Annotated in this window: 42 protein-coding genes (1 of these 42 running past the window's edge); 24 read left to right on the top strand and 18 right to left on the bottom strand. The window is 65.9% G+C overall.

Features of this window, described 5'->3' with window-relative positions; translation table 11 throughout:
• Positions 1-49 precede the first annotated feature (49 nt).
• The 3 genes from IPM18_02945 to IPM18_02935 all read left to right on the top strand — a co-directional run bounded on the left by IPM18_02945 (position 50) and on the right by IPM18_02935 (position 4,400).
• The gene (locus IPM18_02945) at positions 50-2,443 is read left to right on the top strand and encodes a protein kinase (protein MBK9118547.1); all 2,394 of its coding nucleotides are present in this window, start codon (positions 50-52) and stop codon (positions 2,441-2,443) included.
• Between the two features lie 15 nt (positions 2,444-2,458).
• Positions 2,459-3,409, top strand: a complete 951-nt coding sequence (locus tag IPM18_02940; GenBank protein MBK9118546.1) for a hypothetical protein — start codon at positions 2,459-2,461, stop codon at positions 3,407-3,409.
• 100 nt (positions 3,410-3,509) lie between these two features.
• Entirely contained in the window at positions 3,510-4,400 is an 891-nt protein-coding gene (locus IPM18_02935) for a sigma-70 family RNA polymerase sigma factor (protein MBK9118545.1), read from the top strand.
• A 10-nt stretch (positions 4,401-4,410) separates the two neighbouring features.
• Here IPM18_02935 and IPM18_02930 read toward each other — a convergent pair whose 3' ends face one another.
• On the bottom strand, positions 4,411-6,651 hold the full coding sequence (locus IPM18_02930; GenBank protein MBK9118544.1) for a HEAT repeat domain-containing protein: 2,241 nt from the start codon (positions 6,649-6,651) through the stop codon (positions 4,411-4,413).
• 427 nt (positions 6,652-7,078) lie between these two features.
• Between IPM18_02930 and IPM18_02925 the strand changes: the two genes are divergently transcribed.
• Entirely contained in the window at positions 7,079-8,056 is a 978-nt protein-coding gene (locus IPM18_02925; protein MBK9118543.1) for a PEP-CTERM sorting domain-containing protein, read from the top strand.
• A 151-nt stretch (positions 8,057-8,207) separates the two neighbouring features.
• Here IPM18_02925 and IPM18_02920 read toward each other — a convergent pair whose 3' ends face one another.
• The 4 genes from IPM18_02920 to IPM18_02905 form a co-directional block, all read right to left on the bottom strand.
• On the bottom strand, positions 8,208-11,036 hold the full coding sequence (locus IPM18_02920; GenBank protein ID MBK9118542.1) for a M20/M25/M40 family metallo-hydrolase: 2,829 nt from the start codon (positions 11,034-11,036) through the stop codon (positions 8,208-8,210).
• A 109-nt stretch (positions 11,037-11,145) separates the two neighbouring features.
• Complete coding sequence (locus IPM18_02915) at positions 11,146-12,465, bottom strand: pyridoxal phosphate-dependent aminotransferase (GenBank protein ID MBK9118541.1); 1,320 nt, start codon at positions 12,463-12,465, stop codon at positions 11,146-11,148.
• Between the two features lie 195 nt (positions 12,466-12,660).
• The gene (locus IPM18_02910; protein ID MBK9118540.1) at positions 12,661-16,083 is read right to left on the bottom strand and encodes an efflux RND transporter permease subunit; all 3,423 of its coding nucleotides are present in this window, start codon (positions 16,081-16,083) and stop codon (positions 12,661-12,663) included.
• Between the two features lie 23 nt (positions 16,084-16,106).
• Entirely contained in the window at positions 16,107-17,258 is a 1,152-nt protein-coding gene (locus IPM18_02905) for an efflux RND transporter periplasmic adaptor subunit (protein MBK9118539.1), read from the bottom strand.
• Between the two features lie 417 nt (positions 17,259-17,675).
• Here IPM18_02905 and IPM18_02900 point away from each other — a divergent pair, with 417 nt between their 5' ends.
• The gene (locus tag IPM18_02900) at positions 17,676-19,367 is read left to right on the top strand and encodes an NAD-binding protein (protein MBK9118538.1); all 1,692 of its coding nucleotides are present in this window, start codon (positions 17,676-17,678) and stop codon (positions 19,365-19,367) included.
• A 23-nt stretch (positions 19,368-19,390) separates the two neighbouring features.
• Here the strand turns inward: IPM18_02900 and IPM18_02895 are convergent, their stop codons facing one another.
• Together IPM18_02895 and IPM18_02890 are read right to left on the bottom strand one after the other, a co-directional pair.
• Complete coding sequence (locus IPM18_02895; GenBank protein ID MBK9118537.1) at positions 19,391-20,794, bottom strand: DUF1080 domain-containing protein; 1,404 nt, start codon at positions 20,792-20,794, stop codon at positions 19,391-19,393.
• Positions 20,795-20,830: 36 nt separating this feature from the next.
• Positions 20,831-22,201 (bottom strand): Gfo/Idh/MocA family oxidoreductase, encoded by a 1,371-nt coding sequence (locus tag IPM18_02890; protein MBK9118536.1) that lies wholly within the window; start codon positions 22,199-22,201, stop codon positions 20,831-20,833.
• Between the two features lie 138 nt (positions 22,202-22,339).
• Here IPM18_02890 and IPM18_02885 point away from each other — a divergent pair, with 138 nt between their 5' ends.
• Positions 22,340-23,554 (top strand): DUF1343 domain-containing protein, encoded by a 1,215-nt coding sequence (locus tag IPM18_02885; protein MBK9118535.1) that lies wholly within the window; start codon positions 22,340-22,342, stop codon positions 23,552-23,554.
• 44 nt (positions 23,555-23,598) lie between these two features.
• Here IPM18_02885 and IPM18_02880 read toward each other — a convergent pair whose 3' ends face one another.
• Positions 23,599-24,258, bottom strand: coding sequence for a RibD family protein (locus IPM18_02880; protein ID MBK9118534.1), 660 nt, complete (start codon positions 24,256-24,258; stop codon positions 23,599-23,601).
• A gap of 95 nt (positions 24,259-24,353) precedes the next feature.
• Positions 24,354-25,112, bottom strand: coding sequence for an MBL fold metallo-hydrolase (locus IPM18_02875; protein MBK9118533.1), 759 nt, complete (start codon positions 25,110-25,112; stop codon positions 24,354-24,356).
• A gap of 40 nt (positions 25,113-25,152) precedes the next feature.
• On the opposite strand from IPM18_02875, the gene IPM18_02870 reads away from it, so the two are divergent.
• The 4 genes from IPM18_02870 (at position 25,153) to IPM18_02855 (ending at position 29,695) form a co-directional block, all read left to right on the top strand.
• Complete coding sequence (locus tag IPM18_02870) at positions 25,153-26,229, top strand: metal-dependent hydrolase (GenBank protein ID MBK9118532.1); 1,077 nt, start codon at positions 25,153-25,155, stop codon at positions 26,227-26,229.
• Between the two features lie 75 nt (positions 26,230-26,304).
• Entirely contained in the window at positions 26,305-27,495 is a 1,191-nt protein-coding gene (locus IPM18_02865; protein MBK9118531.1) for a pyridoxal phosphate-dependent aminotransferase, read from the top strand.
• Between the two features lie 50 nt (positions 27,496-27,545).
• A complete protein-coding gene (locus IPM18_02860; GenBank protein MBK9118530.1) occupies positions 27,546-28,490 on the top strand; it encodes a sulfurtransferase in 945 nt (314 codons plus the stop codon).
• Between the two features lie 302 nt (positions 28,491-28,792).
• Positions 28,793-29,695 carry a hypothetical protein gene (locus tag IPM18_02855; protein MBK9118529.1) on the top strand — a complete coding sequence of 301 codons (903 nt, stop codon included), beginning with the start codon at positions 28,793-28,795 and terminating at the stop codon, positions 29,693-29,695.
• A 116-nt stretch (positions 29,696-29,811) separates the two neighbouring features.
• Here the strand turns inward: IPM18_02855 and IPM18_02850 are convergent, their stop codons facing one another.
• The gene (locus IPM18_02850; GenBank protein ID MBK9118528.1) at positions 29,812-30,996 is read right to left on the bottom strand and encodes a DUF2961 domain-containing protein; all 1,185 of its coding nucleotides are present in this window, start codon (positions 30,994-30,996) and stop codon (positions 29,812-29,814) included.
• Positions 30,997-31,487: 491 nt separating this feature from the next.
• On the opposite strand from IPM18_02850, the gene IPM18_02845 reads away from it, so the two are divergent.
• A complete protein-coding gene (locus IPM18_02845) occupies positions 31,488-31,628 on the top strand; it encodes a hypothetical protein (protein ID MBK9118527.1) in 141 nt (46 codons plus the stop codon).
• A gap of 31 nt (positions 31,629-31,659) precedes the next feature.
• On the opposite strand, the gene IPM18_02840 is transcribed toward IPM18_02845, so the two are convergent.
• Positions 31,660-34,380 (bottom strand): O-antigen ligase family protein, encoded by a 2,721-nt coding sequence (locus IPM18_02840; protein MBK9118526.1) that lies wholly within the window; start codon positions 34,378-34,380, stop codon positions 31,660-31,662.
• Positions 34,381-34,593: 213 nt separating this feature from the next.
• Here IPM18_02840 and murC point away from each other — a divergent pair, with 213 nt between their 5' ends.
• From murC to IPM18_02785, 11 genes are all read left to right on the top strand, one after another.
• Positions 34,594-36,054 carry a UDP-N-acetylmuramate--L-alanine ligase gene (gene murC, locus IPM18_02835; GenBank protein ID MBK9118525.1) on the top strand — a complete coding sequence of 487 codons (1,461 nt, stop codon included), beginning with the start codon at positions 34,594-34,596 and terminating at the stop codon, positions 36,052-36,054.
• The gene (gene murB / locus IPM18_02830; protein MBK9118524.1) at positions 36,014-36,892 is read left to right on the top strand and encodes a UDP-N-acetylmuramate dehydrogenase; all 879 of its coding nucleotides are present in this window, start codon (positions 36,014-36,016) and stop codon (positions 36,890-36,892) included. The genes murC and murB overlap by 41 nt, the downstream gene beginning before the upstream one ends.
• A gap of 13 nt (positions 36,893-36,905) precedes the next feature.
• Entirely contained in the window at positions 36,906-37,865 is a 960-nt protein-coding gene (locus tag IPM18_02825) for a D-alanine--D-alanine ligase (protein ID MBK9118523.1), read from the top strand.
• Positions 37,862-38,851, top strand: coding sequence for a hypothetical protein (locus IPM18_02820; GenBank protein ID MBK9118522.1), 990 nt, complete (start codon positions 37,862-37,864; stop codon positions 38,849-38,851). The genes IPM18_02825 and IPM18_02820 overlap by 4 nt, the downstream gene beginning before the upstream one ends.
• Before the next feature lie 58 nt (positions 38,852-38,909).
• Positions 38,910-39,734: a hypothetical protein gene (locus IPM18_02815; protein ID MBK9118521.1), complete on the top strand. Its 825-nt coding sequence runs from the start codon at positions 38,910-38,912 to the stop codon at positions 39,732-39,734.
• 175 nt (positions 39,735-39,909) lie between these two features.
• The gene (locus tag IPM18_02810) at positions 39,910-41,736 is read left to right on the top strand and encodes an NAD(P)H-dependent oxidoreductase subunit E (protein ID MBK9118520.1); all 1,827 of its coding nucleotides are present in this window, start codon (positions 39,910-39,912) and stop codon (positions 41,734-41,736) included.
• Positions 41,737-41,767: 31 nt separating this feature from the next.
• Complete coding sequence (locus IPM18_02805) at positions 41,768-42,481, top strand: (2Fe-2S)-binding protein (GenBank protein ID MBK9118519.1); 714 nt, start codon at positions 41,768-41,770, stop codon at positions 42,479-42,481.
• A 5-nt stretch (positions 42,482-42,486) separates the two neighbouring features.
• A complete protein-coding gene (locus IPM18_02800; protein ID MBK9118518.1) occupies positions 42,487-43,032 on the top strand; it encodes an NADP oxidoreductase in 546 nt (181 codons plus the stop codon).
• 100 nt (positions 43,033-43,132) lie between these two features.
• The gene (locus tag IPM18_02795; protein MBK9118517.1) at positions 43,133-44,608 is read left to right on the top strand and encodes a Ni/Fe hydrogenase subunit alpha; all 1,476 of its coding nucleotides are present in this window, start codon (positions 43,133-43,135) and stop codon (positions 44,606-44,608) included.
• A gap of 19 nt (positions 44,609-44,627) precedes the next feature.
• Positions 44,628-45,149, top strand: coding sequence for a hydrogenase maturation protease (locus IPM18_02790; GenBank protein MBK9118516.1), 522 nt, complete (start codon positions 44,628-44,630; stop codon positions 45,147-45,149).
• Positions 45,128-45,502 (top strand): response regulator, encoded by a 375-nt coding sequence (locus IPM18_02785; GenBank protein MBK9118515.1) that lies wholly within the window; start codon positions 45,128-45,130, stop codon positions 45,500-45,502. Before IPM18_02790 ends, IPM18_02785 begins: the two co-directional genes overlap by 22 nt.
• Before the next feature lie 140 nt (positions 45,503-45,642).
• On the opposite strand, the gene IPM18_02780 is transcribed toward IPM18_02785, so the two are convergent.
• From IPM18_02780 to IPM18_02765, 4 genes are all read right to left on the bottom strand, one after another.
• On the bottom strand, positions 45,643-48,501 hold the full coding sequence (locus IPM18_02780) for a hypothetical protein (protein MBK9118514.1): 2,859 nt from the start codon (positions 48,499-48,501) through the stop codon (positions 45,643-45,645).
• A 180-nt stretch (positions 48,502-48,681) separates the two neighbouring features.
• A complete protein-coding gene (locus IPM18_02775) occupies positions 48,682-49,758 on the bottom strand; it encodes a prepilin-type N-terminal cleavage/methylation domain-containing protein (protein MBK9118513.1) in 1,077 nt (358 codons plus the stop codon).
• A gap of 296 nt (positions 49,759-50,054) precedes the next feature.
• Positions 50,055-51,173: an aminopeptidase gene (locus IPM18_02770; GenBank protein ID MBK9118512.1), complete on the bottom strand. Its 1,119-nt coding sequence runs from the start codon at positions 51,171-51,173 to the stop codon at positions 50,055-50,057.
• Positions 51,174-51,328: 155 nt separating this feature from the next.
• Positions 51,329-52,783, bottom strand: a complete 1,455-nt coding sequence (locus IPM18_02765; GenBank protein ID MBK9118511.1) for a glycine--tRNA ligase — start codon at positions 52,781-52,783, stop codon at positions 51,329-51,331.
• 516 nt (positions 52,784-53,299) lie between these two features.
• Between IPM18_02765 and IPM18_02760 the strand changes: the two genes are divergently transcribed.
• Positions 53,300-53,518, top strand: coding sequence for a hypothetical protein (locus IPM18_02760; protein ID MBK9118510.1), 219 nt, complete (start codon positions 53,300-53,302; stop codon positions 53,516-53,518).
• A gap of 113 nt (positions 53,519-53,631) precedes the next feature.
• On the opposite strand, the gene IPM18_02755 is transcribed toward IPM18_02760, so the two are convergent.
• Together IPM18_02755 and IPM18_02750 are read right to left on the bottom strand one after the other, a co-directional pair.
• Complete coding sequence (locus IPM18_02755; GenBank protein ID MBK9118509.1) at positions 53,632-54,600, bottom strand: sugar phosphate isomerase/epimerase; 969 nt, start codon at positions 54,598-54,600, stop codon at positions 53,632-53,634.
• A gap of 98 nt (positions 54,601-54,698) precedes the next feature.
• A complete protein-coding gene (locus tag IPM18_02750) occupies positions 54,699-54,920 on the bottom strand; it encodes a hypothetical protein (protein MBK9118508.1) in 222 nt (73 codons plus the stop codon).
• Positions 54,921-55,097: 177 nt separating this feature from the next.
• On the opposite strand from IPM18_02750, the gene IPM18_02745 reads away from it, so the two are divergent.
• On the top strand, positions 55,098-56,339 hold the full coding sequence (locus IPM18_02745; GenBank protein MBK9118507.1) for an oligosaccharide flippase family protein: 1,242 nt from the start codon (positions 55,098-55,100) through the stop codon (positions 56,337-56,339).
• Positions 56,340-56,473: 134 nt separating this feature from the next.
• Here the strand turns inward: IPM18_02745 and IPM18_02740 are convergent, their stop codons facing one another.
• Positions 56,474-57,671, bottom strand: the 3' portion of a protein-coding gene (locus IPM18_02740) for a Coenzyme F420 hydrogenase/dehydrogenase, beta subunit C-terminal domain (GenBank protein ID MBK9118506.1). 275 nt of this gene lie beyond the right edge of the window; 1,198 of the gene's 1,473 nt are visible here — the last part of the coding sequence; its start codon lies off the right edge, out of view; the stop codon is at positions 56,474-56,476.

The raw sequence follows: 57,671 nt of genomic DNA, 5'->3' as shown, positions 1-57,671 counted from the left end.
GTGTATCTGGCGGTTCGGCGGCTGCCGGCCGTGGAGCGGAGGACGACGCGTGGCCTACACGTTCAAGCATGGTGATCGGCCCCTCGACGGGGTGACGGTTCAGCGTGCCGTCGGCCGCGGCGGATTCGGCGAGGTGTACTACGCGCTGACCGATTCGGGCAAGCAACTGGCGCTGAAGTACCTGAGGGACAACCCGGAGATCGAGCTGCGCGGCATCGCGCACGTGATGAACCTGAAAAGCCCGTACCTGATTACGGTCTACGATGTGCGTCGCAACACGCAGGGCGAGCCGTTTGTGCTCATGGAGTACGTCGCCGGACCCTCGCTACGTGACCTGATGACGGCTGAGACGGGCGGCTTCGGGCTGCAGAAGGCCGCGTTTTTCCTGAAGGGGATTGCGCAAGGTCTGAGCTACCTGCACGAGCGCGGGATCGTACACCGCGATCTGAAGCCCGCGAACATTTTCTATGACGATGGATACGTGAAAATCGGTGACTACGGCCTGAGCAAGCATATCTCGGTTTCGCAGCACAGCGGGCAGACGGTCAGCGTCGGCACCGTGCACTACATGGCGCCGGAGATCGGATCGGGCAGCTACACCAAGGCCATCGACATTTATGCCCTGGGTGTAATCCTGTTCGAGATGCTCACCGGGCGCCTGCCGTTCAGCGGCGCGAGCATGGGCGAGATCCTGATGCGCCACCTACGCGATCAGCCCGACCTGCACGGCGTGCCGCAGCCCTTTGTGCCGGTCATTCTCAAGGCCCTCGAAAAGGACCCGCAGAAGCGCTACCAGGACGCCAATGAGATGCTGGCGGCCGCCATGGACTCCGCCGCGCTGGCCGACGGCATGAATGCCTTCGACGTGAGCACACTCAGCCAGATCTCGCGACATGAACCCAGTCCGGATGAGTTGACCCGTACCGCGGGCACACCCGTACCGCCAGTCGCCGCACCGGTGCTTGACGTTCGCGACGTGCAGGCCGAGGGCGGCGTACTGCCGCCACGGCTACAGCGGCGGTACGAGCAGCTTTCGCGCAAACTCGAAGAGCGCGGCGCCAAGCTCCAGCGCAAGCTGGGCATGTCACCCGCCGGGGCGCGCCAACCGCGGCGCGACGTGCCGCAAGTCTCTTCCAGTCAGCGGGTCGCGCAGACCCTGGTGCTGCTCGCCGTCGCCGGGGGGCTGTCGATCGTGCTGGGACTGGTCTTCGGCCGGCATAACGAGTTGGAGGCGACGATCATCAGCTTCCTGTTCATCGTCGGCGGTACGTGCGGTCCGCTCGTGGCCCACCTGTGGTTCCTGCAGCGCTCGCTGACGCGCAGTACGCTGATCGACCGGATGACCTACGCGGCCATGGCAGGGCTCGCAATGTTCCCGGCCTATACGCTGGCCGACGGACCCTTCAAAGCGCTTTCGGTGCTGATCATCGCGCCACTGGCAGCGATGTTCATCTGCAACTGGGGTCAGCGCATCGATGCCGGCCGGCTCGGAAAGGTGGATGGCTGGAGCGCATTCTGGCCGGCGGTGGTCGGCCTGCTGGCAATGGGTTTCGCAGATGCTGATCAGTCTGTCGTGCTGCTCGGCGGCGCCATCAACACGGCGATCGCCCTGCTCACCCCCGCGGCAGCCAGCATGTTTCCCGTGCGGGCGTCACAGATGCGCAGACCGCCGGACGCGGCGGCTCGTCTTGGGATGGGGGGGATGGCGATTTCGAGCTTGCCACCTGAGCCCGCAGGTGCGGAGGTCGCGGTGCCCGGACGTGCCGGCGCGCCGTTGTGGACCGACGGGGCATCCGGGTGGAAGGCCGGAACTTCGTCCTTCGAGATGGCACCAGCGCCAGCCGGCGCAGCAAACGAGGCATCGCCGCCGGCATTGCAGACCGATGGCGCTCTGGCGGCTTCCCCGCGACAGGCAGGGCCCCCGGAGGATGTGCGCGCGGAGCCGTCTTTTGTGGGCCGGACCGCGAACGCGGGATTGGCGCTGATGGGCAAGTTGCTGCTGTTGATCGGGCTCACGCTGACGCTGGTGGCCGGTCCCGCGCGGGAAGTGGCCATGACTGCCATTGAAAGCGGCGGTTTGCGCGTGGACAGTGATATCCGGCAACTCGTTCGCGACGGGGTCTCACCGCTGGCGGCGTTGGCGCCGCTGGTGCTGGGCACGTTCATCCTGGTTTGGTCTCGGCGGCAGTACAGTGCCGCGCACCAGGTGCGCGGGGTGCTCGGTTGCCTGGCGCTGGCGTATGTCGCGGTGGCCCTGCTGATCTTTGCCGGGCGACCATTCGGGACGCTCTTGATCAGTCGTGACTGGGGTGCGCTGCCGTGGTCGCAGAAGGATTTTGGCCAACCCCTCGTCTTTACGCTTCCCATCCTCGTGGTCGGTGTTCTGCTGCTGATGTGGCCACGGGCACGGCAGGTGCGACGGCAGCGGCAGATCGTGTTGTAGGCGGAGGAGGTCAGCATGGCGATCGGAGTCCTGGGCCTGCCACTACTGATCATCCTCGTCATCATTGCGCTGTGGGCTCTCTCTACCGGGCGCGGTGCGAAGGTCTTGCTCGGTGTGATCGTGGTCAGTGCGGTCGTCGCGGTAGTGGTGTTGTTCTCGCTGCGAGTCTCGGTGGTGACCACCCACACCACTCCGCCAGGCCCCGGCGTGCATGCGCAGGTCGATTCGGAGTGGCAGGAGGCGCCTGCGGTGTGGGTAGAGCCGCCGATACCACCGGTCCCCGCAGATCCGAACATCCGCCTCGGGTCGCGGGCGCGCGAATGGCCGGCGGGGTACACGTTGACGCGGGAGCGCCCGCGGGTGTCGGCTATGGACCCGGAGTTGTCCCGCCTCGCACAGCGTCCCCAGGTTACCATCGAAGGTGACCGCCTGGTCCTCGGCAGCTACGCAGGCGTGCGGCTGCCGTCGGCGGATGCGGCCCGGGCGGCAGCCACCGGTGCGGCCCGTGCACAGCTCCTGCGCAGCGTGCATACCGAACTGATGCGGGCGAATCTGGAGGCCTACTTTGAGCAACTCGTGCGCAGTTCCCACGAGACCGATACCCGGCTGCGTGAGTTGCAGGCGGCCTTGCGGCCGCTTTCCCCGGAGGAGAGGGGGCAGGTCGCGGCGGGGCTGGTCGAGACGTACCTCCCCGGCGGGCGTGCGGACGGTGGTTTGGAGGATGCCGAGGGGCCGGAGGGGGCCCTGGCCTTCGAGTTGCGCGACATGCGTCTCCAACTCGATGCGGCGCGGGCGGCGGCGCGCGAAGCGGTAGAGCGTACGCGGGCGGTACCGGCGCGGACTTCTGGGGGGCATAACACGTCCGGTCTGCGGGGCCTGTTCATTCTCACCGTGGCGTTCGTTGTGGCCGTATGGATACTGAAAAGGGCCACCCGCGCGAATACGACGGCGCGTCTGCAGTTGTAGGGAGTTGCGGGTCCGACTTGGATGCGTGGGACGGCGCGCGGTATCCTCCACTGGTGGTCGCAGGGCAGCAGATCAAAAAAAACCACCAGCGGGAAGGGCGATGCCGGTCGAGGATGCGGATGCATATCTGGTGGAGGGTGTCCGCCAGGGTGATGCCGAGGCGTGGCGCGAGGTCATTGCGCGCTACCAGGGGCGGATGCTGAGTTTCGCGCGCCGCATGCTCGCGGAGCGCTCGGAGGCGGAGGACATCGTGCAGGAGGCCTTTCTCGGCCTGCTGCGAAGTCTCTCCAACTACGACCCTGAACGCTCACTCGAAACTTACCTCTTTGCGATCCTGCGGAACAAGTTGCACGACCACATGCGCGGCCGGCAACGTGGCAAGCGGCAGAGTCTGGACCAACTCGACATGGAAGATGCGCCGGCGGAGTGGCTCGATCCGAACACACCCAGCCGGTACGTCGCCCGCCAGGAGAAGGTCGATGCTCAGCGGTCGATCCTGGTCACGGGTCTGCGGGCGTGGGTTGAACAGTGCACCAGCCAGCGCCGCTTCCAGGATCTGATCGTAATCGAGATGCTGGTTGTGCTCGGCATGCGCAACAAGGAAGTCGCCGCCGACCTCGAGATCACCGAGCCCGCCGTGGCCGGGATCAAGTTCCGGGTCTTGGAGCAGTGGCGGAAGCTGACCGCCGCGGCTGGTGGTCACGACCTCGGCGAAGCGGACGTGGCCGAGGACAGCACGTTGGGGCGCATCTGGCAGGAGGAGGGCGTAAGCTGCTTGAAGCGGTCCACGCTGGGGCGTTACCTGCTGGGTGTGCTCGACGAGGAGTGGAACTCATTCATCGAATTTCACGTGCGGGTGGCTGACTGTGACCGCTGCCATGCGAACCTTGAAGACTTGCGGCGCGAGGACCAGGAAGACGCGGCGGGGCGGGAGGCGCTGCGCGCGCGATGTTTCGCATCGAGCGTGGGGTTCCTGAGTGCGCGCGAGTAGGGCGGGGCCATCAGTCCTCGGTGTCATCAGCGCCGTGGGCCGGAAGTGTAGCCGGAGCCGTGGCCGTGGTAGGCGGAGGTTGCCGCAGTCCCAGGGCGCGCGTCCGCAGGTCGGCGAGCGCCGCCCGGACATCGTCATTGAGCGGTACTGGCGGGTGTTGTTCGAGCGTATTGAGCAGCGCGATGACGGGCTCCGCCGCACGCGCCCCGAGGCGATTCTCCAGTTCGGTCAGCACCGTGCGCCAAATGGCCTCCGGCTCCAGTCCCGGGTTGCCGGCAGCCAGGGTGTTCGCGACGATCTCATCGTACTGATCGTTACGCAATGCGTAGCGCAGCAGGTCAACGGCTACAGCAGGCGTCTCGCGCGCCGCCGCGGCGTGGAGGTCGCCCAGGGCCGCGACCCAGGTGTCAATCGCCGGTTCAGCACTGCCGATGCGGGCGTGCATCGCTGCGAGTTGTGAACGCAACAGCCCCCGTCGGGCCCGATCCACCGGTTCGGTCTCCGCCGTGAGCACGATGAGCTGTTGCAACAAGTCGGGCACGCGTTGCAGGGATTCCCCGCTTTCCGTGAGCCGTGCGAGCCACCTGCCAAGATCCTCGGTCGTACCGCGGGCGAGGACATCGACCGTGCTGCGCCACGCGATCTGGCGAATACTCTCATCGGTCTCGGGAGGCGAATCAACGCGGTCCCAAAGGGCCTCAAGATGGGCGATGTTGCTGCTGGCGGCGAGGTCGCCCAACGTTTCCACCGCGAGACGACGAACGCCGGCATCCGGGTCGCCGGCGGCCGCCAGCAACGCGTCGGCCAGTTGGGTAAGCCGCAACGTCGCGATGCCCCGTACCGCGGCCTGCCGAACGTTGGCGGCGTTTTCCCGATTGAGGGCGGCCGCGAAGGCCGTCGCAAAGCGCGCGTCGCCGACGTTCCCCATCGCCCACAAGAGCCGCTCGCGCAGGTTCGTCTGCCCGGGTAAGGTGACGCCCCAGGCGTCCAGCAGCGCCTCGGCGATCACCGGGGTGGCTTCGATCCCAAGCCGGCCGCGCTCGGCAATCCGGCCGATGGCGGCGGCGGCCTCGGTGGCGGTGGCCTCGTCCAGGTCACGCAATAGGGGCATCAGGGCGGTGGTGCTGGTGCCGTTGCCGATGAAGCCGAGCCCATTGACGAGCGCGAGACGGATTTCCCGCGGTGGGTTCGTCTCGAGCAGGCGCAGGAAGGTCGCGGCGTCCTCGGATTGCCGCAGGCCGGCGACGGCACGAATGGCGGCGGCCTGTTTGCGCGGGTTGGGGCTGTTCATGAATTCCCGAAGCCGCTGCTGAATATCAGCAGGCAGCGCCTTCCCCTCGGCGAGATGGCGTCTTGCGAGTGTCAGGCCGAGCAGTCGAATGTTGCTGTCGGGATCGGTCAGATAGGCCGCCAGGAGCGTGGTGCGTTCGGCGTCGCCGGCCCGCTGGAAGCTCTCCTCGAGCACGCGTGCGAGACGTGACTCCAATTCGGTCAGGCGGCGCTGCGTTTCACGGGCTTTCCGCACGAGCCGCTCGATCTGTTGTTGTTGCCACTCTTCGCGGCTCAGCGTGGTGGTGGCTTGCCACCACTCCCGGGCGGTGCCGGCACTTCCGAGGAAATCCATACCCGTGGCCTGCTCCAGGGCGAGCAGCGCGGCCTGGGCCACGACCGGGTCCGCTTCGAGTGCCGCAACCAGCGCCTCGATGGCGTTACGATCCGTAACAAGGGCGAGACTGGCAACCGCGGCGAGCCGCTGCGCGCGCGGCGTGGCAGCGTCGAGTACGAGACCCCGCAAACGGTCGGTGACACCGTGGTTCGGGTAGGCCGCCAGGGCGGCGGCGGCGGCCGTACGAACTTCCGCGTCCCCGTCAGCGAGGGTCGCGATCAGTGGGTCGATAAAGACGGCATCGAGGTAGACCGGTTGCTCGACGAGTGTCAATGCAATGGCGGTACGGGCCCCGGCGTTCGAGCCGCTGAGAATCGCAGCCAGGCGTTTGGGAACGTCCTCGTAGCCGAGCAGTAACAGTTGACGGACGCCGGTGCGGCGCACGTCGGGCGAATTAGGGCCCTCAATCAGGGCGACGAGGTCAGCGATGCGGGCTTCACGTAACTGGACGGCCGCCGCGGTATCAGGTGCGGATTGCATTTCGGCCGGTGATGAGGCGGTGCCTGTTGCGGGCTGCGATTCCTGCGCATGGGTTGGGAAGAACCCGCCGAAGAGGATCACAAAGCTGATTGCGGTCCTGAGCATCCTGGCGACATCCTTGTCGTACCCATCAGCATGACCACGCCGAAGCGGCAACGTTGGCTGGCGCGCATCTGGCAGCCCCATAATTCCTCAACTCCTGCGCCTGCTGCGCCCAACCTTATCTGTAGTATACTGCATTCCGGCGGTCGCGACCCGGGAGTTTCCCGATGAAGCCGCGCACCGTGCGGGCCGATAGTTTCCGTAGAAGTCCGTACGGTCCGGCCAAGGGTTTTGTTTACGGGACTGCCCGGGAGCCGACGGAATCGGACAGGTGCCTGGCCAGGGCCGGGCCGTGACGGGTCGCCAGTTGAAAGGCGGCCGGAGCCGACGTACCGTACCGTTAGGCAAAGTGCCCGGTGCGGGCTGCCAAGCTCCGGAGCCATGAAAGTCGGGCGAAAACAAGCAGCGCGAGCAACTCCGAGGAAGTGTCATGCGAGCTGGCGGGCTGACAATCGCGGTGATAGCAGCGTTTCTGGCTGTGCAAACGGCGCAGGCGGGCCCGTGGGATACGATTTACCGCGGGCTGGAATTGGTCGCGACGCCTTCGGGCTCGCCCCTGCTCAGTTCGGGGGATGGCACCCGCTTCAACGGGGCGCGCTCCGGGCGTGTCCGCATCGTGCCCAATGGCGTGGTGGGGCAGGGCTACCGGCTCGAACTCGATCGGACCTTTGGTAACGACTCCCGTGGTCGCCCCGAAACCTTCCGATTCGGCAGCATCGGTGACCTGACGCTCCAGGGAGCGGTCCAGCTTACAGCCGGTTACAACACCCTGCCCGGCCAGGGCAGTGGCCGTGGGTTGATGGATGGTTTCGTCGACTTCGGCGTCACCAACCTGGCTTACAATCTGAGGACAAAGGTGGGGGTGCAGGATGCGCAGCTCACCGGGCAGCTCAATGTAAACAACCAACTTGAGATCAATTCGCTCGGCTTTTACACCCTCATCATCAATGCGAACAACACAAACTCGCAGCTTTCGCTCGACGGCGTGGTGATCCGGTCGGATGAGCAGACGAACTTCACGGTCGGTCCGATCGTGGTCGAGGGCAACCTTTTCGTTGATGGGGCCATTGCCTTCCTCGGGGGACTCGGCGTCGACACTTCCGAGTTGCAGCGGCTCTTCCCGCGATCCGCCGCCGACCAGATTGCGGCCGCCATTGATCGGGAACTGCAGGCCACGCAGGGCCGCGTGGCAGGGACCACGGCGCATCGGGACATCGCACCACTGCTCCTGCGGTCGATCCTGGAGCAGGATGAAGCGGCTGCCAGTGCCCTCATTGCCGGTCTGTCCGCAGGCGAGTTGACGAATCACTACATGGGATCGAACACGATTGCGGCCGTGCCGGAGCCCGGCACACTGGTCCTGCTCGCGATCGGTGGAGCTTTCGTCTGGTCGCAGCGCCGGAAGTAGTGCGTGCCCTGCGGGGGGGCGACTTCGCCGGTGCTGGTCTCGTGGTGGGGTTCTTTGCGGAGTTACTGGTAAAATCCGCTGTAACCTGTCCACGGGGGGACCATGGGCGCGCCGTAGCCCGCCGAAACAATTCCTTCGCAAGGCACTGGCGTCAGGTTCGTGCGGTCAACCGGTTGGCGAAGTGTTCCAACGCGTCGTAGTACGGCCGAATACTGGGGATATAGTGACGTTCGGCCGGAGTATGGGGGCCGATGCCAGTCTGACCCCAGATCACGGCTTGTCCGCGGGGGGCGAAGCGGCCGCTGGTGCCCGGCTTCTTGCGGCCGACGACGGGCGCGGTGCCGGAGACTTCCTCGACGGCGGCGAGCAGTTCGAGCAGGTGCGGGTTGTCGCGGTCGCACGCGACTCCCGGCTCGCGGGTCTGAACCTCGAATCCGAACTCGAACTTGGCCGCGATGTCCGCCAGGTGCTCCAGCAGCCCGGCAATATCATCCTGCGGGATCGGGCGGATCTCCAGGCCGAGGTCGCCGCGATCGGCGGTGATGTTGTAAACCCCGGGGGTGCCGACGTTGAGGAACGGGAAGCGATACTCGGTTTTCCAGCCATCGGGCGCAGCCAGCGTCAGTCTGGCACGCACGGCTGCATCGATGGCGGTGCGGGCCGCGACGAGTTGCTCGCCGAGATCGACCACCCGCGCGCCGACGCCGGTGTGTTCCTGCACACCGCGACCGATGAACTGCACGCGCACGACACCGCGATTCTCGACACAGACCTCGCCGTAGAGTTCGGTACCCTTTTCCCCAGTCCGCTCGCCGGCAATGAAGAGCTCGGGGGCGTAACCGAAGCGCTCGTACAGGTCGGCCAGGACATGTGGCGTGCCGAAGGGTTCGGCCTCGCCGTTCTCCTCGTTGCCAACCAGCAGCAGATTCAGCGGCGGGTAGCGCTCCGGTCGGCGGCGGAGCACGTCGCGCATCCAGACAAGGTAGGTGGCGACGACGGTCTTCATGTCGGCTGAGCCGCGGCCCCAGAGGTAATCGCCGTCGATCACGGGGTTGAACTGCGAGTCATCCGGGGAGGGGGCGACGACGTCGAAGTGACCACTCAGCATGACAGGCGCGTTGCGCTGTCCGGGGAAGTGTGCAAAGACCGTGGGGTACTTCCCCTGATCGTAGAATTGCACTGCGGCGCCGGCGTCACGCAGGTACCCGGCAATGAGCCGCGCCGCACGGTAGACCTCGTGCACGCGCTCGACGGGGCAGTTCGTGACGGAGGGAATGCGAATCAGACGCTGGGAAAGGTCGAGAATCTCGGCGGTGGTATCCAGTGTGACCTGGGTGGCGGCACGACGCTGAGGAGGCAGGAAGCGATGCGGTGCGGAAGGATCCTCGCGGGCGGCCTGCGCGGCCAAGGCCAGTAAATCGCGCAACTTGGGAGTCTCATCGCCCAGCAGGTTGAGGTGTTCATGGATCCAGTCGAGGTCGCGCGCCAGTTGTTGCTCGCGCGCTGCCGCAACCTCGCGCAGCGCCTCAGACGGTACACGGCCATCGGGGTCGCAGTGCGGCCGCAGGTGATCGCGCAACTGGCTGGCGCTGTTCGGCGCGCCTTGTGCGAGGAGCGCCAGCGGTTCAAGGGTGTCCTGCCAACCGAGCGCTTCGGCGAGTGGACGGATCGCCTGGAGAGTCCAGCCGAGAAACTCGCGCACGGAAGTTGAACGGCCGGTGGCGGGATGGGTGATCTCCGCGGACATGCCGCGCTCCGCGGCCCGGGCTTCGTTGGTCCGGGCGCGGGCGACGTCCTCGGCCTCGTAGCTGAACTGGGCCGCGAAGGGGAGGTCGGCGTAGCTCTGGATCAGCAATAGCTGGCGCAGGGTGGCGTTCGCCAGGTCGAGCTCGAGGTCGTGGCCGCCCTCGTCGGTGCGAATCTCGACACGTGACATGGGCAGTGCAATCCGCGCGATCATGTTCTCGAGCTCAATCCGTTGCGCGAGTTGCTCGACGGCATCGTGCTCACCGACACCATAAAGGCCCTTGGCGTAAACTTCGTGCAGCTCGTCGGTGGTCGTCTCAATAATGTGCGCCACCGCCGACGGATCCGAACGGGCGCGCGTCGGAGTCCAGTTGTTATTGCCGAAGCGTATCCGCCGACGGGCCAGGTCTTCCGAAATACGCACGTAGTCGCTGTGGCTGCGGTAAAGCTGCGGCACATCCACGTTGGCTGGGTTCGGAAAGCGTGCCAGCCGGTTGGAATCACACTCCGTCAGGATGAACGCGGGCTGACCGCCGCGCCACTCGCCGCGCAGCGGGGAGTTGGCCGACGTGGCGATGAACAGTGCCGCGAACGCCCGCAGCACACGCGCCCCGCGGATGTAGGCGTTGTTGCGGAAGGCCAGCAGACTGGGATCGGCGTGTGTCCCGGCCGGTTGGTGCAGGAAATCCAGCGCAAAGAGCGGCTCGGGCAGCGACACGTTCGTGTGTACGCCCGCCGTCGCCAGCGCGCTGCCGAACAGGTCCACGCAGCGCTCCAGGTAGCGGCGCTTGGTGAGGGTCCACGCCGACGGAATCGAATCGTACGCAACTTCGATCGGCCAGAGCACGTTCCCGTGCCACGCGTAGAGCCGCTCGCCGAAGGACAGGCCGGCCGCATTCAGGGCATTGCGCAGGCAGCCCTCCAGCACGCGCGTCTCCAGCACGGCGCCAAGGTGGTGGTAGTAGGGGCGCGTAATCCACTCGGTCATCCAGTGGAAGACTTCCAGGTCGTTCCGGTCCGCCAATGCGGGGGAGATGAACTGGGTGCGCAGAGCTTCGACGAACGAGCGGGCATCCGGGCCGGCGCTGACGTGGTGCAGCGGCCGCAGCTCTGCGTTGACGACGTTCCACTCGACTTCGAGGCCACAGGTGCCGCGGTCGAAGTAGGAAGACAGGGCGGCATCGCGGGCGTGCAGATACTTGTCGACGAAATTGGCGAGTTCCTGCGGTTGCATCTCAAGGTCACCGGGGGTTGCGAGCGGGCGGCCGGCGCCGCCCGCGGAAGGTGCCTGCTTCGATTTTACTGCGGCGCCGGTACCGGCGGTGCCGCGCGTGCATGGTTGGTCAGTCGCGCGCCCCGCCGCTTTCGAGTGCGGCGAGTCCGTCCATCAGGCGGTCCAGCGCCCCCTGCGTGCGCTCCGGCGGCGTGGCGTACGAGAAGCGAATCCAGTCGTCACCGTGGTGCGAGAAGAAGGAGCCCGGCACGATCGCGACGCCGTGCTCCTCGGCGAGCACCTGGCCGAGGGCCTCCGAGCTGGACAGTCCGGCCGCCCGCAGCCACGGGGCGACGTTGAAGAAGGCGTAGTAGCCCTGGCCGAGAATCGCCGTCAGTTGCCGGGCGGCCACGAACTTGCGAACAAGTTGCCGACTGGCATTGGTGGGGCCGATGATCGGAGCCGCGGCCCGGGCAAAGCCCTGTCGAAAGGCGGCGATCGCGACGGCCTGGCTGTGGAAGCTGGGGATCACCGCGTGGGAGGCCCGGCTGGTGATGAACTTGATCACATCCTCCGACGCGATGAGGTGCGCGTTGCGTACATTCGAGCCGCCGAGCGACTTCGTGATGCCGTCGAGGATCATCACGCGCGGCCGCTCACGGGTATCGAATTGCGTGATAAACCGGTTGAGGTTCATCGGCGCTTCGTCCGTGACCCAGTGGTACATCCAGTCATAGAGCACGAAGCTCACGCCGGCGGCCAGGGCGGCCTTTCCAAGGGCGAGCTGCTCCTCCGCGGAGAGGGTCTTGCCGGTCGGGTTGTCGGGGCAGGTGATGAGGATGCCGGCGATCTGGCGGCCCTCCCGCGCAGCGAACTCGACGCACGCGCGGATGCTGTCGGCCGTGTACGCCCAGCCGGCTAGTGGGTCGCCGGGCGCGAGCAGCACGTTGGCCCCCACGCCGTAGGGGCCCCAGTTGTAGCTGATCCACGGCACGCGCGTAGTGAGCAACACGTCGCCCATGCGGCCGGCCCCGAGCGTCAGCATCGCCCCGTAGGCCTTCACGAGGATGTCACGCCCGCCTACGCCAGCGAGCACATTCTGCGGCCCGAGGCCGGTGGCGGCGTCGAGCTGCCAGTAGTCCTCGACGACGGCTTTGCGGAAGGCGTCGCAGCCGAAAGGCATGTCGTACGAGGTGCCGTGTTCGAGCTGTAACTGGTGGGCGGACTCCAGGATCGGAACGGGAACACCCGGAAGACTGGCGCCGCCGTCCCCCTGGGAGGCATCGAACACCTGCCCGCCGGGGTTGCGCTCGAGATAGGTCTTGAGCGACTTGTTGATCAGGAACATCCGCGAGGGCGGAATCGGGGCCATCTGGCCGGGGTAGTCGCAGAGTGGAATGCGCTGTTCGGGCGCGACGACATACTGGGGACCGGAGTCGCTGGCGGTCATGTTCATCTTCCTGCGGTGAGGTGCTCCCGATCGTCTCGGTCGCCAATGCCGAAGGTCGGCCGGACGCGGGCGCAACAGCCCGGCAGAGTAGCAGGTTCGGCGGAGCGATTCAAACCGGAATGCGGAGGGCGTCGGACACGCCAGTTGTTGTGCCCGGCGTGAACTTCGCCCTGGCCGGCGGTGGCTTCTTTCCGTCTACATTCCCGTGCCAATGGGCTCTGCCGCGACCGGTGCGGCGCCGTGGCCGGGGCGGTTGGCATAGATCAGCCAGTAGGCGACGGGGATCACGAACAGGGTGAAGACGGTCGATGCGAACAGCCCGAAGATCAGCGCCCACGCCAGTCCGGAAAAGATCGGGTCGATGACGATCGGGGCGGCGGACAGCATCGCCGTCGCTACCGTCAAGAGGATCGGCCGGAGTCGGACCGTGCAGCTTTCGAGGATCGCATCCACCAGGCCCCGGCCGCGCTGCAACGAGAGATGGATGAAGTCGATGATGATGACCGCCTGGCGCGTGACGATGCCGGCCAGAGCGATCATGCCGATCATGCCGGTGGCCGTGAAGAACACCGGGTCGGCGTAGCCGCCCACGTTCTGTGCGGTGAGCAGGTTCAACAACCAGAACCCCGGCATGATGCCGATGATCGTGAGTGGAATCGCGAGCATCACGACTAGCGGCAGGCCGAACGAGCGGAGTTGCGCCACGAGCAGGATATAGATCGCCACCAGCGCCGCGGCGAAGGCCAGGCCGAGATCGCGGAACACGTCGAGCGTGATCTGCCACTCGCCCTCGCCGGCGAACGTCAAGTCGAAGGTGGGCGGGATGGCCCACGCTACGCCGCCACCATTGTTGAAGTACGTGCGTGTTGCGAGGGGGGCGGGCGCCGCGCCAGATACCCAACCGTTGCCGACGTGCTCCACCGGAGTGCTGTCGCCGGTCGCGGCCAGTTCCCGCCGATCCGCGCTGATGTCCAGCACGACTTCCGCCGGGGGGCGACCCGCAATTTCTGCGAAGACGTAGACCACCCGTTGGAGGTTCTTGTGGTAGATCGTCCGCTCGACCGTGTCTTCCTCCCAGCGACCGAGTTCACTGAGCGCGGTCAGGGCCCCGTCGGCGCCCGGTACCGTCAGGCGCGCCAACTCGAAGGCCCCCGAGCGCAGCGGCTCGGGCAGGCGCAGGCGGATTGGCAGGGGCTGCCGCTCAGCCGGGTCGCGGATCGTGCCGACGGTCCGCCCGCCGAGCGTGATCGCAAACGTGTCCGCAATCTGGCGTACGGTGGTCCCATGCAAGGCGGCCTTTTCGCGGTCGACGACAAAGGTCAGGCGCCGCGGCTGCGTTTCGAGACTGGTGTCGACCTCGACGACCGCGGGCTCACGCCGCAGCCGAGCGGCGATGACTTCCGCGGTCGACGCCAACTGGTCATAGCCGTGGTGTGGCTGGCCGCGCACTTCCGCGACCAGCGTTTTGATGACCGGTGGACCGGGCGGGGATTCGACGATGCTTACGAGCGCCCGATGCTCGGTCGCAAGGGCCTCGAGCTCATCCCGCAGGGCCAGGCCCAAGGCATGACTCTGGAGCGAGCGGCTGCGCTTCTCGACGAGGTTCAGACGGATCTCCGCCACGTGCGGCCCTTGCCGCAGATAGTAGTGTCGGACGAGTCCGTTGAAGTCGATCGGCGAGGCCGTGCCGACATACGAGATGTAGTTCACGACTTCGGTGCGTGTCGCCAGCAGCGCCTCCATGGCGCGCACACAGGCGTCGGCACGCTCAAGCGTCGTGCCCTCGTCGAAGTCGAGCACCAGCAACAGCTCATTCTTGTTGTCGAAGGGCAGCATCTTCAGCGGCACGGCGCGCACAGCCGCCAGTAGACCGGTACCGACGAGCAGGGCACCCATGATGCCAAGGAAGCCCCACGCAGCCCGTCGCGACCGCAGCAGCGGGCGCATCAGGCCGGCGAACGAGCGGTACAGCTTGCTCGCCCGAACTGCGGCCGCCTGGGCTTCGTCGGGATCAACCCCGGCTCCTGCGGGTACCACGCCCTGTCCGGCGTAGCGCCGTCGCAGCACGTGGTAGGTCATCCACGGCGTGATCGTAAAGGCGACCAGCAGGGACATGAGCATGGCGATCGGCACGTTCAACGCCATCGGTCCCATGTACGGCCCCATCATGCCCGTGATGAAGAACAGCGGCAGGAAGGAGGCAATCACCGCGAAGGTGGCGGTGATCAGCGGCGGGCGGATTTCGGCGATGGCTTCAACGACAATCTCGCGCGTGGCCGCGAGGCGCATCTTGAAATGCCGCACGATGTTCTCGACGTCGACGATCGGGTCGTCGACCAGCAGGCCCAGCGAGAGGATGAGTGCGAAGAGGGTCACGCGATTGATCGAGTATCCGCACAGGTAATTCACGGTCAGCGTCAGGCCGAAGACGACCGGCACTGCGACGGCCACGATCAGCGCCTCGCGCCAGCCCAGCGCTAGCGTCAGCAGCGCAATCACGATAAACACGGCCACCGCCAACGCCTCAACCAGCTCATTGACTTTCTCGTTCGCGGTCAGGCCGGCGTTGCGCGTGACCACCAGTTCCATGTCATCCGGCACGATCTCCGCCCGCAGGCGCTCCGCCTCCGCCAGTACCGCGTTGGCCACCCAGACCGCGTTCGTGCCCCGTTTCTTCGCGATGGCAAGCGTGACAGCCGGCAGCGCCTGTCCCGTCGTCGTCGGTACCACGGCCGGCGGCCCGCACCGCTGCCCCGGGAACCCGTGGTGCGCCGGATAGTCGTGTGCGGGGCCCCAACCGTGTCGCACGAACTGCGTCACTTCGCCGGGCTCGTCCCGCACCTCGGCGACATCCTTCAAAAAGACCGGGCTCTCGCCGACCACACGCACGACGACGTCCCGCAACGCAGTCACGTCCGTGAAGGTCGGGCCCGCCGCCACCGTGACGACCTCATCGCCCCGCGCGAAACGCCCCACCGTCCGGAGCACATTCGCCCCGTCGATCGCGCGCTCCAGATCGTGAGGGCCTACGCCGTAGGCCTCCATCCGGTCAGGATCCAGCCAGACGTGCACCTGCCGTGGTTGCCCGCCGATGAGGTACGCGCGCGACGTATTCGGCACGGCGGCCAGCCGCTCGACCAGTTCCTCACCGACACGGCGTAGCGCGTGTTCATCGGCCTGCGCGCTGGTCAGCGTGAGGGTGACGATGGGTACGTCATCAATCTCGACCGGCTTCACCACCCAGCCGGTGACGCCGGGCGGCACCAGTTCGAGATGCTCGTCGATGCGTTTATACAGCTTCACCAGACTGCGCTCACGGTCCTCACCCACATAGAATCGCACCGTGATGATCGCCTGGTCGCGTTGCGACATGGAGTAGACATACTCCACCCCGTCGATCTGGTAGAGCAGCTTCTCCAGGGGTGTGCTCACCAGCCGCTCGACTTCCTCGGCCGAATGTCCCGGGAAATTCACATACACGTCGGCGAGCGGCACGATGATTTGCGGGTCTTCTTCCCGCGGGGTGACCAGCAGGGCTGCGATCCCCAGCGCCGCCGCCAGCAGTACCAGCACCAGCGACAGGTTGGAATAGAGGAAAGTACGGACAACCGCGTTCATCCAGTGGTGGGTGCCCGCCCGGCTCATGAGGCCGCTCCTGTTTCGGCGTCGCCGACCGGATCGGGCGCGTGTGTCGCCGTGCCCAGCGCGATCCGTTCACCCGCGCTCAACCCCGCCAGCACCTCGACCGTGCCATCGTCGAATTGGCGTCCCAGCCGCACGCTGCGACGCTCCAGTGCCATCGGGTTCGCGGCACCACTGGCGCGCACGACATCCACCAGGGTGAGTTGCCCGACACGCTGAACCGCCTCCGTCGGAATGACCAGGGTTTGCTCCTCCCCGAGCGGGATGATCAGCCGGCCGAACATCCCCGCGTACGCCCCCGGCGGGCACGGCCCGGTCACCTTCACCGCGAACGTGCGGCTGGCACCCTCGGCGGCGGGGACAATTTCGCTGATCTGGCCGGAGCACACCAAGTCAAGCGCATCGATGGCAACCTCAATGTCCTCTCCCACACGCATGTGCCGGGTGAGTGACTCCCGGACGCGCGCGATGAGCTGCATGTGTGTCGGATCGTAAACCCGCAACAAGGGCTGACCCGGAACGGCCGTATCGCCGACCTCGGCCAACCGGTCGACCACGACGCCGTTCAGCGGGCTGCGGAGGGTCGCATAGGAAAGCATGGTTTCCAACTCGATTTTCATCTGTGCGGCGCGCTCACTCTCGGCTGCGGCTCGGCGCAGGTCGGTGCCGGCGCGGTCGAATTCCGTCCGGGAGGCCCGCGCCTGTTCGAACAGCGCCGCAATGCGATCGTGCTCGGTGCGGGCCTGCTCATACGCGGCCTCCGCGGAGCGCTGCGCGGCCTCGGCCTGCTGCAACCGGGCTCGCAGATCAGCATCATCCAGCTGGACGAGCACGTCTCCCTCCGCGACCAGTTGCCCGGCCCGGCCGTTGATCTCAGTGATGCGTGCGAGGATTTTCGCCGATACGGCTGACTCATGCACCGCACCGACCGTCCCGACCGCAGTTTCGACCACCGGTACCGTGGCGGTCCTGACGGTCGCAGTGGATAAGCCCGGGGGCGCCGGCCGCGCGCGCCCGGTGACTTCCGTGTGGTGCGCGCGATCGATCTTCGGCGTGAATACACCCGCCAGCCAAAGCAGCAGGCCAATGACCACCAGGGTGAAGATGCCCCCGAGTGCCAATGTGCGGGCGAGGCCGCCGGATTTGCTCACACCAAGTCCTCCGGTCAGGGCGGCACCGCCGGTGCAGACTCCCTGCAGGCACGTCGGATTCCGGTGCCACTGTTCGCGCTGGCAGTATACTCCGCTGTGGACTGGCCGCACGCTTGGGTGGGAATGGAACTGTGGGCGCATCGAACATCCGTGTGCTCAGTTGCACAGGTGACTCTCAGCAGTGGCAAGGGGGGGTGCCGTGCGTTGCGGAAGTGCGCCCTTGCGAACGTGGGTTGCTCCCACTGGATGAGTATGGCCTTGCCATACACCGGGCGACTGCAAGTGAAAGGGGACCCCTGGCGCGCATCGGCGTGCTCGTTTTCAGCCGCGAAAATCCCTTCTCGCATCGGCGGACGCCACGGGTCATAATCCGACGCAGGAGTGGCGCGGCTCGGAGCCGCGCCCGGAGCCGGCACGATGAAGTACCTCCCATCACAACTGATGTACTTCCTGCGGAATCGCCGCGGCCAGCGGAACTTCGGCGCCCTGCTGCGTTTCCTCGCCGTGATCTGCTTGTTGATCTGCAGTTACAGCGTCTTTTTCCACTACCTCATGAAGTGGGAGCAGCAGGAGCACTCGTGGGTGACCGGTTTCTACTGGACTCTCACGGTCATGACGACCCTGGGTTTCGGCGACATTACCTTTGAAAGTGACCTCGGGCGGCTCTTCTCGATCGTCGTACTGTTGTCCGGCGTTGTTTTCCTGCTGTGTCTGCTGCCCTTTACCTTCATCCAGTTTTTCTATGCTCCGTGGATCGAGGCCCACGAGGCCTCGCGTACGCCGCGCGAAGCCCCCGCCACGCTCCGCGGACACGTCATCCTGACGAACTACGACCCCCTGGCGGCCGCGCTGATCAGCAAGCTCAAGCAGCAGCAGCAGCCCTACGTCCTGCTGATCCCCGATCAGGCCGAGGCCCTGCGGCTGCATGATGCGGGTTTGAATGTGGTCTTCGGTGACCTCGACCGACCGGAATCGTACACCGCGGTCCGTGTGGCCCAGGCCGCGCTGGTGGCAACGACGGCAGTCGACACCGTCAATGCCAACGTCATCGCCACTGTCCGGGAAGTGAGCGACCGGGTGCCGGTCATCGCGACGGTCAACAATGCGGCCTCGGTGGACATCCTGACGCTCGCCGGTGGCTCGCACGTCCTGCACCTGCCGGAGATGCTGGGTGCCTCACTCGCCCGGCGCGTGCTCGGCGGTGATGCGATGACGCACGTCATTGGACACTTCGACAGTCTGCTGATCGCTGAGGCCAACGCCACCCGCACCCCGCTCGTCGGCAGGACGTTGCGCGAGAACCGGCTCTCCGAACTGGGTGTGAATGTCATCGGGGTATGGGAGCGCGGACGCTTCGAAGTGGCCGGTCCTGACACGCGCATCAGTGACCACACCGTACTGCTGCTCGCCGGGACCCAGGCGCAGTTGGAGAGCTATGATGAGCACTTCTGCATTTACAACGTCTCCGCCGCCCCGGCCGTGATCCTGGGGGGCGGGCGCATCGGACGGGCCACGGCTCGCGCTCTGGAACAGCGCGGCGTCGATTACCGCATCGTGGAGAAGGTGTCTGGGCGCGTCGCCGATGAGAGCAAGCTGGTGCTGGGTGATGCCGCTGAGATTGAGGTGCTCAAAGCGGCCGGCATCATGAAGGCGCCCACGGTTCTCATTACGACCAACGACGACAACACGAATATCTATCTGACGCTGTATTGCCGCCGTCTGCGGCCGGACATCCAGATTGTGAGCCGTGCCACGCTGGAGCGCAACCTGCCGACGCTGCACCGAGCCGGGGCCGACTTCGTGATGTCACACACGTCGATGGGCGCCAATGCGATCCTGAATCTCGCGCAGCGCAGTTCCGTGCTAATGCTCGCAGAGGGCCTGGACGTCTTCAAGATCCCGGTGCCCCCGACTCTGGTGGGACGCACGCTCGCCCAGACCTCCATCCGCCGAGACACGGGCTGCACCGTCATCGCGATACGTGATCATGGTGTGACGCACATCAATCCACCACCGACCGCAATGCTGCCTGCCGGGGCTGAACTCGTGCTGATCGGCACCGTAGCGGCAGAGGCGGAGTTCTTCGAGTCCTATGCCGGGCCGCGCTGAGCGGCGCCCTCGCGGCGGCACCGTCACTCCGCCAACACGCGCACCTTGAGACTGCGGAAGCGCACCTCGTCCCCATGATCCTGCAGCAGGATGGGGCCGCGCGCGGCCTGACCGAAATCGGGTATGTCCCGGAACTTGCTGGCAGCTACGAGCGCTGCGAAGGATTCCGAGCCACGCTCGTACACCAGCACGCGATAGCCATTGAGCCAGTGCTCGATCCGGCCGTCCGGATTCGCGATGATGCGTCCGTGGTTCCATGCGCCGACGGAGCGCGGCACACCCTGCCCGTCTACCGTCCGTGCCGCTGCGACCAGGTCGTAGAGCGATGCCAGCGTGCGATTGCCCCCCACGCCGAGCTGGGCATCGGGGTGCCGCTCATCGTCGAGGATCTGATACTCGGGCCCCAGCGTGATCGTTCCGTGCCCCGTGTCCGCGGCTTGTGCGACCACGTAGTACTTGACGCCACTGTTCGCGCCCGGCGTCAGCCAGAACTCGAACTGGAGCTCGAACGCCGCAAAGGTTCGCTCGGTCACGAGATCGCCGCCGGCCTCCGCGGCGCCCGCTGCAGAGCCCCCGTCCGCCGGACGCACGACCAGCATGCCATCGCGCACCACCCAGCCGGTACGCGGGAAGGGCGCCCGCTGCGCGCCGCGCCAACCAGCGGTGGTGCGGCCGTCAAACAGGAGCTCCCAGCCCTGTGTGCGTTCCGCGGCGCTGAGCTCATTCGGGCGCAGATTCCGGATGAAGAGCTCGTCCGGGGGCGATGGCTGTCGCGGATCGGTTCGGATGCGCAGGTTCCGCCACCGCACGGTACGCCCCACGCCGGCTGCATCGGCCGCCACACCATGCACCTGCAGGGCCACGAAGCCGCGCGCGGTAGCATCGTCGATCAGGTGTGCAACCGGTTGATCATTCAACCAGGTGCGCACCGCGGTTCCGACGCACTCGATGCGGCCCGTGTGCCAGACGCCCGTTTTCAATTCCCTGCGGGCCGGCGGGTTCAACGTCACGGGATACACCCAGCCGCGCCGTGCCTCGTCATAGATACCCCCCGTGAAACCGCGCTCCGACGGATCGATTTCGTACTGGTAGCCGTGCACTCGGCCGTCCAGGATCTCGGGCGTGCTGAGACTGCGGAACTGCACGCCGGAGTTCACACCCGCCTCGATCCGGAACTCGAATTCGAGCACGAAGTCGCCGAAGGTCTGTTCCGTGGTGAGGAATGTGTTCGCGGGATCTGCGACGAAGGTTCCCACGATGGCGCCGTCCTCGACGTGAAAGGGGGCCGACCCGCCCAGCTTCTTCCAACCGGAGAGGTCCCGCCCGTTGAACAGCGGAATCCAGCCCTCCTGGGCAGCACCGGTCGAAACGGTCAGTGCCAGCACCAGCACGCTGCCAACGACCGTCCGGGCTGAATCCTGCCTCATCAAGCGCCACCTTCCAGGCAAGCGCGCTGCATGCACCTACAACGCGTGATAGGGGGCCCGCCGCGGCCGCTCGAGCCAGCGGCTGGCCCCTTCATCTCCGATGATCCGTTCGCGGACCGGGTCCCAGCGCAAAGGTCGACCGAGCCACAGCGCGATGTTGCCGAGGTGGCAAACGGTTGCGGAGCGGTGACCGATCTCCGCGGTGGCGATGGGTTGCCGCCGGGTACGGAGACAGGCGAGCCAGTCGGAGTGATGATTGTCGCTCTGCGGAAGCTGCGCATCGGTGGCTCGCAGGCGGTAATTCCGCAACGACGCGGGCCAGGTCTGCAAGTGTCCGCGGTCCACCTCGAGGCGGCCCTCCGTTCCGTCGAAGAGGATGCCGCGCCGACCATCCTTGATGACCTCGACCCCACCGGGATAGTGGTAGGTCAGCCCGCGCGTCGGGTCGAACTCGGACGCACCCGTGCCTTCGATGATGCGCGGGAGCCGTGACCAGTCATACGGTCCGGGCGGCGGGACAATTTCGAGCGGACCACTCGCGTCCATGGCGAGCGCCCACTGCACGATGTCGAAGTGGTGTGCCCCCCAGTCCGTCATCTTGCCGCCGGAATAGTCACGCAGCCGCCGCCAGCCGTCATCGAAATTGGAGCCGCAGCGCAGCTTGTGAAACGGCGCCCACGGGGCGGGGCCTAGCCAGCGGTCATAGTCCAGGCCGGGCGGTGTCGGCTGCGTGGGCAGCACCTCCGCGCGCGAGCACGGTCCGACCTCGACGTGGACGCGCCGCACGGTGCCGAGCAGGCCGCTGCGCACCAGCTCACACGCCCGGCGAAACTCGGCACTCGAGCGCTGCTGACTGCCGGTCTGCACGATGCGGCCGTACCGCTGCGCCGCCGCGACCACGGCTCGGCCCTCGCCGATCGTCAGCGTGAGCGGTTTCTCGCAGTAGACATCCTTGCCCGCGCGGCAAGCGGCGATTGTCATGATCGCGTGCCAGTGGTCCGGTGTAGCGATGAGGACCGCGTCGATGTCCGGCCGCGCCAGGAGCTGCTCGTACTCGTTGTAGGCCGCACAGTCGGCGTACGTGCCGCTGCGTCGCTGTTCGGCGTAGTGCTGGTTGACGGTTTGCCGGGCAACCGTGCGGGCCTCGGTATCGACATCGCACACGGCGACGAGTTGCACATCGGAGCGGCCAAGCAACGTCTGCACGTGCCCGCGCCCCATCTTCTTCACGCCGATGATGCCGAGCGTGATGCGTTCGGACGGTGGTGTGCCCGCGGAGTTCCCGAGCACCGTGGCGGGAACGATGTGGAAGGTCGCCCACGCCGCGCCGGCCACACCCGTGGTGCGCAGAAAGCTGCGGCGGCTGACACGGGTGGCGTCGTGCGGAGGCGCAGGTCGACCGGTCATGAGATGGCTCCGTGCGGCGCAGCGTGTCGCATTTCACCGCGGCCGTCAACCGCATACCCACGCGACGTACGCGGCCCCGCGGACACGTTTCGCCGGGCCGCCGTCCGCCTTACAATGCGCAGCGGAGGATCACAAACCATGTGCATTCGCACCCTGTTTCCGATCGTGGCGGTGTTGGCGCTGGTTTCCACCGGCCGCACTCAGGACGATGCGACCCCTGAGACCGCCGGTGTGCTGAATGGCATTGATGTCCTGGCGCGCGACGGTTTTCGTCCGCTCGCGGGTCGGAAGGTCGGGCTCATCACCAATCACACCGGGGTTGACCGTCACGGTCGCTCGACGATCGAACTGCTGAAAGCCGCGCCCGACGTGGAACTCTTGAAGCTCTTCAGTCCCGAGCACGGCCTCAAGGGTGTGCTGGATGAGAAGGTCGGTGACAGCCAGGATCCCCTGACCGGCCTGAAGGTGTACAGTCTCTACGGCGATACGTACCGGCCAACACCGGAGATGCTCGCCGGAATCGATACGCTGGTCTTCGACATCCAGGACATCGGCGCTCGCTTCTACACCTACATCGCGACGATGGGCTTCGCCATGGAGGAAACCGCCCGGCACGACCTCCGCTTCGTCGTGCTCGATCGGCCGAACCCGATCACCGGGGTGCACGTTTATGGCCCCTACAACGATCGACTGGATCTTTTCACGGCCTACCACCGCATCCCGCTGGTCCACGGTATGACGGTAGGTGAACTCGCGAAGCTGTTCGATGCCGAGCGCGAACTGGGGCTCGACCTGCACATCGTGCCGCTCGAGGGCTGGCGCCGCAGCATGTGGTTCGATGAGACGCTCCAGCCCTGGATCAACCCCTCACCCAACATGCGCTCGCTGACGCAGGCCGCGCTCTACCCGGCCATCGGGCTCATTGAAGCATGCAATGTCTCCGTCGGCCGTGGCACGGACACGCCTTTCGAACGCTTCGGGGCCCCGTGGATGGAAGGCCGACCACTGGCCGCGAAGCTGAACGGGGTAGGTCTGAAAGGCGTACGTTTCGTGCCGTTCCGCTTCACGCCGATCAGCAGCAAATTCGCGCACCAGGAATGCGGTGGCGTGCAGGTGCTGCTGACCGATCGCGAGGCGTTCGACCCACTCGAGACCGGGCTGACAATCGTACGTGTGCTGCATGACCTGTACGGGGATAAGTTCGAGGTGCAGGCGGTTGATCGGTTGCTCTTCCAGAAGGAGCTGCTGGCGAAGGTGCTTGAGCCCGGGACCCGGCCGCCCTACACGACATTGTGGCAGCGCGACCTCGACGACTTCGCACCGCGGCGGGCGAAGTTCCTGTTGTACGACTAATCGCAGCGCGCCGCCCTGCTTGTGCGATGTTGTCTCGGAGCAACTTAGCCGGGATCGAGCTCATACCGCAGCCACACCACTCCCCCGCCAAGCTTCTGGACCAGCTCCAACCGTAACGGGCGCGCCGCCGCTGCCGTGGTTGTCTCGTAAAAGAAAGTGTGGGCCGAGGTGCCCCCGACAATCTCCGGATGCACCAGGACGCTCAACTCGTCCACCAGGCCGGCCCGCAACAACGCTCCACTGAGGGCCCCACCGCTATCCACCCGCACACGCCGGATCCCGTGACGCTGATGCAGAAACACCAGCGCCGCCGCCAGGTCCACGTGCGCCTGTCCTACGGTCCAGACGACGACCCCGGCGGCCTCGGCCGCCGCCCGTGCAGCCGCGGGCGTACGCTCGGAATGCAGCACCACGACCCCGCGCCAGAAAGGCGCCGCAACAAGCGCCGCCCAAGACGTCACGCGTCCGCCGCTGTCGGTCACGACCAGCAGTGGCCGCTCGGATTGCTTCGTGTCGGCCGGTGAGTCATCTGTCTCGGCGGTAACGGCGTCCAGTTCTGCCGCCAGCAACGTATCCGCGCCGGTCAGCGTCGCATCCTCCCCGAAGGCGCTGGCAATGCCATAGTAGAGCTCGAGGTTCGGGTTGAATCCCACCGTGCGGCCGTCCACGCTCACTGCGACGTGTACGATCACGTGAGGAAGCATGTGTCGAACTCCGTTCTCCCGACGCACCACCCACCGCCGCCACTGCGGCGTGCTCCCCATGTCATGATCTTACCACGACTGGTGTTCCCGTGCCCTCAGACCGCGAGCAGTGGTGATACGGTCGTGCGGCTCGCCACGTGCAGTGGAAACTCGGCCCCGAGGGCGGTTCGATGGGTCCGCAGTGCCGTCGCGGGGGTATTGTTCTCGGCGCTCAGGTGCGCCAGCATCACCCACTGCGGTTGGAAGAGCGCGCCGCGCAACACCTCCGCCGACTCCGCGTTGGAGATGTGCCCGCCGCGTCCCCGGATGCGCTCTTTCAATGATTCGGGATAAGGGCCGTGGGCCAGCATGTCCTCGTCGTAGTTGCTTTCGAGGTAAGCCGCGTCGAGTGTCGGGATCACGGACCGCAGCGCTGGGAAGACGTGGCCGAGGTCGGTGAGAATGCCGAGCCGCTTGCCCTCGGCTTCAATGATGAACGCGACGCTTTCTGCGGCATCGTGCGGCGTCGGCAGCGTATGCACCCGTACCGCGCCGAAGTCCAGCGTGGACCCGGCCGTAAAGCTGCGTACGTCACGCAGCTTGCCGGCCGTCGGTCGCAGCGCGTGCTCGGTGGCGGGCGTGGCGTAGAGCGGGACGTTCAGCAGGCGATGGCAAACCCCCGCGCCGCGGATGTGGTCCTGGTGCCGGTGAGACAGGATCAAAGCATCCAGCCGCCGCGCATCGTGCCCGTGTACGGCGAGACGTTGCCGGACCTGCAAGGCGCTCACCCCCGCGTCAAAGAGCAGGCGAACGCCGCACGCCTCGACGTACGTGGCGTTGCCGCACGATCCTGATTGGAGGGAGCAGGTCACCATGCTGCTCAGTATAGCGGCGTGACCCTCATACAATCCGCCGATGGATTCCCTGACGCATACGCTGGTGGGCGCGGCCCTCGCCAAGACCCGCCTTGGCCGCGCGGCCCGCTGCGCGCCGCTCGGGCTCGTGCTGGGTGCCAACCTGCCGGACTTCGAGAACCTTGTTCTCGCATTCGCTGACAAGCCAACCAACATGATTCAGCACCGCAGCATTACGCACGCCCTACTCGGAGTCGCGGTGCTCATCCCGCTGTGGGCCATGCTGCTGCACGCGCTCAGCCGGCGTTTCCCCGGTAGGGGGCCGCCCAGCCGGCTCCGTCCGCTGCTGCTCGGGACGGCGCTGGCCGTGGGCTCGCACCCCCTATTGGACTGGATGAATACCTATGGCATCCGGCCATGGCTGCCCTTCGATGAGACGTGGTATCACGGCGATCTCGTCTTCATCATCGATCCGTGGATCTGGTTGCTGCTGTTTGGCGCGACGTGCCTGGCGGGGCCACGCAGCCGTGGGGGGGGCTGGGTGCTCGCCGCGCTCGGCGCTGCTCTGACCGTGCTGCTGTGGTGGACGGAGCCGATGACGGTGCCGGTACTACCGTGGGTGTGGCTGCTCGGCATGGTGTTGTTCGCGGTGGGTCGCCACGCGGGATTCGGCCGCCGCCACGGCGACCTCGTCGTGACGTCCGCATTCGTGCTCTGTGCTGGGCATGTCGGTCTGCTGGCTTGGTCGGGCACGGCGGCCTGGCACCAGAGTCAGCCCGTCCTGGCGGCGCAGATTCCCGCGGGCGAATCGGTGCGCGGATTCACCCGTAGCCCGCAACCCGCGAACCCCTTTCGCTGGGAGATCATCGTCGAGACGGATGCAGCGATCTATCGACACCCGGTGACACCGTTCGAGCCGCCGGGTGGGCTGGTGCGCCTGCCTCATGGGCGTGAGGACCCGCGCGTGCGGGCGCTGGTGGACCCGCGGGCGTATGCGGCGTGGCGCCGCTTCGCTCGGCATCCGGTCGCGCGCGTTGCACGGCACGAGTCCGGTCAGCGCGTCTACCTGCTGGATGCCCGCTACGGCCTCTTTCCGCCGCGCGATTTCGCGAGTTTCACGCTGGACTTTCCCCCCTAGCGGGTCCGCGGACTCCCCCGCAGCGTGCAGCCCGTACTTGGCCTGCTACAATGCCGGGCGATCCCGGAGGTCCAGATGTCCACGGCCATAGCCCGCAAAATTGCGGCCGACATGCGTGCCGCATCCTTCATCCGTGAGATGTTCGAAGTCGGCCGTAAACTCAAGGCCCAGTACGGTGCCGAGAACGTCTTCGACTTTTCCCTCGGCAACCCCAATGCCACGCCACCGGCAGCATTTTTCGACGCGGTTCGCGCCGTTGCGGCCGAGTACGAACCCGCTCGCCACCGCTACATGCCGAACGCCGGCTTCGACGAGGCCCGTGCGGCCGTCGCAGGATATGTCCGGAGTGAATATGACTTGCCGATGGAACCCGAGGCCGTCATTCTGACCAGCGGTGCGGCCGGCGGTCTGAATGTGTTCCTGCATGCGATCTGCGATCCGGGTGACGAGGTCATCGTCCTCGCGCCGTACTTCCCCGAGTACCGTTTCTACATCGAGCACGCCCACGCTACGGTTGTGCCCGTACAGACCGACGTCGAGTTTCAGCCCGATCTCGCGGCCCTGCGCGCGGCGGTCACACCGCGTACCCGCGCGGTGCTGGTCAACTCGCCGAACAATCCAACGGGCGCGGTCTACACGCAGCCCGCTTGCGATGCGCTGGCCGACTGGCTCCGCGGGATCGACAGCCCGGCGCGCCCCATCTACCTGCTGCTCGACGAACCGTACCGCCGCATCGTCTTCGATGAAGAGCGCTGTCCCAGCTCTGTCGGCCGGTATCATCGCACGATCCTGATCTCCAGCTATTCGAAGGATCTCAGTATTGCCGGTGAGCGGGCCGGCTACATCGCCCTGCCGGCGGAGGTTCCCGACCGCGGGTTGCTGCTCGGGGCCTGCACCACGCTGAATCGCACGCTTGGTTTCGTGAACTGTCCCGCCTTCATGCAGCGGGTCATCGCGCGCTGCGCGGGAGCCCGCTGCGACGTGGCCTTCTACCGTACGAACCGCGATCTGCTCTGCGACGGCTTGCGTGCGATCGGCTACGAGCTTGTCCAGCCCCGCGGGGCGCTTTATGCCTTCCCGCGCACCCCGCTGGCCGATGACCGTGCCTTCATCGACCTGCTGCTGCGCCACAAGGTCCTTGCCACGCCGGGGAGCGGTTTCGGCCGCCCCGGGCATATGCGCCTGAGCTTCTGCGTCGATCGCGCTACGATCGAACGCGGAATCGCACCGTTGCGAGCCGCTTTCGAAGAGGCGCGCGGGCGCTAGGGACCGAGCTCCCGCCTATTCCATCTTCCAATCTCAGGAGCTCCAGGCCCATGCTCACCTTGTGCACCCCACGTCGGCTCGCGATTCCTCTCTCGATGGGCGCACTGCTGCTGGGGACCGGCTGTGCTGCCACTGGTGAACGGCATACCTACGTCGTTTCCGCCGCTGAGGTGCCCAACCTGTTACGGCAACGTGAAACGCTGCACGTGCTGGATGTACGGCCCGCCGAGGACTACGCCTTCGGTCATGTCCCCGGTGCGGTCTCCGTCGATCCGGACCGCTGGAAGACGCTGAGTCTGACGGAGGACACCGGCCTGAACCAACGCGACTATTGGCACCGCGAGTTTGGCGAGCTGGGCATCAGTGGGCGGGAAACGATCCTGATCTATGACGATGGCCGCATGACCGAGGCCGCCCGGCTGTGGTTCATTCTGCAGCTTTACGGGGCGCACGAAGTCAAGATCCTCAACGGCGGATACCCAGCCCTCGCCGAACAGATCGCGCACGGTCGACTCGAGCTGCGCTCTGGTGCCACTGCACCGACGCCGACCACCTTCGATCCGTCGCCCAGCGAGCACCCGCCGGTACGGCTGGTGGAGCGCGCCGGGGTGAAGTCGGCCGTTACCGGCCTGACTGCGCAAATCTTCGATGCCCGTTCTGCGGCGGAATTTGCCGGGAACGATCTCCGCAAGAATGCGCGCGGCGGGCACCTGCCCGGCGCGCGGCATATCGCTCACACCGAATTGCTTGATGCACGGAATTGCCTGCGCCCACCTTCCGAGCTGCGCCATCGACTGACGGCTGCGGGATTCGAACCAGGCCGGCCCCTCATCACCCATTGCGACGGAGGCGGGCGGGCTTCACTGGCTGCTCTGGCAGCAGTCGAAGCGGGTTTCGGCCCGGTAGAGAACTACTACTTGTCCTTCGGAGACTGGGCGGGCGACCTCTCCTGCCCGGTCGTCGTACCCGACCCCCCGGCTTCCGCGGCGGAATAGCTCGCAGAGCTAAACATACAGATCGCCCGTCGTCTGCCCACTCGTCAGGCAGCGTGGTAACATCTTTGCAGCATGTGTGGTTCGCTCTGTTTTGGTCTGATAAGAATCATGCTCTGGTGGGTATGGCAGCATGTTCCGTGCGTGCAACGTTATCGTTTTCGGACCTCGGGTTGACCATGGCATGAGCGGGGGCCTATGCTCGGACATAGGCAGATTACGGTTTCGAGGTTCGCACCCGTGGGGGGATCGGCCGATATTGGCTGAAAAGGCCCCTTTTACCGAGTTACTCTGGAGGTTCAGCGTTGCGTACGTCATGGCAGCAATCCGTTATCGGTTTGGTTCTCTTTGCAGGGTTGGGGATGGGTACCGCACTGGCGACCACGCAGACGATCGCGACTTTCGCCGACCCGGCACTCGATGGCAGCACACCTTTGTTCACGGTAACCGACACCGAACTCAGTGGCGGGTGGAGCGGCACCCATCTACGACTGCGCACGCCGATCAGCGGGCAGGAGTTTGAGAACGTTACCTTCACGATGACGCCAATAAGCCGCACAAACGGCACGCTGGGTGCGGGGACAATCGAGTTCTTCCGCAGTGCGGCCGACGGTGGAGCGTTGATTCTCCGGATTCAGTTCACTTCCGGTCTGCTGTTCGACCAGGGGTTTTCTGCGAGTTCACTCGCCGGGAATGGCGTGACCTTCTCTGGCCCGATCATTGCAGCCACGATGGAGAGCGAGCAGTTCTCATTCAGCTTCGCCAATACCGTGGTCAACGGCACCACACGGTCGCACACGGCTACATTTTCTTCCTCGGGCACGGTGGCGAGTACTGGTGGCGGCGGTGACAACGGCGGAGGCACCGGAGGCGGTGGAACGGGTGGTGGGGATACAGGTGGCGGTGGTACGGGTGGCGGCGGAACCGGTGGTGGGGATACCGGTGGCGGCACGGGCGGCGGCGGCACGGGCGGCGGCACGACGAACCCTGGCGGTTCCGGTGGCGATCAGTCGTCCGACAACAATAACAACAACGGTTCGGGCGGTGGTGCCGGGACTGGTGACGATCAAGGCCTGGGACAGGGTGATGAGTTGCCATTGGAAGATTTTCGGCCCTTATGCGGTCTTCCTTGTACGGTCAGCATGCTGCCGTTGATGGCGCTCGGGATTGCAGCCATGATGCGGTTCCGCCCACGCCGCCTGCGTTAAGCGGCGCTCTGCGGCGACACGCTTCGAGAGTAACTCCCAATTCGATCAGCGGCGTCCCGGGCGAAGGAATCGCCCGAGACGCCGCGCTTGTTTACCACGGATGTGCAGCCCTGGGATCAGGATTTGTGCCGCTTCCGGGCAGCGCTGCGGCGCGCCGTGCTGGTCGGCGGGGGACCTTCCTGGGTTCCGGGTGGTGCCACGAACGGCGGGACATCCGGCCGGGCCAGGCGCAGCTTGGGGGATAGTAGCTTCGGGAAGGTCCCGTGGGGCTCGATCTGGTACCAGTAAGCGGTGCTCGAGTAGTCGTTACTGAGCTTGTTGTTATGGCCGTGCTCGATGGTGACCTGGATGGACTTCTCGAAGCGGATGGGGTCTTCGATGTGGAAGCGGTAGAGCGAATTCTTGCCGCGGAAGGGCCAGAACTGATCTTCGCGGCCCCACTCGGAGCCGTTGTACTGGGTGATGCCGCAATACGGGGAACTGTAGGGTGTGCGCGGGCAATACGCGGTGCTGAAGTAATCCTCCGTGCCGGTACCGTGGATCCCCGGCGGCCACTTTTCACCGTCGATGAAGATCATGTCGTCGCCCTCACCATACCAGTCGTTCTTCTCACGCTGGAAGCAGTCGATGTCGAGGTGACAACCCACGTACTGGCCACGGCCGCGGGCGTCGAGGAGGACGTAGTTATCGGCGCCGGTGGTGTTGGGGGTCTTCCAATAGCGGCGGAGGTTCTCGATGTTGGGTGCGCCCTTCAGGTCCTTGCGGCCCCAGCCCTCGGTGGGATTCTCGCGGCGCCACTGGGCATGGAAATAGGCCAGCTCTTCCTCCCAGGCGGGGTACTTTTCGTAATCTACGTAGTAATACAGGTTCTGCGGGGCGTGCCACTCGCTGTGTACCTCGATGCGGGCGTGACGGGCGAAGGGCATCGGGAACCAGGAGTTCATGGCCCGCCCGCCGTCCGGGTTCATCTGGAGCGGGAGGGACCAGAAGAGCTTGCAGATGCCGAAACCGCCGCCGAAGAAGTCGGCAAGGGGGACTTCGACGCTGGGGGTCTTTTCGCCGTCCCACCACATGCGGAGGACGGTACTGCGCATCGCGTCGCGGTCGTGCGCGAGGGAATCCGTGAGCCAGATGTGCTTGATGCAGCCGGGGCCGTCGATCTCGGCCATGGTGTGGCGCTGGCCGGGCTCGATGACGACCCAGTCGGTGTTGCCGCCGGTGCGGTCATAGCTGCTGGAGCGCAGGGACTTGAAGTCGCGCAGCCGCGCGAGGGAGGCGAGGGACGAGTAGCCGATCTGCATGGGGTACTCCGGGTTCAGGTTTGTAGGGCACAGGTGGACAGGATCGCCGCAGAAGCACGGCCGAACAAGCACGCGGCCACGATTTTGCCGCCCGCCGCGCGCTCCTCAGCCGCACGTTGCTCTCTCGCGCGTGCCACCAGGCGTGCCCCCGTCACACCCGCGCAGGCGGGGGTCCAGACGCGCAGCGCGACCCCCCTCCCTCTCAGGGAGGGGTTGGGGGAGGGTGCGGCCCCAGCAGACGGAAGATCGCTTTCGCGTTGCGTCCGACCAGCGCAAAGACGATGATCTCGCATGCGCCGCGCGCTTGTCGCCGGCGGACAAATGGGGAGTGCATTATGGCGCTGACAAAGTGCCCTGATTGTGGCGGCAACGTCTCGACAGCGGCGGTGGCCTGCCCTGCATGTGGCTGTCCCGTCACCTCGCGTTGAGCGATCCGGAAGGGCGACGATCCGCGCGCCTGCCCGCGATGTGGATCATCGGCAGTCGGGAAGGTGAGGGGCCTACAAGGGCTACAGGAGGTCATCACTTTCATTGTGCTCTTCCTGCTGCTGATCATTCCCGGCTTCGTCGACTACAGCTACATCGAAACGGTCCCGTACTGCTCGGGCGGTGGGCATCGCGTGCGTAAATGACACGCCCGGCATCCGTCAGCGCACGCTTGATTTAGGGAGCGACCGGTGTACCGGGCGGACAGAAGCTCGGGAACCGCGGACACAGAGTTCGTGCGAGTTGGTCAATCGTCTCGCGCGCGACGAGCCCCGCCGCCGCATCGCGCAGAACCGCCAGCAGTTCGGCCTCCACCGCGGCGCGCTCCGCTGCCGGGCCGAGGATCGCCTTGACTTCGGCCAGTGCAGCGTCCACGTCGTCCGCCAGCAGGTGACAGAACACGATCTTCCGCCGCAGCGGCAGTTCCAGGGCGGCGCGCTGTTGGGTCTGTACCACTGGCAGGGCGTCGAGTGCGCGCCGCATCGCGGCGATGGCCTGAGAGGTGTTTGTGGTACTACTGCGCCAGAGGTATTCGGCCTGTTCGGCCCAGGCGCGCGACTCATTGAGTGGCAGTCGCGATTTCAGCGGAGCGTACAACTCCGCGGCACGTCCCGCCTCGACAGCGGCACGGTCGAAGTCGCCGCGCAACCCCGCGACGGCCGCGGCGAGGCGGCGGGTCTCGGGTGCCATCGACAGGTTGATGGCATCGAGATCCGATTGCGGCGTGATCGGGCCCACCGCGGCGATGAAGCGCCCCACCACTTCTTGCGCCCCCGGCAATTCGAGTACCCGCGCCAGGCGCCAGAGCCAGGCACTCTCGGTGGTGCCCTCGCGCAGCGCATCTCGCATCAGTGCGATGCGCGTCCCCAGCGTGGCGGGATACTCTTCCAGTGACAGCAGCGCCTCCACGTCGAAAGGGGTCAGCTTCCGCTGCCGCAGCCACGCCTGCCGCGCCTCCTCCGACCAATGTCCCGCTTCCGCTAACTGCCGTGCAGCGTACAGGCGCATCAGCAACTCGGCGCTCCGCGCTGTCAGCCGTTCGACATCGGGCATGGCCGGCGCATGGGCCGCGAGCTGGCGGGCGCCGTCGAACGCCGCTTCCCCGAGCCGGACCGCGGCGCGCCAGGTTTCTTCGGCGGACGTCGGATCGGCGGCCGTGGTTGTCGCCGGCAGGGACGCCCACTGCTGCGCGCGGGCCACGGCGCCTTCGTATTCCATCCGCACCGCCTGCAGCCGACTCAGGAGGATTCGAGGTGGGTCGATCAGGCGGGCCTGCGCAACGCGATACGCCGTGGCCGCGGTTGCGAAATCCCCGCGCTCCTCCGCCCGCATGGCGCGCACCTCGGCGCGCACACCGGCCCAGTTCTGCCACGCGAGACCAGCGGTAGCGAGTCCCGCGAGCAGCGCCAAGATGCCCGCAAGGCGGATTCGCCCCAGTGCGGGAGTGGGACCGCTTGGCCGCACCGCAGCATCCGAGGAGAGGGCCCAAACGATTCCCAACAAGGTGAAAAACAGGATCGGTACCCCCGGCAACCGCAACGCCGCGCCGGTCAGCGCATCCCCCAGCAACGTCACCAGCGCGCCAGTGGCCGCCAGCAGCCCCCAGCGATCTGCCCCGCGTGTGCGCCGCAGCGCGGCCCCCACTGCGAAAGCCGTCGCCACGAGCCCCCCGACGTACGTCAGGCCGCCGATCAGACCGATCTCGGCCAGGACATGGAAGAGCTCGTTGTGTGGTGAATCGAGGAAGCCCATGAACGGGGCGGGATCGAGTACGCGGTCCTCGACCGCGAGCAAACCAGCGAGCCGCGGATAGGCACCCGCCCCCTGGCCCGCGAACTGGGTAAAGACATCGGCGCTCCAGAGCTCTGCGGCGTAACGCCAGGCGTAGAGCCGGAAGCGGATGGTGGCCCCGCGCGCCATTGCGAGGTCGAGTTGGGAGGAGCTGAGCCACCAAGCCGCGGCCGCCCATACGATCAGCGCCAACCCCGCCGCCAAGACCCAGCGCACCCAGCGGCGTGCGAATGTCAGCCCAACCACTCCGAGGCCCAGGAGCAGGCCGAGTTGCGCTCCTCGCCCCTGGGCCAGTGCGAAGCACCACAGCAACGGTATGAGCACCAGAAGCGTCACTGTGACCCGGGTGGCGCTGACCCGCCAGGTGGTGGGGAGGGGCTCCGCCCCGGGCACGGTCGGAATACCGGGTTCATTCCGGCCCCACAGTGGCCAGAACAGCGCCAGCAGGATGCCGGGGGCGACCGCGGCCGCCAGCGCCGTGGGGTTTCCCACGGGAAACAACGGGCGGTGATCGGGATTGCGCTCGTAGTAATACCACACGGCAAGCATGGCTCCGGCGATGCACAGCCCCATGATGCCAACCAGCAACCGGGTTGCGGATCGACGTGTGAGTAGTTCTGCGAGCGCCACCGCCCACGCGACCCCGACGGCGTACATGAGGGCCTGGCCGCTGGAAAGGGCCGCGTCGCCGGACCATGCGCTGCTTGCGAGCGACAAGAGGACCCACCCGCCAAGCAGGCCCTGGGCGTAAGCCACCGGACCTTGCGCCCGGCCCACACCGCCGGCGAGCAACCGCAGGCCGACAAGCATGAGGCCGGCGGCCGCGGCGAGGTGGAGTGCGAGATCCTTCGCCTCGACGCCGCGGGCGCTTTCGAGGAGGCCCCCAAGCGACATCGCCGCGGTGATCGTTCGCAGGACGGAGCCAGACCTCCAGGGCAATGTGCCGGGATACAACTCGGCGCTGTGCAGCGGGCTTAGCAGCAGGAACACCGCCGCGACGGCGAGCAGGGCCACCGCGAGGGCGGCGCTCTCGCAGCCGAGTTCCCACGAGCATCGTCGTGGAGCCGACGCCGCGCCGGGTTCGATGGGTTCGGGTTTTTCCGCCATGGGTTGCCCCGAAAGAATTCGCCTTGACACCCGGGGGCACCGGGTACAATGCGGCTGCCGGTTGATTTACCACGGCCGCCACGGATGGCAGCCGGCCGCGCCTGGAAGGTGCGCAGTATAACGAACCGTCTGCCCGCGTCGCGGCTTTCGGTTTGGGTCCCCATGTTGCGCTCCCTCCCGCCTTGAGCAAGGATGTCCTGACAGGCGGAACTCATGACGCTCACAGCCGTACCTGAACCCACGGCGGGTCCCGTGCCCCACGAATTGCCTCCCGAGCTTGAACATCTGCGAATTCACCTGGTCGGTATCGGCGGGTGCGGGATGTCGGCGCTCGCGGCGCTGCTCCTGCGGAGAGGGACACGCATCAGCGGATCAGATCGTGCCGATTCACAAGTCTTATCGCAGCTGGTCGAGTCGGGTGCGGCGATCACCACGGTGCAGCGAGCCGAATCCGTCCCCGGCAATGCGGACCTCGTGGTCACTTCGGCCGCGATTCCTCCGAACCACCCCGAGCTGATGGAGGCCCGGCGGCGTGGTTTGCAGGTGTTCAAGTACGCGGAATTGCTGGGCGCCGTGATGGCCCGCTACGAAGGTGTTGCGATCAGCGGTACGCACGGCAAGAGTACGACCACCGCGTGGCTAACTTATGTCTTGCGACGCGCGGGGCTCGATCCGAACTTCGTCGTGGGTGCGACGGTCGGGCAACTGGGCGGCAGCAGTGGAGTGGGCGTTGGTCGACAGTTCATTGCTGAGGCGTGCGAGTTCGACCGCTCTTTTCTGAACCTCCGCCCGCGGCATGCCGCGATTCTGAACATCGAAGAAGACCACCTCGACTGCTACGCGGATCTACAGGCGATTCGGACGGCGTTTGGCGAGTTCGCGCGGCTCGTACCCGAGGACGGCACGCTGGTGCTAAACGGCCACGATCCACAATGCGCGCTGCTCAGCGCGGAGCTGCAAGCCGCGGGCCGAACCGCGCCGCTTACCTTTGGCTACGATCCGACGTTCACCTGGTCGGCGGTCGCTGTGCGACTCACGAAAGGCACCTACAGCTTCGAAGTGTGCCATCGGGGGAAAGTGCTGGGCCGCGTGCAGCCGCTGCTGGCCGGGCGGCACAACGTACTGAATGCGCTGGCCGTCATCGCGCTGGCGGAGCGCTGCGGGGTCACGTGGACGGCCTTGCAACCGGGTCTCGTGGAGTTTCGCGGTGCGGATCGGCGGCTGGAGCTGCGTGGCGAAGTCGAGGGAGTGCGCATTCTCGACGATTACGCCCATCACCCGACGGAAATTCGTGCAACCCTGCAGGCCGCGCGGGAACGCTTCAGTCCGCGGCGGTTGTGGTGCGTGTTCCAGCCGCACCAGCATTCGCGGACGCGTTTTCTCCTGAGTGACTTTGCCCAGAGTTTCTCGCAGGCCGACCATGTGCTGGTGCCGGACATCTACTTTGTGCGTGATACGCAGCGTGATCGCGAACTGGTGTCGGCCGAGGATCTCGTGCGCGAGATTCGGGCGCGCGGTGGGGACGCGCAGTACCTGCCGCAGTTTGAGGCGTTGAGCGCGCAGCTCGCGGAAGCGGCCCGACCTGGAGATGTCGTAATCACCATGGGCGCAGGTAATATCTGGAAGGTCGCCGATGAACTGGTGGCGCGGCTTCGAGGACATCTGCCGGCCTGACGAGCCGCTGGCGCAATATTGCTGGTACGGCCTGGGAGGCCCGGCGCGCTGGTTTCTGACGCCGCGTAACGAAGAGGAACTCGCGGCCGTGGTGGCGCGCTGTGCCGAGTACGCAGTACCTTGGCGCGTGCTGGGCCGCGGGGCGAATCTGCTTGTGCGTGACGCGGGCTTCGACGGTGCGGTGCTCAAGCTCAGCGGCCCGGGCTGGGAGTGGCTGCACATCCGTGGATTGGACGTCAGTGCCGGTGCCGGTATCGATTTCACCAAGCTGGTCCGTGAAACGGTCGACCGTGGGCTCGGCGGGCTGGAAAACCTGGCGGGCATCCCTGGTTCGCTGGGTGGCATCGTCCGAATGAACGCCGGCGGCAAGTACGGCAGCATTGCCACCTATGTCCGCAGTGTGCGCGTCGTTACGCCCGCGGGGATAGCCGAGGAGCGCCCCGCGGCGGCACTCGAGTTTGCTTACCGGCATACCACGCTGCACGGCGCGATCATCACGGCCGCCACACTCGCACTGACTACGAGTGATGAAACGGCCCTGCTCACCCGTTTCCGGGACATCTGGACGGAGAAGAGCGGGAGCCAGCCGGCGGTGGCGGCGCGCTCCGCCGGCTGCATTTTCAAGAACGCCGCTGAACCGGCCGGCAAGCTGATCGATCAGGCCGGGCTGAAAGGGAAGCGGTGTGGGGGGGCGGAGATCAGCACGCGGCACGCCAACTTCATCATCGCGCACCCGGGTGCGACTGCGCAGGACGTGCTAGACTTGGTCGCCCTGATCCAGGAACGCGTTCGGGAATATGCCGGCGTTACACTGGAACTGGAGATCGAAGTGTGGTGACCGGAGCACCGGTATGAAACCGTTACCCTCGCTATCCGAACTCATCGCCATCGATCCGGCCCCGGCGCGGGTCCGTGTGACCGTGCTGTGCGGCGGACCGAGTGCCGAGCGGACCGTCAGTCTGCAATCGGGCGAAGCCGTGGCAGCGGCACTGCGCCGCTGTGGGCACGAGGTCTTCGTCGCGGACATCGGTCCGGACGACCTGAGCGCGCTCGATCACCCGTGCGATGTCATCTTCCCGGCACTGCATGGTACGTTCGGAGAAGACGGCACACTCCAGCGGCTGCTCGCGGACCGGGGCATCCGCTTTGTCGGTTCGGGGCCCGAGGCCTCCGCGCTCGCAATGGACAAGGTTGCGACCAAGGAGCGCCTCACCGCTGCCGGTGTGCCGACGCCCAAGTACGAGGTCTGGCATGCGGAAATGCTGGCGCAAGGCGCAGAGCGGCAGTTGTCCCTGCCGGTGATCGTGAAGCCGGTCGATCAGGGCAGCAGCGTCGCCACCGCGATCGTACGTACGGGGGAGGAGTTCAGGCCGGCCGTACAGGCAGCAGTCGCGCAGTTCGGCCGCGCGCTGGTCGAGCAGTTCATCCCGGGGGCGGAGTTGACCGTGGGGCTGCTCGCCGGCACGCCGCTGCCGCCGATCCGGATCCAGCCGCGCCGCAACTTTTATGACTTTGCCGCGAAGTACGAGGACGATGCCACGGATTATCTCTTTGAAACCGGTTACTCGGGAGAATTCGTCGCGCGTGTGCAGGCCTGGAGCGTCACCGCCTTTGACACGCTCGGGTGTCGGCACTTGGCGCGCGTCGACTGGATGATCGACGCGGAGGAGCGCGCCTGGTTCCTGGAGGTGAACACGCTGCCGGGCTTCACCAGTCATTCGCTGGTCCCGAAGGCCGCGGCACACATCGGCCTGCCCTTCGACCGACTCTGCGACCGGCTGGTGCAACTGGCCTGGAGGGAGACCGGGTGAGCAAGGCCAAGTCGCGTCGCCACCCTGCGCGAGCTGCGCCCCGACCACCGTCCCACGCGGTGGCACTGCGACTTTCACCATTGGCGTGGTGGCGACTCTGGCAGGTCATTGGCTGGACGACGACGCTCGGGGTGCTTGCCTGGGGGCTGGTGCTGCTGCGCGCCTGGGTCCACGCGCAACGGCCGCACACGCCGATCACGCTAACCTTTCACCAACCCCCACCGACGGCCGAGATCGAGGCGGAGATCCTCGCGGCGGCGAACCTTGGCTCCGTGCTGGCACAGAGCGTGTTCGCCCCGGACCTTGTGGCGCGGCTCGGAGCGGGGTTGGCGCAATCGCCCTGGGTGGCGGACGTGCGACGTGTTTCGCGCCGTCCGACGGGGGAGGTCGTGGTCGAAGCCACGTTTCGGCTGCCGTTCGCCTATGTGGATGCCGGGCCAGACATGTTGTGTCTGATCGATGCCGAGGGGTACCGCCTGCCGTGGACCTACACCCGCAAACAGATCGAGGAGGGTGCTCAGTGGGTGCACTGGTTTTGCATTGTCGGTGTCGACGCGCCACCACCACCACCCGGGCAGCGCTGGACGCCCCGGTCACACCGCGGCACCGCCATGGCTCCAGATGAACCACCACCGTTGGCTCCCGATCTCGCGGCGGGGATCCGGCTCGCCCGGTTCCTCCATGAGGCGCACGCCCGCGACCAAGCTCCATTTCGTCCGCTCCTGCGCGCGATCGATGTTGCGAACTATGATCTGCGCCAGGATGCCTGGGCGGGGCGCCTGCGGCTGCGTACAATCTCGACGAGGAGCATGATTCACTGGGGGCTGCCGCCTGGGGAGGAGAGCGGGACCGAGCCGGATGCACAACAGAAGCTCGATCGTCTCCGCCGTTTCTTCAACCAGGAAGGCGGCCAGTTTCCCAGCGGTTTCGAATACGATGTTCGCCCCGATGGCGGCGTCAAGAGCTACGAATTTCGCGGCCGCTGAAGGGTGGACCGCAACATTCCCGCGATGCTGACGAATACCTCCCCGGAGGTGTGCTGCAATGGTTGACGATCTGCCACGCATGCTGCTCGACACGATCCACCGGCACCTGACGCCGGCGGGCGAATGGGTACCTTTGCTGGTGCTCGCGAGCGGACTCCTACTGGGGATACTGCTGTTGCTGCGTGGTGCCCGCCTGGCGCCCTATGCCGCCGTGGCCGCCCTCGCGCTCGGTGGATTGGGTGTTGGACAGGCCGCCACACCGCATGTCCCGTTGGGCGCATGGGTGCCACCTTTGGCGGGCGGCGCCGTCGGGCTCGTACTCGGAGTCGTCCTGGTGCGGCTGTGGGTGGCCGTGCTGATCACGGCGTGCCTCGCAGGCGGTGCCCTGACCCTCTACGGTGCGCAGGTCGTGCTGCCGGCAGTCGAGTCACACACGGCGCGCGGCTTTAACCCCACCGATCCGACCACGTGGGTGACGCTCCAGGAGCCGCCGGATGAAGCGGCGACGGCCGCAGTGCAAGGTGGCCTGCCCGGATTGCTGAGTTACCTCACCGAGAGCGTTCCCAACTTCCAGCTCAGTACCGCTGCGATTGTCCTGTCCACCGGCTTGGCGGGGCTTGCGTTCGGGCTGTTGCTTCCGAAACTCGCCCGGGCGGCGTGGGCTGCGACCCTGGGTACGGTTTTGTTCCTGTCGGCCGCATACGTGGCCGCACTGCTGTATTTACCGTCCGCGACGCCCTGGCTGCACTCCTGGGGGCTGGTCCTGGCAGCGGTGCTCTGGGTGGTTTCGGCCGCCGGCAACTGGGCTGATTTACAGGGGTGGCTGCGGCGCCGGCCCGTGGCGGCACCACCGCCCGCGGCACCGCCACCCGCGGCGGCATAGCCGGAAACGGGGGTCGGGGGGTTTGGGCGGTCGCGTCATCGTCCCAAAATCGGGGCGGCTGAAATTTTTGGGCTGTGAATCTTGTCACGACGCCGCTCTCTCGATATAACACGATATAAAGGTTATCTTATCATAGAGTTGGCCCCGCTCCGCGGCTGGTAACCAGAGGATTGGCATGACTCCCGAGCTTGAAAGCGCCGTCCGCGAAATCTGTGCCGCGCATGACCGCGACCCGCTGCGCCTGATGGACATCCTGCGAGCGGTCCAGCAGCGCTGCGGCAGTATCTCCAGTCCCATCATCGCGCGGATCGCCGCGGAGTTGCGGATTCCACGTGTGCGCGTCGAAAGCACGGCGACGTTCTACGCCTTTTTCACGGCGCAACCGACCGGGCGCATCGTCATCCGGGTCTGTAACGACGTGATCGATGAGTTGCAGGGGGGGCAGCGCGTGCTGGCCGCGTTCGAGCAGGAACTGGGGATCCGGGTGGGAGAGACGACGCCCGATGGCCTCATCACCCTGACAGAGACGGCCTGCATCGGCATGTGCGATCAAGCGCCCGCCGCGCTGGTCAACGACGTCGTGGTGACGCGGCTGTCAACCGACCGGGCGCGCGAGATCGTTCAGGCGCTGCGTGCGAACCCCGATCCGAAAGCGCTGGTGACGCGGCTGGGCGACGGCAACAACGGCCATGCGCTGGTCGGGGCGATGGTGGAGAACAACCTGCGCTATGCGGAGCCCGCCTATGTATTCAGCCCCCTGGCGCGCGGCGTGGCTTTGAGCAAAGCCGTGGCGATGTCGCCGGCCGAGATCATTCGGGCGGTGAAGGTTTCGCGTCTCCGTGGCCGGGGCGGGGCCGGTTTTCCGACCGGGATGAAATGGGAGTTCGCCCGGGCGGCCCCGGGTGATCGCAAGTTCATCGTCTGCAATGCGGATGAGGGCGAGCCCGGCACGTTCAAGGATCGGGTGATCCTGACCGAATGCCCGGACCGCGTCTTCGCCGGCATGACGATTGCCGGTTATGCCATCGGTGCGGCCGAAGGCGTGCTGTACCTGCGGGCGGAATACGCGTACCTGCGGGCGTTTCTTGAAGATGTCCTGGCACGGCGCCGCGCGGAAGGGCTGTTGGGCCAGAGTGTCGCGGGCAAGGCCGGCTTCAATTTCGACATACGCATTCAGATGGGGGCGGGCGCTTATATCTGCGGCGAGGAAACCGCGCTGCTGAACTCCTGTGAGGGGTTGCGCGGGGATCCGCGGAACCGACCGCCATTCCCTGCGCAGCGGGGCTATCTGGGCTGCCCGACCGTGGTGAACAACGTCGAGACACTCTGCAAGGTCGTCAAGATTATTCAGGATGGACCGGCGGCCTTTGCCGAGCATGGCTCGGCCGGCAGCAGCGGCACGAAGCTGCTGAGCATCTCGGGTGACTGCAAACGTCCGGGTGTGTACGAAGTCGCCTTCGGAGTGACGTTACGGCATGTGTTGGAACTCTGTGGCGCCGAGGATGCGGCCGCGGTTCAGGTCGGTGGTCCCAGCGGACAGCTCGTGCCGCGCTCGCAGTACGACCGGAAAATCTGCTATGACGACCTCGCGACAGGGGGGTCGGTCATGGTGTTCGGACCGCAGCGTGATCTCGTGCATGTGGTACGGCGTTATCTCGATTTCTTTGCGGAAGAGTCGTGCGGCTACTGCACCCCGTGCCGCGTGGGTACGCGACTGTTGATCGAGCGGCTGGCCCACATCCAGGCCGGTCGTGGCAGCCCGGACGATCTCGCCTACCTCGAGGAGCTTGGTCAAACCATCAAGCTCACGAGCCGCTGCGGTTTGGGGCAGACGGCGGCCAACCCCGTGTTGACCAGTCTGAAGAATTTCCCCGAAGTGTGGGCCGGCCGCGTGCGGGCCCGAAGCAATGGCCATCAGCCGGGCTTCGACCTCAGTACGGCGGTTGGTGCGGCGGAACTGATTGTCGGACGCCGTTCGGCCCATGCCCACGCTGCGTCCTAGATCCTGCGGCTGGAGTGAAAGGAACGCCCGCATGAGTCAGAAGATCGAGCTCACGATCGACGGTCGGGAGATCTCCGCTGTGCCGGGGCAGACGATTCTCTCCGCCGCGGAGGAAGCGGGGGTCTATATCCCGCGGCTGTGTCATCTGAAAGGGTTGACTCCGCACGGCAGTTGCCGGATCTGCACGGTGCTCGTCAACGGTCGTCCGCAGTCTGCGTGCACGCAGCCGGTGGCACCCGGCATGCTCGTCGAGAACGACACGCCGAAGGTGAACGGCCTGCGGCGGAACCTGCTGGATATGCTGTTTGTCGAAGGTAACCACTTCTGCATGTTTTGTGAAAAGAGCGGCAACTGCGAACTGCAGGCTCTCGCCTACCGTTTCGGGATAACCGCGCCGAAGTACCCGTACATGTTCCCGCAGCGCACGCTGGATGCCTCGCATCCCGATATCCTGATCGAGCGTAACCGCTGCATCCTCTGCGGCCGGTGTGTCCGAGCGTCCCAGGAGCTCGACGGCAAGCACGCCTTCGACTTCATCGGGCGCGGGGCACACAAGCGGTTGCACGTGAATGCCGAGGCGCGCCTGGCGGATACCGATGCTGCCGTGGAGGATCGTGCCGTGGCGGCATGCCCCGTCGGATCACTGCTGCGCAAGCGCGTTGGGTACGCGCTGCCCGTCGGGCGACGGGCGTACGACCACCAGCCCATTGGCTCCGAGATTTCCGCGGCCGCACCGCAAGGATAGGCACCATGGCGAAACCCCGCGTTGCGACAACGTCCCTGGCCGGCTGCTTCGGCTGCCACATGTCGTTGCTGGACATCGACGAGCGCATCCTGCAGTTGATCGAGCTGGTGGACTTCGACAAGTCGCCGATCGACGACTTCAAGAATTTCACAGGCCGCTGCGCGGTCGGCTTGATCGAGGGGGGGTGCTGCAATGAGGAGAACGTCGCGGTGCTGCGCGACTTCCGCGCGCACTGCGACGTGCTGATCTCGGTGGGAGACTGCGCCATCATGGGCGGCATTCCCGCGCTGCGCAACACTATTCCGTTGGAGGAGTGCTATCGTGAGGCCTACCTGGAAGGCCCCACGGTACACAACCCGGCGGGGCGGATTCCCAATGATCCGGAACTGCCGCTGCTGCTGAACAAGGTGTATCCCTGCCACGAAGTCGTGAAGGTCGATTACCACCTGCCCGGCTGCCCGCCGTTGGCGGACACGCTCTGGCAGGCCCTTGTCGCCCTGCTGAACAATCAGCCGCTTGAGCTGCCGTATGAACTCGTGAAGTACGACTGAACCGGGCCGCGCCGGCCGCGGTTCGGCCGCCGCCGGTCGGCTCCCGACAAGCGCGATCGCCCCGCACGGAGGAGTCCGCGTGGTAGCTACGAACAACGGTCTGAAACGCGTCGTCATCGAGCCCGTCACACGGGTCGAAGGACATGGGAAGGTCACAATCCTGCTCGATGCTCAGGGTTGCGTCCAGCAGGCCCGCCTGCACATCGTTGAGTTTCGCGGCTTCGAGCGCTTCGTCCAGGGCCGTCCCTTCTGGGAAGTCCCGGTGCTCGTGCAGCGGTTGTGCGGCATCTGTCCAGTCAGTCACCACCTGGCGGCGGCGAAGGCCATGGATCGCATCGTCGGCGGGGAGAAGCTCACCCCCACCGCCGAGAAGATCCGCCGGCTGATGCATTACGGCCAGTTCTTCCAGTCGCATGCGTTGCACTTCTTCCACTTGTGCTCCCCGGACCTGCTCTTCGGCTTTGATGCCGACCCCGCCACGCGCAACGTGGTCGGTGTCGCCGGGCGCTACCCCGATCTCGCCGTGCAGGGCGTCATGATGCGGAAGTACGGGCAGGAAATCATCCTGCGTACGGCCGGGAAGAAGATCCACGGCACCGGTGCGATTCCGGGCGGCGTGAACAAGAACCTGTCGCTTACCGAGCGGGACGAGTTGCTCAAGGACCTCGAGAAGAACCTCGTCTGGTCCCGCAAGGCCGTCCACATCGCGAAGGAATACACCGTCGCGCACCTGGAGGAGTTAACGCCGTTCGGCTCTTTCGACTCCAACCACCTGAGCATCGTGCGGGCGGACGGCGCGCTGGAGCTGTACGACGGCAATCTGCGGGCGATTACGCCCGGCGGTGACAAGATCTTCGACCAGGTCGACTGCCAGAACTACTTCGGTTACCTGCGCGAAGAAGTCCGTTCCTGGTCGTACATGAAGTTCCCCTTCATCAAGGCGCTGGGCCCGGCCGACGGCTGGTACCGCGTCGGTCCGCTCGCCCGCCTCAACACGTGTGATTTCATCGACACGCCCGAAGCCGAGGCGGCGCGGCGCGAGTTCACGGCCGTCACCAAGGGCCGGCCGAACAACATCACGATGGCGTACCACTGGGCCCGTATGATCGAACTGCTGCACGCGATCGAAAAGATCGCCGAACTGCTCCACGACCCGGATCTCCAGGGCACAGACTTGACGGTCTCGGGCGAGCGGCGTGGTGAAACCGTCGGCATCATCGAGGCCCCGCGCGGCACGCTCATCCATCACTACCGCGTGGACGCCCAGGACCAGGTCACGATGGCCAACCTGATCGTGTCGACCACCCACAACAACGAACCCATGAACCGCGCGGTGCAGCGCGTTGCCGAGCAGTTCCTCAGTGGCAACGAGATCACCGAGGGGCTACTCAACCGCGTGGAGGTTGCGATTCGCGCGTACGACCCGTGTCTTTCGTGCGCCACACATGCCCTTGGCCGCATGCCGCTGGTGGTCGAACTGCGCGACGCCGCGGGGCACCTGATTGACCAGCGCGGCCGCGGAGTCAGCGCTGCGGCCCTTGCCGCGGCCGACGCCCTGCGGCCCGCAGCGCCCTAGCGTTTCGGAGCTACCGTCCATGGCAGCGCCTGCGCCGCACATCCTGGTCATCGGATACGGCAACCCCGGCCGCGGGGACGACGGCTTGGGTCCATATGTCACCGGTGCGCTCGTACGGTGGCCGGAGTTGGCCGCGGTGCGCTGCGAAATTGACTATCAGCTCGCGGTGGAACACGCCGCGATGGTGGCCGAGGCCGACATCGTGGTCTTTGTGGATGCCGCCACGGAAGGGCCGGCGCCCTTCGCGCTGTTGCCGGCTACCCCGGAGTCCGATCGTACGTTCAGCTCGCACAGTGTCAGCCCGGGGCAGTTGCTCGGCCTCGCGTGCGACCTCTTCCATGCCCGGCCGCAGGCCTGGCTGCTGGCCGTGCGCGGGCAGGATTTCGCACCGTTTACGGAAGTGCTTTCGCCGGTCGCGCAGGCGCATGCCGACGCGGCCATCGAGTTTCTGCGCTCCTGGCTCACGCAGCGCGTGACGGAGCCCGCGGCCGACGCCGTGTCCGCCCCGAGGGAGATGCCATGCAAGACGGCAAGTACGTGATTCTGTGCGTCGATGACGATGCCGACATGCTCGAAGCGCTGCAACTCGTGCTCGAAAGCAACGGCTATCACATGGTGGGCGCCCGCAGTGCGGAAGAAGGGCTCAAGACCTATTGCCAGGTGCGACCCGACCTTGTCATTGTCGACCTGATGATGGAGGAGGTCGACGCGGGCACACGCCTCGTGCGCGACCTGAAGGCGGAGGGCAATACCCGCCCGGTCTACATGCTGAGTTCCGTCGGCGACAACTTGAACCTCATGACCGACTACAGCGAGCTCGGCCTTTCCGGCGTTTTCCAGAAGCCGATCGACCACCACAACCTGCTCGCCGTTCTGAAGGCGAAGCTGAAGTAAGCGCCTGCGCCGCCCGGCACGGGGGGTTTGAGTGCCGGTGCTCCGGGCGCCGCCCGTGCAAGATACGTCGACGCAGGCCGGCGGTTGCCCGCGGACCTGCGTCGCGTGTTTCCGTTCCTGCGGCTACGACCGGAGAGTGCCTACGGGCACAGACTCTGGCACGGCGCCGGGGGGTTCTTCAGCAGCGCGATGAACGGCGAGATGTCGGCGAAGTTGACCACGCCGTCACCATTTGCGTCGCTGTTGAGGTACGGACCGAAACCCGCGGCGAGATTGCAAGTCCAGTTCGCAGCACTGCCGGCCTTGATGGCGGCAATGAAGGGCGAGATGTCTGCGAAGTTGACCGCTCCGTCCCCATTCGCGTCGCCTGGGCAGACAGTGGGTGGTGCGAAGAAGGCCAGGTCGAGGGCATCGACGCTGCCGTCCCCGTTCAGGTCGCCACCGGCCCAGCCGAGGCCGACCTGACCCTGGTTCGCCAGCACGATGGCCTCGTCGGCGGCATCCACTACGCCGTCGAGGTTCACATCGCCATATTCCGTCCCGAGGATCACGCGGACGAGGTGGTCCACATCCGCCTGGTTGATCAGGATCGTGCGACGTCCGTTGACGAGCTCCGGACCGGTCATGTCCGCGCTCAGGTCACTGAACACGGCCTGGTCGAGGTTGTACCAGTCGACCTCCGTGTTGTCGTAGCCGAGGTACTCGTTTTTGAATGCGCGGTAAACAGCGTCGATGTCCTTGGCGTCCACGCTGCCGTCGGCGCCGCGCGGATCAGCTCCGGGGGTCGCGCCTTGAGCCGAACCTGCGATGTCGCCCGCCGAGTCGCCGGGCTGATAGACCTTGCCCGTCGCCAGCGTCGTGGCGAAGAAATTGTCATTCCCCGTCAGGTTGAACCACTCCTGGTCCACCCGGCGGAAACCCTCCGGCCGGTTGAGCCAGTCGCCGAACTGGGCTGCCACCGGGTCGTTCGGATCCAGCGCCGGCTGGGCCGGGTCGAGCGCCAAGCCGTCGGCAAAATAACGCACGTCCGCCGCATCCAAGTTGCCGTTGCCGTCGAAGTCTCCGATCACATGCACGATGACGACGTTCGCGACCTGGTCGCCGGCGTCACCGCCGACCGGCCACGTCGGCTGGCCCTGCTCGAAATCGAGCGGCGCCTGGTAGGCCTCGAGCAGCTTACGGATATCGTTGATGTTACGACGACCGTCCCGGTTGAAATCACCCTGCACCTCGTTGCGGGCGGCGAGTCTGTTCGCGCCGTTGCCGAGGATCGTGCGCAGCATGCCGGTCGTGTCCTTGTAGGCGTAGGCGGCAACCTGGCCGTCCGCGTAACCGTCGGCCTTGTTCACGCGGCGCGGCACGAGGCCGGCCGGATTGGCATCGCCGTACGGCCGCAGGCCGCCGGGCCAGCCCGAGTCGAGCGTGTTATTGGCGGCCACGAAAGCCGCGAGCACTGGATTGAAATCCGGGTTGGCGCTGAAGTTCACTGGGTTGGTGATATCGGGCAGGGCCTCGAGGCCGGCGGTCAGAAAGTACACCGTGGCGAGGTATTCGCCCGGCATGTTGAACTCTTCCGGCTGGCCGGGGTCACCGGCGAAGGCCGCGGCGCTCTGCGTGATATTGCGCAGGTACCAGGCGGCCTGCTGGCTGGTCATGTAGGTCGGGTGATTGGGGTCGGTCTCGAAGGGGTTGCCGCGCGTGACAAAGGTGACGGTGCCACCGAGCTGCCAGCCGGTGCTGGGGTCGCCATTGTAGACAACGGCCTGCACATCCGGACGGACAAAACCGAGGGCGCTACCGCCGCGGTCGTCGAAGCGGATGTTGAGAACTTCGTAGCGGCCACGGGCGGCGTCGAACGCGGCGCGCTCATTGCCCGAGAGGCCGGTGAAGCCGATTGCGAGGCGTGAGACCTCGACGGCGCGCTCGATACCGCTGGAGCCCTGGGCGTTGCTGATCTTGCGATTCAGGCCCAGGTTGGCGTCGTTGGTGACGGCCCACTCAGTGTCGAGGTTGTCGCCGCGGCCCCAGGCCGGGTCGATGCCGGAGGTATTCTGGATGCCATTGCGCGTGCCGGAGCCCGACGAGCGCGTCGAGCCGGCGAGGTTTTCACCGTGGCGCAGGCGGCCGGCCACCATGAGGTGCTGGATATCCGTCATGCGGATATCACCCTCGAGACCGTTGCCACTCAGATCCGGGCGACCAATGCCGCGATTCGCGATGTAGGTAATGGGACCCCACGCCGCCGCGGTATCGTAGATCGTGTAGTTGTCGGGGGCATCGTAGTTGGTGTTGAGCTGGATTGCCGAGCAGTCGCGGTCGAGCGACTCAAGCTCGCTGACCCAGCCGGTGTTCGAGGCAATCGGGTTCACGCCGTAGCCGGGGAAGGTCGGAGCCCGATTCCAGCTCACCTGCGTCAGATCCGCGGGGCCCTTCACGGCCCAGGCACCGGGGACATCAATGGCGGCACCATCCACGCTGCTGCGGCAGAAGGGCGAGCCGTCGTCGTTGCCGGTGTCGCCGTCAGGGTTGCTGAAGCCGTCTGCGTCGAGACAGTCGGCACCAGGGCCGTTGAGCTTGATGCCCTGGCTAGCCCAGCGGAAGCGGTTTAGGAAACCGTCTTCGGGCGGTACAGCGCCGGCGTGTGTGCCGCACAACTGCCAATCGACGAACTCACCGAAGCCGTTGATCGATCCGACAGAGCGGTACGATACTGCCCAGAAAGTGCCCAGCGAAGCGGCGCCGCCATACTCGGCTGCGAGCTGATCGACGAAAGGCGGCTGCCCCGGATTGAACCCGAAGAAACCGTCGCCGTCGACATCAATCGCGTCGTTGGTGGTGGCCGGCGAGAAGAAGAACGGACGGAACAAGGTTGCTCCGCTGAAGTTCACCTCGCCCGCGAGAGGATGGTTCTGGAAGACGATCTGTGCGCTGGCGGGAAGCGCGAGGTAGCCCGCCAGGGCCAAGGCGCCCAGGCCAAGCCCACATTGCCTGTTTCTCATCCGATGCTCCTTTCGTTGGTGCCGTCCGAAATCACGCGCCCTGTTCGACCTGGAACCGGCGCGCACCGAGAGCCGCGTCTTGTCACGATGCACTTCCAAACCCCTTGCCGCTTTCCCACTCCGGAGAGTTTCGGCAAGTGGCGGGCGCCCGAGTGCGCCCGCCGCATGCAAAAGAAAACGCTACGGCTGATCCAGTGTCTGCCCGTAGCGGTTGATCACTTCGTTCTCACCCGTGAGGGAGTAGTACCGCGAACCCCACTCGCGCTGCCGCAGCGTCTGCAGCACGGTTTTCCGCTCGACGTGCGAATCGGCATACAGGAAGTTCGCCGAGCCGCCGAGCCGGTCCGTGCCCGGATGGTGGCGGCCGACCGCGTTCATCTCCGACATGCCCGGATTCTCGAGGACGCCGTTGGCCTCCTCGACGGCGGTGGCGCCGAGCAGACCGTAGTTCTTGAGGTCACTGGGCGTGCCGTACATGAAGCCCGGGGTGTTGAGCGGGGCGGTGTACTCGTTCGAGCCCGTTCCGACATGGTAGAAGGGATTGAGCGGGCGGTGGCTCTTGCTGCGGATCAGGCCGCCGCCGCCGCCGACGATTTCACCGGCGACTTTCCAGTTGCGGTTGAACTCAGTCGCGAGGATGGTCTTGCCGGCATCCTTCACGCGGTGCTCCTGCACATAACGGTTGATCCGTGGACCGCCGGAAAGCAGGGGGGTGAACTTGTTTCGCGGGAAGATCGCGGCATTGCCGGTGTAGGCCAGCCAGGGGGCCTGGCGATCCTCCCGCGAGCCGGCATTCACGCTGCCCTGGTTGTTGCCGGCATCGTCGATCTGGTCGCCCATCCAGAAGGCCCGCTCCGGACCGGGGTTGGTCCGTGGAGTCCCGCCCTTGGGAAACTCGGGGCACTGGAACGCCTTGTTGTCCGCCTGGCCGCCGGCATAGAGGAAGTATGACCAGTGGACGTAGCCGAAATTGCGGTTCAGCGGCTGGTTGGTGGGATCGTACGCACCGCTGCCATCGTAGGGATACATGTAGGAAGCCGGGTAGGTCCCCTTGCTCTCCGCCAGGTACACCCCCATCGCCTTGCCGACGTGTCCGAGATTCGTCGCGCACACGACCGCGCGCGCCTGCCGACGCGCGCCATTCAGCGCGGGCAGCAGAATCGAGATGAGCAGCGCGATAATGGCCACTACCACGAGCAACTCAATCAGTGTGAATCCGCGTCTGCATCCCCGTGCCTGTACCGAACCCTGCACCATTGCCAGCTCCTGTTGCACCAGTCCTGTTGCCGCACCACCTTGACCTGCGGCCTGGGCAGCAGCGCACCCGGGGCTTCAGCGCAGGATCTGACCCCGCGCGAGGGCTCCGCTGGTCGACCTCTGCTACCAGCACCGCGACAGCAAAGTACCGCGTGCCCGTTAGTTTGATGTGATGCGTGTGTGAGCCAGGGGATAAGTTTGCATGAAGGATTCGTATGTCTTGTTGCGGGTGCACCCCGTCCCCATGGCGCAACCGTGTGCGCCGGCATCCGTACCCGCTTGGACCGAACAGAGCGCTACTTCAGCGCGTCAGGATTGAGTGCCTTGAGATCATCCACCACGAACAGCCCGTCCTTGCGCACGAGTTGGCCATCGAAATACAGCTCCCCGCCGCCGTACTCGGGTCGCTGGATCATGACCAGGTCCCAGTGAATCTCGCTGTCGTTGCCGTTGTTGGCCTCGGCGTACGCCTTGCCCGGGGTGAGGTGGATGCTGCCCGCGATCTTCTCGTCGAACAGGATGTCCTTCATCGGCGTCAGGATGTAGGGGTTCACGCCGATCGCGAACTCGCCGCAGTAGCGCGCGCCTTCATCGGCGTCGAGCACCTCGTTCAGCCGCGGCGTGTTCGTGCTTGACGCCGCCACAATCTTGCCGCGCTCGAACTGGAACCGGATGTTCTCGTGCGTAGCCCCGCGGTACAGCGTGGGCGCGTTGAACTGAATCGTCCCGCGGATGCTGTCGCGGACCGGCGCGGTGAAAACCTCGCCGTCAGGAATGTTGACCTTCCCGTCGCACGGGATCGCCGGGATGCCCTTGATCGAGAACTCCAGGTCCGTTTCGCCCGGCCCCTTCAGGCGCACGCGGTCGGTTGCCTCCATGCGCTTCTTCAGCGCCTGCATGGCCCGGCCCATCCTGGCGTAGTCCATCGTGCAGACATCGAAGTAGAAGTCCTCGAACGCTTCGGTGGACACCTGCGCGAGCTGTGCCATGCTGGCGCTGGGCCAGCGGAGCACCACCCAGCGCGTCTTGGGCACGCGCACCTCGCTGTGGACCTGCCGCCACACCGTCGATTCGTAGATCTTCTGCTTCTCGGCCGGTACGTCCGACAGCTCCGACACGTTCGGGTTGCCGCGTGCGCCGATGTAGCAGGCCACGTTCTCCATCTGCAAACGCTCGACTTGTGCGACCAGCTCCCATTGCTCCTGCGTGGCGACCTGCATCAGCGCCCGGTTGACCTGGTTGCTCTTCAGCAGCACGAGCGGCCGTGCCCCGGCCGCCGCCGCCACCCGCACGCACTCGTTCGTGAAAGCGTGCGGCACGTCGATCGCCTCGATCAGAATCTTCTCTCCCGCCTGAACCGCACAGGAATAGTTCACGAGCGTTTCGGCCAGCTTCGTTACGCGCGGATCGACCATCACACTGCCTCCGGTTGTCGGGGCGACCCACCGTGGCCGCCGCATCAGGTCCCATCATAACGCCCCCCGCGCCCCCCGACCGCCCCGCTGGCGCGCGTCGTCGCCCGCATGCCCGTACGGGCAACGGCCGCCGCGGCCCCACTAGACCCGCACGTTCAACCCAGCGGTTGGTCCAGGTGCTCACGTAGCCACGCCACGACCTGGCTCTTGTGGACCTTGGTTTGCACAAGCGTGTCGCGGTTGCGCACCGTGACCTGTCCATTCTGCAGCGTGTCACCGTCGATGGTGACGCAGAACGGCGTGCCCACCTCGTCCTGGCGGCGGTAGCGCTTACCGATGCTGCCTTGCTCATCGTACATGGCGGTCATGTGCTGCTTCGCTTCCCGATAGAGTCCCTCCGCGACCTCGGGCATGCCCTCCTTTTTAACCAACGGGAAGAAGGCCACCTTGAGCGGGGCTAGCTTGGGGTGGAAGCGCATGAGCACGCGCGTCTCGGGCGCGCCCTTCTCATTCGGGGCGGTGTCTTCGGTGTAGGCCTCGCAGAGGAACGCGAGCGTGGCGCGGTCGGCGCCGGCCGAGGGCTCCACGACGTGCGGCAGGAAACGGTACGGCGCCTGGTTCTTGACCTCCTTCGCATGGGCGGGGTCGCTGGCGAACTTGTCCTTGTCGCGCTCCCAGGCGTCGTTGTCGAAGTAGGTCAGGTCCTTGCCGCTGAACTGCTGGTGCTGTGAGAGGTCGAAGCAGCCGCGATGGGCGACCCCTTCGAGCTCCTGGAAATCTTCGGAAAAGGGGAAGAGGTACTCGATGTCGGCGCAGGCCTGCGAGTAGTGGGCCAACTCATCGGCGCCCTGGTCGCGCAGGCGGAGCTTTTCGCTTTTCAGGCCGAGGTTGATGTACCAATGAAAACGCACGTTGCGCCAGAACTCGTACCACTGCAGCGAGGTGGCGGGGTGGCAGAAGAACTCGATCTCCATCTGCTCGAACTCGCGCGAGCGGAAGGTGTAGTTGCGCGGATTGATCTCGTTGCGGAAGGCCTTGCCGACCTGCCCGATCCCGAAGGGGACCTTCACACGGGTGGTGTCGAGCACGTTCTTGAAGTTCGCGAAGATGCCCTGGGCGGTCTCGGGGCGGAGGTAGGCGATGCTGGAGGCATCTTCCACCGCGCCGACGTAGGTCTTGAACATCAGGTTGAAGAGGCGCGGCTCGGTGAGCTGACACTTGTCGTGGGCACCGACGTGCTTGCTGGGTTTCAGCGGACACGGCGTGTTCGCAACCTGGTCGGCCCGAAACCGTCCCTTGCACTCCTTGCAGTCGACCATCGGGTCCGCAAAGCCGCCCACATGTCCGCTTGCCTCCCAGACCCTGGGGTTCATGATGAGCGCGCAGTCGAGGCCGACCATCTCAATCTCGTGGCCGTCCGGGCCCGGGGGCGGATTGGTGATCATGTCCCGCCACCACTGGTTCTTGATATTTCGCTTCAATTCGACCCCGAGCGGGCCGTAGTCCCAGAAGCCCCCGATGCCACCGTAGATCTCACTCGACTGGTAGATGAATCCCCGCCGCTTGCACAGGGCGGTGAGCTTGTCCATGAAGCTGGTTTCGGCGGCCATGAGGTTCCTCGGGTTGGGCTGTGCCGCGTGCGGGAGCCACGCGCTGTTCCGGCGCACCTATCGGAAAACGGGCGAGAATCTTAAGCCGGAGTGTCGGTCGGGGATAGCGGCGGGCGCGCATTCCGAGCACTCGATCAGGGTGTTCCGACGGTGAATGCCGCGGGAGATGGGGTTTTCGGACGTGAAGTGGTTGAACGCGCAAAGTTTGCCGTGAAATTTTTCTGTCAAAGATCCTGCCACGAAACGCCTCCCGATTTATCTAAAGTAACACACAATGGTCCTATTAGCGTTTCATAAAGGAAATATGTGTGAATTTGGGAGGTTAGACCCTCTCTTGGGTTTTGGGTGCGCGTTCTTTCCAACAAGGTCGGTTAGCCGGATTCGCGATACATGCTATGGCGAAGGTGAGTCGGGGTGCTGCCGGCCCGCGGAGGTCAGAGCGGCATCGGGAAATCGGGTCAGTTGCAGGACCGGTCGGAAACGACCCCAGTCCGATGTGCCTATGGAGGCCAAGCCATGATGCAGCAGTGTGTGCAGCGCAAGAAGATCACGAAACCGCGGGCGGCCATGGATCTGAATCTGGTGATCGCTGAAGCGACGCGCATCGCACAGATACGTCGGCAGATCGCGGAAGGAACCTACCTCACGTCGGACAAGCTCGAGGCCGCTCTGGAACGGCTGCTCGAGTCGGTGCGGCAGGTGCCGCGACCCGCGCGGCGGGCCACGGGAAGCTAAGGCGTGCCTGTAGCTGTGATCGAACTGATTTGACAAACGCAGCGCGGACCCCGGCGCGCTTCGCCCCATTGCGTGGCTGGGCGCCACGACATGGGTATCTGCGGGTAGAACTGTCAGAACCACCACGCCGTGCCGGCGGGCTGCTTGATCAGCACGCCACGCAGGTAGGCGACGGCCTTCTCGAAGCCCTCCTGAACGCTCATCAGTGCATCCTCATGCTCGATGCTGATGACACCGTCGTAGCCCTTGATCCGCAGCATGCTGATGAATGGTTTCCAGAACTCATCGCCGTGGCCGTAGCCGCAGGTGCGAAAGACCCAACTCCGGCGGTGGAGGTTGCCGTAGCTGCCGGTGTCGAGCGTACCGTGGATACGGGTATTGTGAGCGTCGATCCCGGTATCTTTACCATGTACGTGGAAGATGCAGCCGGCGTCACCCAGGACACGCGCCGCCTCGACGGGGTCGATGCCCTGCCAGAAGAAGTGTGACGGGTCGAGGTTGGCACCCAGTTGCGACCCGCCGGCCGCGCGCAGGCGTAGCAATGTGCCGGGGTTGTAGACGGAGAAGCCGGGGTGGGCCTCGAACGCTATTCTTACACCTGCACTGGCTGCCTCGGCGTTCTTCTTCGACCAGAAGGGAATCAGCACCTCGTCCCACTGGTACTTAAGTATGGCTTCATAGTCCGGTGGCCATGCGCAGGTGACCCAGTTGGGGCGGGTGTCGCCTGGACCGCCGCCCGGGCAGCCGGAAAAGTTAATCACAACATCGGTGCCGAGGAGCGGGGCAAGCCGTACGGCCGTATCGTGGGCCGCGGTGTGGGCGCGGGCGAAATCAGGATCGGGATGAACGGGGTTGCCGTGCACGGCGAGACCGACAATCTCAAGTCCGTGGGACTTGCAGTCGTCCTTGATACGCTGCTGGGCGGCCCGGTCGCGGAGCACTTCGGCGGGGTCGAAAAAGGGCTGACCGGGATAGCACCCCACGGGCAGCTCGATGGCTTCGAGGCCGACCTGCTGGCAGTAGTCGAGGGCCTTTTCCCACCCCATGCCGGCGAGTCCGGCGGACATCACACCGAGTTTCATCGTGCGTGGCTCCTTCGTCGTGACTGGGTGGGTGCTCGTGGCACGATTCTGCGGGCGGGACGCAAGGCGTTGGCTTGCTCGTGGGGCCGGGCTTCGCGCTAACCGCCTTGCATGATCAACTGGTTGCCGGCACTCGTCCCGCTGTTGGTCAGTCCCAGTTCGCTGCGTGCATACTCGATCAGGTAAGGGGTCACGGCGTCGAAGAAGCCGTTGACGGCCGAGGTCTGCGCGATGCGCAAGCAGGTTCCCGTGGAGAGCAGCGGGAAGGTGAGCGCGGCGATTGCGGCCGAACGAGCGAGGCGGTTCCACTTGGTGCGCATGATTGCATCTCCTGGTAGAGCACCACGCGAACCAGTGTCCCGTGGCGTTCCCATCCCGCGGTGAGCATTATAAGGACGTGTGCAGGGTGTGCCAACGGGCGGAGCAGGGTAGCCGTGGGGGCGGCCAGGCCTTACAACGAGCGCGACGCCGCGGGTGGCGTGAGGTGTAGCGTCCTGATGAAGCCGGAAACGCGACACAGTTTTCTGCTGGTGCGTGGGACTGCACTCACGGCGGTGCTGGGGCTGGCCTACACCGTGCTCGTGGCACGTCGGATGGGTGCGGTGGAGTACGCCGACTTCATCGCGGCGGTGAACCTGGCGATGTTCGGGCAGGTCGCCATGGGGCCGATTCACCATCTTGTGACGCGCTTTACAGCCGAGTATCAGGGCCAGGGCGCACCTGGACGCATCGCGCGTCTGCATCGGTGTGTGCTTGAGCAAGCAATGCGTTGGGGAGTGCCGGGGGCCTTGGTGGCGGCTGGTGTGCTCACGCCACTCGCGAATGTGCTGCAGTTCGCGACACCTTGGCCGGTGTATGCCGCGGTGGGTGTAGTGTTGGCGACCCTGCTGATCAGTGTGCCGCGCGGGGTATTGCGCGGAGCCCAGGCGTTCGGGGCATTCAATTTGAGCGTGGTGTCGGAGGCCGCCGCGCGGCTGGCAGTGGGGTTGTTGCTGGTGTCGTGGACCGGAAGTGTGGTGGCCGCGGTAGGCGCGTACGTGCTGGCGATGGTGATCGTCTGGCCCTTTACAGCCGGGCGGGCGCGGGCGATCTGGGGCCATGCGACGGAGGAAGCGATCGATCCGGCGGTACTGCGGCGCTTCGTGGGGCCGTTGCTTGGGGTCACGCTGACGACGGCGGGCTTCCTGTACAGCGACATGCTGGCCGTGAAGTACCTGTTCCCGCCCGAAGTGGCGGGTTCGTACGGCGTGCAACTGGTGCTCGCGAACCTGATGGGACTGCTGGTGACGCCGTTCAGCACGGTGCTACTGCCCGCGGTGACGGCGCGGCATGTGCGGGGGGAGGGCGCGCGCGGCGTGGTGGTGCGTGCGGGGATTTACATCGTGATCCTGGTCAGCGGTCCGTTGGTGGTCTATGGGCTGTTGCCGCGGACATTACTGCGGACGCTGTTCGGGGCGGGGTATGTGCTGGAGGGGGAAGCACCGGTGCTGCTGGCGCTGGCGCTTGTGCGACTGTTGACGCACCTGGGCAACCTGGTGGCAATGATCCATGTGGGCCAGGGACGGTTTCGGTTCCTGTGGGTGTACGTGCTGGGGCTTGTGGTGGAGTGGGTCGTCATGCTCCGGTGGCACGGCACGCTCACCGACGTGGTGTGGGGGCTGGTGGCCGTGCAGGGGATGACGTTGGTAGCCATGAGCGCGTACCTGCTGGTGGGGCGTGCGCCGCGGCTCGCGGACTAGAGAGTGATCAGGAGCGGCGCGTGCTGCGCGTCGCGCCGGAGGCGGGACTCTCCCTCGCATTGCAGAGCGACTCGAGTCCGTCGTGCCGTGCCAGATGCGCGAACGCTGCGGATTCATGACAGTCGGGGGCCGGACTAAGCAGAGGGCGGGGCCTGCGGCGGCCCGGGGCGCTCGTCCGAACCGTAGACCGGGGCCAGTGGATCGAGGCCAAGCTTGCACCAGTCGGCTGATGCGGAGCCGCCGGGCGCGTCGGACTCGAAGCGAATGGTGCCGAGGCCGGTGCGCTTCGTGCTGCGCGTGACACCCTTCCAGCGCGTGCGCGCCCACTGGAACAGGCGGCCGACCAGGCGGTCGGGCAGCCACTGGATGAGCCAGCGGCCCCATGGGGTCCAGCAGGCGCGGAACACGATACCCATGCAGAACTCCATCACCACGCGGCTGCGGGGTACCCCGGGCGCGAGACGGTAGCCGTAGTCGGGCACGGGACGCCCACGGGCCACCCCGGCGCCGATGCGCAGGAAAGCCCCGCGTTTTTTCAGGTCGAGCCCATGGCTGTGCATGGCGACGGTATCGTCGTAGCTCAGGGGCTGGGCGCTGATCCCTCCGGCGGCGCAGAGCTCCTCGAAGAGCTGCTGACCGGTGCCGGTGCGCACCACGAGCATCGAGAAACCCTTGCCGCGCTCTTCGTAGACAGGTGCCCAGGCGTCGCCGCAGGAGACGTCCGCAAACTCGTTGGCGAGATCGGTGCACTGCAGGCAGCGCTTCATGATGTAGAAGGGGATCAGGTAGTTCGCGTGAAACTTCGGCATCTCGATCACGCGGCCCGATTTCAGCTCGACGCGCATGTTGCCGGGCCACTCCCCGGCGCGGAAGGCGAGACTCTGCACCTCCGCAAGGTTGTGCACACCCTGCTTGGCGAGAAAGGACCGGGTGGACGCGAAGTGCAGGATGTTTCCGCAGTAGATCCCGATGACGTACCGGAAGCGGCGCGCGACCGGGTGACCGGCCTGCTGCAGCTTGCGCAGGGAGTGTACCTGGCAGGGGACCCCCACATAGGCGAGCGGTTCGCCTTCCGGGGCGATGTCGCGGAAGAGGACGTTGTAGGGGCGCACGACGTACTTGCTTTGCGCCGCGGTTTGCGCCTCCGCAAAGGTGGTGGCGAGGCGTGGTTCCGGCAGGTAGGGGCGTAGCGCGTCCATGCCCATCACGTATGCCCCGGCGATCTTCTGCTGCGCGAAGAGGTGCTGGAGGAAGGCCGTGGCGAGCCCGCCACTCGCGCCGCCCTGTCGCACGGCCGCGTCCGTGGCGTGCGCGACATACAGGCCGCGATAG

The sequence above is a fragment of the Phycisphaerales bacterium genome (assembly GCA_016716475.1).
Classification (GTDB): domain Bacteria; phylum Planctomycetota; class Phycisphaerae; order UBA1845; family Fen-1342; genus JADJWG01.
This window is presented reverse-complemented; position numbering and strand designations above follow the sequence as displayed.

Excerpts from the sequence above, each read along its gene's own strand:
- IPM18_02940 (MBK9118546.1), top strand. The coding sequence starts at position 2,459 with ATGGCGATCGGAGTCCTGGGCCTGCCACTACTGATCATCCTCGTCATC.
- IPM18_02935 (MBK9118545.1), top strand. The coding sequence starts at position 3,510 with ATGCCGGTCGAGGATGCGGATGCATATCTGGTGGAGGGTGTCCGCCAG.
- IPM18_02930 (MBK9118544.1), bottom strand. The coding sequence starts at position 6,651 with ATGCTCAGGACCGCAATCAGCTTTGTGATCCTCTTCGGCGGGTTCTTC.
- IPM18_02925 (MBK9118543.1), top strand. The coding sequence starts at position 7,079 with ATGCGAGCTGGCGGGCTGACAATCGCGGTGATAGCAGCGTTTCTGGCT.
- IPM18_02920 (MBK9118542.1), bottom strand. The coding sequence starts at position 11,036 with ATGCAACCGCAGGAACTCGCCAATTTCGTCGACAAGTATCTGCACGCC.
- IPM18_02915 (MBK9118541.1), bottom strand. The coding sequence starts at position 12,465 with ATGACCGCCAGCGACTCCGGTCCCCAGTATGTCGTCGCGCCCGAACAG.
- IPM18_02910 (MBK9118540.1), bottom strand. The coding sequence starts at position 16,083 with ATGAACGCGGTTGTCCGTACTTTCCTCTATTCCAACCTGTCGCTGGTG.
- IPM18_02900 (MBK9118538.1), top strand. The coding sequence starts at position 17,676 with ATGAAGTACCTCCCATCACAACTGATGTACTTCCTGCGGAATCGCCGC.
- IPM18_02895 (MBK9118537.1), bottom strand. The coding sequence starts at position 20,794 with ATGAGGCAGGATTCAGCCCGGACGGTCGTTGGCAGCGTGCTGGTGCTG.
- IPM18_02890 (MBK9118536.1), bottom strand. The coding sequence starts at position 22,201 with ATGACCGGTCGACCTGCGCCTCCGCACGACGCCACCCGTGTCAGCCGC.
- IPM18_02885 (MBK9118535.1), top strand. The coding sequence starts at position 22,340 with ATGTGCATTCGCACCCTGTTTCCGATCGTGGCGGTGTTGGCGCTGGTT.
- IPM18_02880 (MBK9118534.1), bottom strand. The coding sequence starts at position 24,258 with ATGCTTCCTCACGTGATCGTACACGTCGCAGTGAGCGTGGACGGCCGC.
- IPM18_02875 (MBK9118533.1), bottom strand. The coding sequence starts at position 25,112 with ATGGTGACCTGCTCCCTCCAATCAGGATCGTGCGGCAACGCCACGTAC.
- IPM18_02870 (MBK9118532.1), top strand. The coding sequence starts at position 25,153 with ATGGATTCCCTGACGCATACGCTGGTGGGCGCGGCCCTCGCCAAGACC.
- IPM18_02865 (MBK9118531.1), top strand. The coding sequence starts at position 26,305 with ATGTCCACGGCCATAGCCCGCAAAATTGCGGCCGACATGCGTGCCGCA.
- IPM18_02860 (MBK9118530.1), top strand. The coding sequence starts at position 27,546 with ATGCTCACCTTGTGCACCCCACGTCGGCTCGCGATTCCTCTCTCGATG.
- IPM18_02850 (MBK9118528.1), bottom strand. The coding sequence starts at position 30,996 with ATGCAGATCGGCTACTCGTCCCTCGCCTCCCTCGCGCGGCTGCGCGAC.
- IPM18_02840 (MBK9118526.1), bottom strand. The coding sequence starts at position 34,380 with ATGGCGGAAAAACCCGAACCCATCGAACCCGGCGCGGCGTCGGCTCCA.
- murC (MBK9118525.1), top strand. The coding sequence starts at position 34,594 with ATGACGCTCACAGCCGTACCTGAACCCACGGCGGGTCCCGTGCCCCAC.
- murB (MBK9118524.1), top strand. The coding sequence starts at position 36,014 with ATGAACTGGTGGCGCGGCTTCGAGGACATCTGCCGGCCTGACGAGCCG.
- IPM18_02825 (MBK9118523.1), top strand. The coding sequence starts at position 36,906 with ATGAAACCGTTACCCTCGCTATCCGAACTCATCGCCATCGATCCGGCC.
- IPM18_02815 (MBK9118521.1), top strand. The coding sequence starts at position 38,910 with ATGGTTGACGATCTGCCACGCATGCTGCTCGACACGATCCACCGGCAC.
- IPM18_02810 (MBK9118520.1), top strand. The coding sequence starts at position 39,910 with ATGACTCCCGAGCTTGAAAGCGCCGTCCGCGAAATCTGTGCCGCGCAT.
- IPM18_02805 (MBK9118519.1), top strand. The coding sequence starts at position 41,768 with ATGAGTCAGAAGATCGAGCTCACGATCGACGGTCGGGAGATCTCCGCT.
- IPM18_02800 (MBK9118518.1), top strand. The coding sequence starts at position 42,487 with ATGGCGAAACCCCGCGTTGCGACAACGTCCCTGGCCGGCTGCTTCGGC.
- IPM18_02790 (MBK9118516.1), top strand. The coding sequence starts at position 44,628 with ATGGCAGCGCCTGCGCCGCACATCCTGGTCATCGGATACGGCAACCCC.
- IPM18_02785 (MBK9118515.1), top strand. The coding sequence starts at position 45,128 with ATGCAAGACGGCAAGTACGTGATTCTGTGCGTCGATGACGATGCCGAC.
- IPM18_02780 (MBK9118514.1), bottom strand. The coding sequence starts at position 48,501 with ATGAGAAACAGGCAATGTGGGCTTGGCCTGGGCGCCTTGGCCCTGGCG.
- IPM18_02775 (MBK9118513.1), bottom strand. The coding sequence starts at position 49,758 with ATGGTGCAGGGTTCGGTACAGGCACGGGGATGCAGACGCGGATTCACA.
- IPM18_02770 (MBK9118512.1), bottom strand. The coding sequence starts at position 51,173 with ATGGTCGATCCGCGCGTAACGAAGCTGGCCGAAACGCTCGTGAACTAT.
- IPM18_02765 (MBK9118511.1), bottom strand. The coding sequence starts at position 52,783 with ATGGCCGCCGAAACCAGCTTCATGGACAAGCTCACCGCCCTGTGCAAG.
- IPM18_02760 (MBK9118510.1), top strand. The coding sequence starts at position 53,300 with ATGATGCAGCAGTGTGTGCAGCGCAAGAAGATCACGAAACCGCGGGCG.
- IPM18_02755 (MBK9118509.1), bottom strand. The coding sequence starts at position 54,600 with ATGAAACTCGGTGTGATGTCCGCCGGACTCGCCGGCATGGGGTGGGAA.
- IPM18_02750 (MBK9118508.1), bottom strand. The coding sequence starts at position 54,920 with ATGCGCACCAAGTGGAACCGCCTCGCTCGTTCGGCCGCAATCGCCGCG.
- IPM18_02745 (MBK9118507.1), top strand. The coding sequence starts at position 55,098 with ATGAAGCCGGAAACGCGACACAGTTTTCTGCTGGTGCGTGGGACTGCA.